The 56957-nt window shown below is 71.0% G+C and carries 49 protein-coding genes, 3 pseudogenes and 1 riboswitch; of the genes and pseudogenes, 29 read left to right on the top strand and 23 right to left on the bottom strand.

Translation table 11 applies throughout. From position 1 onward, the window contains the following. Positions 1-82: 82 nt before the first annotated feature. Both ACIA8D_RS35470 and ACIA8D_RS35465 read right to left on the bottom strand, forming a co-directional pair. The gene (locus tag ACIA8D_RS35470; RefSeq protein WP_399238405.1) at positions 83-1435 is read right to left on the bottom strand and encodes an NYN domain-containing protein; all 1353 of its coding nucleotides are present in this window, start codon (positions 1433-1435) and stop codon (positions 83-85) included. Between the two features lie 32 nt (positions 1436-1467). Then, entirely contained in the window at positions 1468-1707 is a 240-nt protein-coding gene (locus tag ACIA8D_RS35465; RefSeq protein ID WP_399238402.1) for a hypothetical protein, read from the bottom strand. A 113-nt stretch (positions 1708-1820) separates the two neighbouring features. Here ACIA8D_RS35465 and ACIA8D_RS35460 point away from each other — a divergent pair, with 113 nt between their 5' ends. The 7 genes and pseudogenes from ACIA8D_RS35460 to ACIA8D_RS35430 form a co-directional block, all read left to right on the top strand. Next, entirely contained in the window at positions 1821-2564 is a 744-nt protein-coding gene (locus ACIA8D_RS35460; RefSeq protein WP_399238399.1) for a rhomboid family intramembrane serine protease, read from the top strand. Continuing rightward, positions 2561-2842, top strand: coding sequence for an Lrp/AsnC family transcriptional regulator (locus ACIA8D_RS35455; RefSeq protein WP_266720470.1), 282 nt, complete (start codon positions 2561-2563; stop codon positions 2840-2842). The genes ACIA8D_RS35460 and ACIA8D_RS35455 overlap by 4 nt, the downstream gene beginning before the upstream one ends. A gap of 81 nt (positions 2843-2923) precedes the next feature. After that, the gene (locus tag ACIA8D_RS35450; RefSeq protein ID WP_399238397.1) at positions 2924-3226 is read left to right on the top strand and encodes a small secreted hydrophilic protein; all 303 of its coding nucleotides are present in this window, start codon (positions 2924-2926) and stop codon (positions 3224-3226) included. Between the two features lie 57 nt (positions 3227-3283). Continuing rightward, a pseudogene (locus ACIA8D_RS35445) lies at positions 3284-4668 on the top strand (ATP-binding protein). Continuing rightward, positions 4665-5327 carry a response regulator transcription factor gene (locus ACIA8D_RS35440; RefSeq protein ID WP_399238395.1) on the top strand — a complete coding sequence of 221 codons (663 nt, stop codon included), beginning with the start codon at positions 4665-4667 and terminating at the stop codon, positions 5325-5327. The pseudogene ACIA8D_RS35445 and the gene ACIA8D_RS35440 overlap by 4 nt, the downstream one beginning before the upstream one ends. A 128-nt stretch (positions 5328-5455) precedes the next feature. Then, positions 5456-6649, top strand: a pseudogene (locus tag ACIA8D_RS35435) (SLC13 family permease); the annotation flags it as partial. Beyond that, a pseudogene (locus ACIA8D_RS35430) lies at positions 6633-6812 on the top strand (glycerate kinase); the annotation flags it as partial. The pseudogenes ACIA8D_RS35435 and ACIA8D_RS35430, both read left to right, overlap by 17 nt. Here ACIA8D_RS35430 and ACIA8D_RS35425 read toward each other — a convergent pair. The 6 genes from ACIA8D_RS35425 to ACIA8D_RS35400 all read right to left on the bottom strand — a co-directional run bounded on the left by ACIA8D_RS35425 (position 6764) and on the right by ACIA8D_RS35400 (position 13929). After that, positions 6764-8149: an aminotransferase class V-fold PLP-dependent enzyme gene (locus ACIA8D_RS35425; protein ID WP_399238393.1), complete on the bottom strand. Its 1386-nt coding sequence runs from the start codon at positions 8147-8149 to the stop codon at positions 6764-6766. The pseudogene ACIA8D_RS35430 and the gene ACIA8D_RS35425 overlap by 49 nt on opposite strands. A gap of 176 nt (positions 8150-8325) precedes the next feature. Next, a riboswitch (SAM riboswitch) is annotated at positions 8326-8443 on the bottom strand. An 87-nt stretch (positions 8444-8530) separates the two neighbouring features. Next, on the bottom strand, positions 8531-9595 hold the full coding sequence (trpD, locus tag ACIA8D_RS35420) for an anthranilate phosphoribosyltransferase (RefSeq protein WP_399238391.1): 1065 nt from the start codon (positions 9593-9595) through the stop codon (positions 8531-8533). 133 nt (positions 9596-9728) lie between these two features. Beyond that, positions 9729-11369, bottom strand: coding sequence for a cytochrome bc complex cytochrome b subunit (locus ACIA8D_RS35415; protein ID WP_399238389.1), 1641 nt, complete (start codon positions 11367-11369; stop codon positions 9729-9731). After that, entirely contained in the window at positions 11366-12421 is a 1056-nt protein-coding gene (locus ACIA8D_RS35410; protein WP_399238386.1) for a Rieske 2Fe-2S domain-containing protein, read from the bottom strand. Before ACIA8D_RS35410 ends, ACIA8D_RS35415 begins: the two co-directional genes overlap by 4 nt. After that, entirely contained in the window at positions 12418-13227 is an 810-nt protein-coding gene (locus tag ACIA8D_RS35405; RefSeq protein WP_399238384.1) for a c-type cytochrome, read from the bottom strand. Before ACIA8D_RS35405 ends, ACIA8D_RS35410 begins: the two co-directional genes overlap by 4 nt. Before the next feature lie 81 nt (positions 13228-13308). Beyond that, positions 13309-13929: a heme-copper oxidase subunit III gene (locus ACIA8D_RS35400; protein ID WP_326014682.1), complete on the bottom strand. Its 621-nt coding sequence runs from the start codon at positions 13927-13929 to the stop codon at positions 13309-13311. A gap of 187 nt (positions 13930-14116) precedes the next feature. Between ACIA8D_RS35400 and ACIA8D_RS35395 the strand changes: the two genes are divergently transcribed. Beyond that, the gene (locus ACIA8D_RS35395; protein WP_399238382.1) at positions 14117-14518 is read left to right on the top strand and encodes a hypothetical protein; all 402 of its coding nucleotides are present in this window, start codon (positions 14117-14119) and stop codon (positions 14516-14518) included. 80 nt (positions 14519-14598) lie between these two features. Here the strand turns inward: ACIA8D_RS35395 and ACIA8D_RS35390 are convergent, their stop codons facing one another. The 4 genes from ACIA8D_RS35390 to coxB form a co-directional block, all read right to left on the bottom strand. Further along, positions 14599-15855: an Ig-like domain-containing protein gene (locus tag ACIA8D_RS35390; RefSeq protein ID WP_399238380.1), complete on the bottom strand. Its 1257-nt coding sequence runs from the start codon at positions 15853-15855 to the stop codon at positions 14599-14601. A gap of 134 nt (positions 15856-15989) precedes the next feature. Then, positions 15990-16388 carry a cytochrome c oxidase subunit 4 gene (locus ACIA8D_RS35385; RefSeq protein ID WP_266720452.1) on the bottom strand — a complete coding sequence of 133 codons (399 nt, stop codon included), beginning with the start codon at positions 16386-16388 and terminating at the stop codon, positions 15990-15992. After that, entirely contained in the window at positions 16385-18115 is a 1731-nt protein-coding gene (gene ctaD / locus ACIA8D_RS35380; protein ID WP_399238378.1) for a cytochrome c oxidase subunit I, read from the bottom strand. Before ctaD ends, ACIA8D_RS35385 begins: the two co-directional genes overlap by 4 nt. Further along, on the bottom strand, positions 18112-19071 hold the full coding sequence (gene coxB, locus ACIA8D_RS35375; RefSeq protein WP_399238376.1) for a cytochrome c oxidase subunit II: 960 nt from the start codon (positions 19069-19071) through the stop codon (positions 18112-18114). The genes ctaD and coxB overlap by 4 nt, the downstream gene beginning before the upstream one ends. Positions 19072-19636: 565 nt before the next feature. On the opposite strand from coxB, the gene ACIA8D_RS35370 reads away from it, so the two are divergent. Next, positions 19637-21016, top strand: a complete 1380-nt coding sequence (locus ACIA8D_RS35370; protein WP_399238374.1) for a cysteine desulfurase/sulfurtransferase TusA family protein — start codon at positions 19637-19639, stop codon at positions 21014-21016. Between the two features lie 119 nt (positions 21017-21135). Here the strand turns inward: ACIA8D_RS35370 and ACIA8D_RS35365 are convergent, their stop codons facing one another. Beyond that, on the bottom strand, positions 21136-22110 hold the full coding sequence (locus tag ACIA8D_RS35365) for a carbohydrate kinase family protein (RefSeq protein ID WP_399238372.1): 975 nt from the start codon (positions 22108-22110) through the stop codon (positions 21136-21138). A gap of 133 nt (positions 22111-22243) precedes the next feature. Between ACIA8D_RS35365 and ACIA8D_RS35360 the strand changes: the two genes are divergently transcribed. Beyond that, entirely contained in the window at positions 22244-22453 is a 210-nt protein-coding gene (locus ACIA8D_RS35360; RefSeq protein ID WP_399238370.1) for a hypothetical protein, read from the top strand. A 72-nt stretch (positions 22454-22525) separates the two neighbouring features. After that, entirely contained in the window at positions 22526-23995 is a 1470-nt protein-coding gene (locus ACIA8D_RS35355) for a hypothetical protein (RefSeq protein WP_399238368.1), read from the top strand. A gap of 68 nt (positions 23996-24063) precedes the next feature. Here the strand turns inward: ACIA8D_RS35355 and ACIA8D_RS35350 are convergent, their stop codons facing one another. Beyond that, positions 24064-24420 (bottom strand): iron-sulfur cluster assembly accessory protein, encoded by a 357-nt coding sequence (locus tag ACIA8D_RS35350; protein ID WP_111661853.1) that lies wholly within the window; start codon positions 24418-24420, stop codon positions 24064-24066. Positions 24421-24658: 238 nt separating this feature from the next. On the opposite strand from ACIA8D_RS35350, the gene nadA reads away from it, so the two are divergent. Then, positions 24659-25864, top strand: coding sequence for a quinolinate synthase NadA (gene nadA / locus ACIA8D_RS35345; protein ID WP_399238366.1), 1206 nt, complete (start codon positions 24659-24661; stop codon positions 25862-25864). A gap of 124 nt (positions 25865-25988) precedes the next feature. On the opposite strand, the gene ACIA8D_RS35340 is transcribed toward nadA, so the two are convergent. The 5 genes from ACIA8D_RS35340 to ACIA8D_RS35320 form a co-directional block, all read right to left on the bottom strand. Next, positions 25989-29129 (bottom strand): efflux RND transporter permease subunit, encoded by a 3141-nt coding sequence (locus ACIA8D_RS35340; protein ID WP_399238364.1) that lies wholly within the window; start codon positions 29127-29129, stop codon positions 25989-25991. Between the two features lie 176 nt (positions 29130-29305). Next, entirely contained in the window at positions 29306-30004 is a 699-nt protein-coding gene (locus tag ACIA8D_RS35335) for a response regulator (RefSeq protein ID WP_399238362.1), read from the bottom strand. Beyond that, positions 30001-31275 carry a sensor histidine kinase gene (locus ACIA8D_RS35330; protein WP_399238360.1) on the bottom strand — a complete coding sequence of 425 codons (1275 nt, stop codon included), beginning with the start codon at positions 31273-31275 and terminating at the stop codon, positions 30001-30003. The genes ACIA8D_RS35335 and ACIA8D_RS35330 overlap by 4 nt, the downstream gene beginning before the upstream one ends. A gap of 45 nt (positions 31276-31320) precedes the next feature. After that, positions 31321-31599, bottom strand: a complete 279-nt coding sequence (locus ACIA8D_RS35325; RefSeq protein WP_399238358.1) for a hypothetical protein — start codon at positions 31597-31599, stop codon at positions 31321-31323. Positions 31600-31632: 33 nt separating this feature from the next. Continuing rightward, positions 31633-32436 carry a PspA/IM30 family protein gene (locus ACIA8D_RS35320; RefSeq protein ID WP_399238357.1) on the bottom strand — a complete coding sequence of 268 codons (804 nt, stop codon included), beginning with the start codon at positions 32434-32436 and terminating at the stop codon, positions 31633-31635. A gap of 252 nt (positions 32437-32688) precedes the next feature. On the opposite strand from ACIA8D_RS35320, the gene ACIA8D_RS35315 reads away from it, so the two are divergent. Together ACIA8D_RS35315 and ACIA8D_RS35310 are read left to right on the top strand one after the other, a co-directional pair. Continuing rightward, positions 32689-33285, top strand: a complete 597-nt coding sequence (locus ACIA8D_RS35315; protein ID WP_399238355.1) for a DUF3043 domain-containing protein — start codon at positions 32689-32691, stop codon at positions 33283-33285. A 128-nt stretch (positions 33286-33413) separates the two neighbouring features. Next, complete coding sequence (locus ACIA8D_RS35310; RefSeq protein WP_399238421.1) at positions 33414-34121, top strand: class I SAM-dependent methyltransferase; 708 nt, start codon at positions 33414-33416, stop codon at positions 34119-34121. Between the two features lie 139 nt (positions 34122-34260). On the opposite strand, the gene ACIA8D_RS35305 is transcribed toward ACIA8D_RS35310, so the two are convergent. Next, positions 34261-34491, bottom strand: coding sequence for a hypothetical protein (locus ACIA8D_RS35305; protein WP_399238354.1), 231 nt, complete (start codon positions 34489-34491; stop codon positions 34261-34263). A gap of 93 nt (positions 34492-34584) precedes the next feature. Here ACIA8D_RS35305 and ACIA8D_RS35300 point away from each other — a divergent pair, with 93 nt between their 5' ends. Then, a complete protein-coding gene (locus ACIA8D_RS35300) occupies positions 34585-35790 on the top strand; it encodes a bifunctional adenosylcobinamide kinase/adenosylcobinamide-phosphate guanylyltransferase (protein WP_399238353.1) in 1206 nt (401 codons plus the stop codon). A 9-nt stretch (positions 35791-35799) separates the two neighbouring features. On the opposite strand, the gene ACIA8D_RS35295 is transcribed toward ACIA8D_RS35300, so the two are convergent. Next, positions 35800-36873 (bottom strand): class I SAM-dependent methyltransferase, encoded by a 1074-nt coding sequence (locus ACIA8D_RS35295; protein ID WP_399238352.1) that lies wholly within the window; start codon positions 36871-36873, stop codon positions 35800-35802. 236 nt (positions 36874-37109) lie between these two features. Between ACIA8D_RS35295 and ACIA8D_RS35290 the strand changes: the two genes are divergently transcribed. From ACIA8D_RS35290 to ACIA8D_RS35245, 10 genes are all read left to right on the top strand, one after another. Continuing rightward, the gene (locus tag ACIA8D_RS35290) at positions 37110-38168 is read left to right on the top strand and encodes a nicotinate-nucleotide--dimethylbenzimidazole phosphoribosyltransferase (protein WP_399238351.1); all 1059 of its coding nucleotides are present in this window, start codon (positions 37110-37112) and stop codon (positions 38166-38168) included. 94 nt (positions 38169-38262) lie between these two features. Further along, on the top strand, positions 38263-39033 hold the full coding sequence (locus tag ACIA8D_RS35285; protein ID WP_399238350.1) for an adenosylcobinamide-GDP ribazoletransferase: 771 nt from the start codon (positions 38263-38265) through the stop codon (positions 39031-39033). Positions 39034-39210: 177 nt separating this feature from the next. Continuing rightward, entirely contained in the window at positions 39211-40743 is a 1533-nt protein-coding gene (locus ACIA8D_RS35280) for a leucyl aminopeptidase (RefSeq protein WP_399238349.1), read from the top strand. Between the two features lie 282 nt (positions 40744-41025). Continuing rightward, complete coding sequence (gene lpdA / locus ACIA8D_RS35275; protein ID WP_399238348.1) at positions 41026-42414, top strand: dihydrolipoyl dehydrogenase; 1389 nt, start codon at positions 41026-41028, stop codon at positions 42412-42414. Positions 42415-42515: 101 nt separating this feature from the next. Then, the gene (gene sucB, locus ACIA8D_RS35270; RefSeq protein ID WP_399238347.1) at positions 42516-44240 is read left to right on the top strand and encodes a 2-oxoglutarate dehydrogenase, E2 component, dihydrolipoamide succinyltransferase; all 1725 of its coding nucleotides are present in this window, start codon (positions 42516-42518) and stop codon (positions 44238-44240) included. Between the two features lie 244 nt (positions 44241-44484). Next, entirely contained in the window at positions 44485-45108 is a 624-nt protein-coding gene (locus ACIA8D_RS35265; RefSeq protein ID WP_399238346.1) for a GntR family transcriptional regulator, read from the top strand. 236 nt (positions 45109-45344) lie between these two features. Then, the gene (gene aceE, locus ACIA8D_RS35260; RefSeq protein WP_399238345.1) at positions 45345-48050 is read left to right on the top strand and encodes a pyruvate dehydrogenase (acetyl-transferring), homodimeric type; all 2706 of its coding nucleotides are present in this window, start codon (positions 45345-45347) and stop codon (positions 48048-48050) included. Positions 48051-48187: 137 nt separating this feature from the next. Then, a complete protein-coding gene (locus ACIA8D_RS35255) occupies positions 48188-48952 on the top strand; it encodes a VOC family protein (RefSeq protein ID WP_399238344.1) in 765 nt (254 codons plus the stop codon). A gap of 75 nt (positions 48953-49027) precedes the next feature. Next, positions 49028-50008, top strand: coding sequence for a helix-turn-helix transcriptional regulator (locus ACIA8D_RS35250; protein ID WP_399238343.1), 981 nt, complete (start codon positions 49028-49030; stop codon positions 50006-50008). A 96-nt stretch (positions 50009-50104) separates the two neighbouring features. Further along, positions 50105-50620 carry a DUF4240 domain-containing protein gene (locus ACIA8D_RS35245; RefSeq protein ID WP_399238418.1) on the top strand — a complete coding sequence of 172 codons (516 nt, stop codon included), beginning with the start codon at positions 50105-50107 and terminating at the stop codon, positions 50618-50620. A 56-nt stretch (positions 50621-50676) separates the two neighbouring features. Here ACIA8D_RS35245 and ACIA8D_RS35240 read toward each other — a convergent pair whose 3' ends face one another. Then, the gene (locus ACIA8D_RS35240; protein ID WP_399238342.1) at positions 50677-51585 is read right to left on the bottom strand and encodes a TIGR01777 family oxidoreductase; all 909 of its coding nucleotides are present in this window, start codon (positions 51583-51585) and stop codon (positions 50677-50679) included. Positions 51586-51617: 32 nt separating this feature from the next. Here ACIA8D_RS35240 and ACIA8D_RS35235 point away from each other — a divergent pair, with 32 nt between their 5' ends. Genes ACIA8D_RS35235 through ACIA8D_RS35225 form a run of 3 tightly spaced genes read left to right on the top strand, consistent with a single transcriptional unit; the run spans position 51618 to position 54721 of the window. Continuing rightward, on the top strand, positions 51618-52172 hold the full coding sequence (locus ACIA8D_RS35235) for a GNAT family N-acetyltransferase (RefSeq protein WP_399238341.1): 555 nt from the start codon (positions 51618-51620) through the stop codon (positions 52170-52172). Positions 52173-52208: 36 nt separating this feature from the next. Beyond that, entirely contained in the window at positions 52209-53357 is a 1149-nt protein-coding gene (locus ACIA8D_RS35230; RefSeq protein ID WP_399238340.1) for a PP2C family protein-serine/threonine phosphatase, read from the top strand. 17 nt (positions 53358-53374) lie between these two features. Next, a complete protein-coding gene (locus tag ACIA8D_RS35225) occupies positions 53375-54721 on the top strand; it encodes a hypothetical protein (protein WP_399238339.1) in 1347 nt (448 codons plus the stop codon). A gap of 9 nt (positions 54722-54730) precedes the next feature. Here the strand turns inward: ACIA8D_RS35225 and ACIA8D_RS35220 are convergent, their stop codons facing one another. Continuing rightward, positions 54731-55540 carry a peptidoglycan recognition protein gene (locus ACIA8D_RS35220; protein WP_399238338.1) on the bottom strand — a complete coding sequence of 270 codons (810 nt, stop codon included), beginning with the start codon at positions 55538-55540 and terminating at the stop codon, positions 54731-54733. Positions 55541-55633: 93 nt separating this feature from the next. Here ACIA8D_RS35220 and ACIA8D_RS35215 point away from each other — a divergent pair, with 93 nt between their 5' ends. Beyond that, complete coding sequence (locus ACIA8D_RS35215; protein WP_399238337.1) at positions 55634-56830, top strand: MarP family serine protease; 1197 nt, start codon at positions 55634-55636, stop codon at positions 56828-56830. Positions 56831-56957: the final 127 nt, after the last annotated feature.

Raw genomic sequence — 56957 nt, 5'->3', positions numbered from 1 at the left:
GTGAAGGTTTCGCCAATTCGGGCATACGACACGGATGTTGCGCGTGTGACATAGGTAACTCGGTGCCCCTTTTGGGGGAAGCTCAGCCGTGCGAGAGCCGTTTGAGGAGCACCACGGAGGCGACCGGCCGCGCGCCCGCCTTCGCGACGCCGTCCGCGACCTCCCGGTCGGTCGACACGACGATGACGGGGCGCCCCGACGGCTCGGCGCGCACGAGCTGACGGATCAGCTCGTCCGCCGTGACCCCCGGCTTCGAGAACAGCACCCGCACCCCGCGCGGCGGCGCGAGCAGCACCGGCGCCGCCAGCTCGGCCCCGTCGAAGACGCAGGTCACCTCGGCCCCGGTCTGCGCCGCGAGCTGCGAGAGCGAGCCGAGCAGCCGCAGCCGCTGCTTCTCCAGCGGCATCGTCGGATACCCGGTCTTCGTGACGTTGTAGCCGTCCACCACGAGGTGGGCCTGCGGCAGCGCCAGCAACTGGTCGAGGATCGCCGGGTCGTGCTCGTGCAGGGCGCGCGCCGCGATGTCCTTGGGCGTCATCCGGCCCGGTTCGACGGCGTCCACGGAGTCGGCGGGCCGCGCGGACACCGGCGGCAGCGCGAGCTCCCTGCGCAGCCCCTGGGCCGCGTCGAGGACCGTGTCGAGCAGCAGCCTCACCCGCATGTCCTCGATGCTGCGCCCCTCGCGGGCCGCCCGGCGGGAGGACTCCAGGGCCGACTCCGCCTCACCGAGCCGGGACTTGAGCCGCCGCGTCTCGCGCTCCGCGGCGGACACCTGGGCCTGCCCCTCGGCGCGCACCGCGTCGGTCTCGGCCCGCGCCTTGCGGGCGGCGGCCTCGCCGCGCTTCACGTCGCTGAGCGCGGCCCGCAGCTTGCGCTCCACGGAGCCGGCCTCGCGCTTGGCGGCGTCGAGCTCGGCGCGCAGCCGCTCCGTCTCGGCCTTGGTCTGGGACCTGGCCTCGGCCAGTTCGGCACGCAGCCGCTCCACTTCGGCCCGGGTCTCGTCGTCGGCCCGCTCGGCGTCGGCCCGCTCGGCGTCCTCGCCCGCGGCGGCGACGAGCTTCACCCAGCCGACGGGCCGCAGCACATAGGCGGCCGCCGCCACGTCGAGCGGATCGGCCGCGGGCGGCGGGGAGCCCGACTCCAGGGCGGTCGCCAGCTCGGGCTGCGCGTCCCGGAGGCGCTCGCCGATCCGCTGCCGGAACAGCGCGTCGCTCTCCAGGGCCGCGGCCATGGCGTTGCCGGCGAACTTCATCCGACGGGTCGGGGTGAAGCGGGCATACTGCCGCAATTGCGGCGGCAGTTCACCGACCGTCAGTCCGCCGAAGCCGTCCGACGCGATCTGCACGACGCGCCGCCGTACCCCCTCGGGCAGCGGACGGTCGAGCACCTCGGCGGCGCCGCCCTCCCCGGCCTCCCCGCCTGTGCTCTCCACCATCCGTCACCCCAATGTCGCTGTGGAGCCGCTCCTCAGGAGTCGGCGCCCGGCCTGTCCACCAGTTCCACCTGATCCACCGCGTTGCACCAGCGGCAGCGAACCGACTCGATGGTCTCACTGACCACGTCGCGCTCCTCCACCTTCGGCTCACCGGCCAGGTCCAGGTGCATGTACTCGACGACCTTCGAGGACCGCGTGACGTCGAAACGCGTCAGGTTGCCGCACAGCGTGCAGCGCCAGCGGGTGGTGGCGGTCGGCAGGGGAACCGTCATCGGGTGGTGCCTTCTTCCGGATGCATGCGGGTTGCGTGGTGCTTGCTTTATTGCCCGTAACCCTACGGCCTGCCGCACGCCGCCCGCTCCCCGCCGTGCGTCATGCTCTGTCCATGATCGGCAATGGGCGCTCCGCGATCGACAGGCTGACCGCATTCCTCAGAGGTCACCCGGCTCCGGTCACGTACGGCATCATCGCGGTCTGCTGTGTGGTCTTCGTGCTGTCCCCCGCCTCGGGCCTGAACCCCGGCTACGGCACCGGGGACCGGCTGCTCGCCGCGCAGAGCGCCTACTTCGAGCGCTGGGGCGTGGTCCCCGACGAGCTGTTCGGCGGATCGGGGCGGGCCCTGCTCACCCCGCTCACGGCCCTGTTCGTGCACGGCAGCTGGCTGCATCTGCTGGGCAACATGCTCTTCCTCTATGTGTTCGGGGCCATGGTCGAGGAACACATGGGCCGCCTCTCGTACGCCTTGTTCTATGGGGTCAGCGGCTATCTGGCGCTGCTCGGGTACGCGCTCGCGCACACCGATTCCGACCAGAGCCTGGTGGGCGCGTCGGGGGCGATCTCGGCGGTCCTCGGCGCGTTCCTCTTCTTGTTCCCCGAAGCCCGCGTGACGAGCCTGTTCCCCTTCCTGTTCTTTCTGCCGCTGCGCTTCCCCGCATGGGTGGTGCTGCCGTTCTGGGTGGCGCTGCAGTGGGCGGCGGCGGGACAGGAGACCCAGGGGCCCGGGGTGGCGTATCTGGCGCACCTGGTGGGGTTCTCGGTCGGGTTCCTGTGGGCGTGGGGCAGATATCGGGGCCGGGCTAGAGTTGAGGCGACCCATGCCACGGCCACCGAGGGAGACAGCCAGCCGTGATCACCGCGATCGTGCTCATCAAGACCAGCGTGGACCGGATCCCCGAGATCGCCGAGTCGATCGCGGCCCTGGACAACGTGAGCGAGGTCTTCTCCGTCACCGGTACCTACGACCTGATCGCCATGGTCCGGGTCGCCCGCCACGACGACCTGGCGGACGTCATCCCCGGGAAGATCAGCAAGATCCAGGGCGTCGAGGGCACGGACACGCACGTCGCGTTCCGTACGTACTCGCAGCACGACCTGGAGGCGGCGTTCGCGATCGGCCTGGACGCGTAACGCCCACCGCGGCGGCTCCATGAAGGTTTCTTCACCCGCGGCTCATCATGCCGACCGGGTACGCCGCCGAACGTGGCTGCCATGGCCTTCTCCCACCGCATGGCGGCCCTCGCCGCGGTCGTCGCGATCCCGCTCGGCATCGCGGCGACCAGCTCCGCCCTGACCGACAGCCCGGACCCACCGAAGTCGCCGCCGAAGGTGGAGCTGGAGAGCGGCTCCCCGGCGCCGCGCCCGACGCCCAGTGACGAGACGGTGTCCCCGTCACCGGTGAGCGAGAAGCCCTCAGCCGGTGACAGCACAGCCGGCACGGACGACGACGCCGACGACGGGAACGACGACCGCGGCGGCGCCTCCGACGACGACGGGCCCGGCGACGACGGCTGAGCCCGCGCACCGCTGGGTTCCGCCCGCGTCCGCATCCTGCTGTGGCTGCTCGTCGTGATGACGGCGGCGCTGACCGCGGTCGCCGCCACCACCCGCTCGGTGCTGCTGCGCGATGTGGACCACCGCGTCGACCGGCTGCTCGCCCAGGAGACCGGGGAGTTCGCCAACTTCGTGCGCAAGGGCGTCGACCCGCGCAGCGGCGAACGGTTCACCGACCCGGACCCGCTGCTCAAGCTGCACCTGGAGCGGCAGTACGCCGACCCGGACGAGGAGCTGCTCGGCCTGATCGACCGCGGGGCGAACCGCACGCCCGCCAAGAAGGAGCAGTCGCGGTCCCCCGACGTCGACCACGCGCTCGCCCGCGACCCGGCGGGCCTGCGCGCCGTCTTCGGCTCCCCCGGGGCCAGCGGCGCCCTGCACCGGACCGACGGCGTCGTCCGCTGGTCGAAGGTGGAGATCGGCGCGGGCGAGGGGCGGCCGGCGGCGGCCTTCGTCGTCGCGTTCCACCCGGAGCGCGAGCAGGCCAAGGCGGAGAGCGTCTTCCACATGCTGCTCGCGATCTCCGGGGTCGCGCTGCTGATGACCACGGGTATCGGCTGGGCGGTCGCGGGCCGCATCCTGCGTCCCGTACGCCTGGTGCGCACCACCGCCGCGCAACTCACCGAGCAGGACCTCACCCGGCGCATCCCCGTGCAGGGCCGCGACGACATCGCGGCGCTCGCCGAGACGTTCAACGGAATGCTCGACCGACTGGAGCGGGCGTTCGCCGCGCAGCGCGAGCCGTCGACGACGCCGGGCACGAGCTGCGGACGCCCATCACCATCGTCAGCGGCCATCTGGAGCTGATGGGCGACGATCCGCACGAGCGCGAGGAGACGGTGCGGATCGTGATGGAGGAGCTGGACCGGATGAGCCGCATCGTCGAGGACCTGCTGCTCCTCGCGAAGGCGGAACGCCCGGACTTCGTGACGCCTGAGCCGGTGCAGCTCGCCGAGCTGACCGCCGACGTCTTCGTCAAGGCCAGGGCGCTCGGCGAGCGGGACTGGCAGCTGGCCGAGGTCGCCGACACCGAGGCCGAGTTGGACCCGCAGCGGATCACACAGGCGATGGTCCAGCTCGCCCAGAACGCGGTGCAGCACACCGTCCCCGGGCAGCGCATAGGGATCGGCTCGCGGGTCGTGCGCGACCGGGCGGAGCGCGAGCGCGTCGAGCTGTACGTCGCCGATGCCGGGCCCGGCGTCACCGAGCAGGACGCCGCGGTGATCTTCGAGCGGTTCCGGCGGGGCACCGCGCGACGCGGCTCGCGGAGCACGGGCGCCGGGCTCGGCCTCGCGATCGTCCAGGCCATCGCCCAAAGCCACGGCGGCCGCGCCGAACTGAGCCGCACCGACGGCGGTGGGGCCACCTTCACCCTCGTACTCGACCGGACGGAGCCGAGATGAACCGCATCCTGATCGTGGAGGACGAGGAGCGCATCGCCTCGTTCGTGGAGAAGGGGCTGCGCGCGGGCGGCTTCACGACGACGGTCGTCGGGGACGGCGACAGCGCCCACGACTACGCCCTGACCGGCGGCTTCGACCTGATCGTCCTGGACATCGGGCTGCCGGGCCTGGACGGTTTCACGGTCCTGCGGCAGCTGCGCGAGGCCCGGGTGACGACGCCCGTGATCGTGCTGACCGCGCGCGACTCGGTACGGGACACGGTGGCGGGCCTGGAGGGTGGCGCCGACGACTGGATGACCAAGCCGTTCCGCTTCGAGGAGCTCCTCGCGCGGGTCCGGCTGCGACTGCGGACTGCCTCCGGCACGCCCGAGGTGACGATGCTCGGCGGCGGCGACCTCACGCTTGACCTGCGGACGCGGCGGGCGCGTGCGGAGGGGCGGACGGTTTACCTGACGGCCCGTGAGTTCGTGCTCCTTGAACTGTTTCTGCGTCATCCCGGCCAGGTGCTGTCCCGTGAGCAGATCCTGTCCCATGTGTGGGGGTACGACTTCGATCCCGGGTCGAACATCGTGGATGTGTACGTGCGGGCGCTGCGGAAGAAGCTTGGCGCTCGGCATGTGGAGACGGTGCGGGGGATGGGGTACCGGTTGCGGGAGTGAGGGTTGCGGTCGCGGGGCTCTGCCCCGGACCCCGCGGGCTCTCGTCCAAAGGCGGGGCTTGATGTGGGTGAACTTCCCTTCATGTGTCGCTCATTGGAGGCTCACCGCGCCGCACCACGCTGAACCGCGTGACCCTGAATCTCCGTACCGCCGCGCCCCTGTGCGTCGCCCTCAGCATCTGCGCGCTGCTCGTGGTTCCCGGCAACTTCCCCGGGCTGAACGGCGACGCCCGGATCACGCTCGCCGTGTTCGCACTCGCGACCTGTGCGTGGATCGGGACGTCGATCGACGACACGTACATCGCGCTCGGCGCGGGCCTCGCGCTCACCGCGACGGGCGTGATCAGCAGCGAGACGCTGTTCAGCACGCTGGGCGACGAGACGGTGTGGCTGCTGATCTGCGCGTTCGTGCTCGCCGCCGCCGTGGCCCGCAGCGGGCTCGCGGGGCGGGCGGCGGCGTTCCTGGTCAGCGGGGCGCGCGGCGTACGGCAGTTGACGCATCTGACGACCGCGGCGCTCGTCGTCACCGCCTTCGCGGTCCCGGCCACCTCGGGCCGCGCGGCGCTCGCGCTGCCCGCCTTCCTGGCCCTCGCGAAGGTGCTGGCCGACCGGCGCCGGCTGGTCGTGATGCTGGCGCTGCTCTTCCCGACGGTCATCCTGCTCTCCGCCGTCGCGACGCTGATCGGCGCGGGCGCGCACCTCATCACCGTGTCCGTGTTGTGGGAGGCGACGGGCGAACGGATCGGCTTCACGGAGTGGCTGCTGCTCGGCCTGCCGCTCGCCATCGCCTCCTCCCACCTGGCGGCGGAGGCCGTGCTGTTGACGACGACGCGGCGCGCGGACCGCGAGGGCCCGGTGCGGATCACGCTCGACGAGCTCCAGGAGCACAGCGAGCAGCCGGTCACCGGCCCCTGGGGGCCGGCCGAGACCCGCTGCGCCCTGCTCCTCGCCACGGTCGTCGCCCTGTGGTGCAGTGAACCGCTGCACCAAGTGCCGCCCGCCGTCGTCGCACTGATCGGCGCGGTGGTCGCGGCCTCCCCCGCGCTCGGCACCGTACGGCTGAAGGACGCGCTCGGTACGGTCCCGTGGTCGCTGCTCCTGTTCATGGCGGCGACGATGGCGATGGGCGTCGCGCTCGCCGAGTCCGGCGCCGCGAAGTGGCTGGTGGGCGGGGTCCCCCTGGACGTACTGCCCTGGCTGTTCCTCGCCGTGGTGATCGCGGTGAGCACGGCCGCCCACCTGATCCTCCAGTCCCGCCCGGCCCGCTCCTCCGTGCTCGTGCCACTGGTCATGGCGGCGGCGGTCGGCCTACAGCTCGATCCTGCCCGCCCCGGTGACGCTCGCGGAGGCGCTGGGCCGGGGCGGCGAGTTCCTCACCGACGCCACCGAACGGGCCCTGCGCATGATCCTGCTGGGCAGCCGGCTCGCCCCGCGCGATCAGGCGTTGGTGGTGTCCGGCACGCAGCGACCGTCCTCGGTGCGGTAGCTCCAGCGGGCACCGTCGCGCACGAGCTCCTTCACGGCGGACACGAAGCGCTCCACGTGCTCGTCGGGCGTCCCGGCGCCGAAGCTGACGCGGATGGCGTTGAGCGACTTCTCGCCCGGCGCGGCCTCCGGGGCGCCGCACTCGCCCTGCTGCTGCGGGTCGGAGCCGAGCAGCGTGCGCACCAGCGGGTGGGCGCAGAACAGGCCGTCGCGGACCCCGATCCCGTACTCGGCGGAGAGCGCGGCGGCGAAGTGCGAGGAGTTCCAGCCCTCGACGACGAACGAGAGCACGCCCACACGCGGCGCCTCGTCGCCGAACAGGGAGAGCACCTGCACCTCGGGCACCTCCGCGAGCCCGTCCTGGACCTTGCGGATCAGGTACTGCTCGCGGGCGACGAGGTTGTCGAACCCGGCCTCGGTGAGCGCCTTGCAGGCGGAGGCGATGGAGTACACACCGATGACGTTCGGGGAACCGGCCTCGTGGCGGGCCGCGGTGGTCTGCCACTCGACGTCGACGCCGCCGTCGACGCGCCGCGCCACCTTCTTGGAGGCGCCGCCACCGGCGAGGTACGGCTCGGCGGCCGTCAGCCAGTCGGAGCGGCCCGCGAGCACGCCCGAGCCGAACGGGGCGTACAGCTTGTGCCCGGAGAAGGCGACCCAGTCGACGTCCAGGTCCTGCACGGAGACGGGGTGATGGGGCGCGAGCTGCGCGGCGTCGAGCACGATGCGGGCACCGTGCGCGTGAGCGGCCGCCGCGAGCTCGCGCACCGGCCAGAGCTCACCGGTGACGTTGGAGGCACCGGTGACACAGACGAGGGCGGGGCCGTACGGGTCGCGCTCGGCGAGGGCGCGCTCCAGGGTGTCGACGGCCTCGCCGGGCGTGCGGGGCGCGTTGAGGTACGTGACCCGCGCGTCGCGCCACGGCAGCAGCGAGGCGTGGTGCTCGGTCTCGTAGACGAACACCTGGCAGTCGGCGGGCAGCGCGGCGGCGAGCAGGTTGAGCGAGTCGGTGGTCGAGCGGGTGAAGACGACCTGGTCGTCCTCGCGACAGCCGAGGAACTCGGCGACGGCGACCCGGGAGTTCTCGAACAGGTCGGTGGACAACTGCGAGAGGTACCCGGCGCCGCGGTGCACGCTGCCGTAGTACGGCGCGTAGGCGGCGACGTCGTCCCACACCCGCTGGAGGGCCGGCGCGCTGGCGGCGTAGTCGAGAGCGGCGTACGTGACCTCGCCACCGGTGACGAGCGGCACGGTGACGTCCCGGCCGAGGACGGCGAGCGGGGCCGCGGTCTCAGCGGGGGCCGAGGTACAGGCGGCGGCGTCGACGGAAACAGACATGGGTGAACTCCCTGGCGCGGTAAGCGAATTGACCATGCCGGAGCGCTGAGCGACAGGGCTCGACAGCACGGAAAGAAAGATGGAACGGGTACGCGGAGGCGGGGCCGAAACGCCCTACCGCATTCGCTTGCTCACGAGACTGCTCCCTTGAGGACCAGGACCCCAGGGTTGCGAGGGGTCCGCGCTTGCCACGCGCCTTGCTGCGCACGGCCTGGTCTTCACCCAGGGCACCCCGCCACGGACGGAGGGTTGCCGGACAGCGGGCTGGGGCCTCGATCGCTGTCACTCATGACCTTGGAAAGCATCCTGCCACAGGTCTCACCAACAGCAAGGGCGCAGTCCAAAATCTGGACTGCGCCCTGCGTCACACCATGAACGCGCCTACCGGTTGCTGGCCGCCACCCACCGCTCCAGCGCGGTCTTCGCCGCCCCGGAGTCGATCGACTCGGCGGCCCGGTCCATGCCGGCCCTGATCTGCTCGACGAGCGTGCCCTCGCCGGGCCGCACGGCCACCAGCGCCGCCGCCGAGTTCAGCAGCACCGCGTCGCGCACGGGCCCCCGCTCGCCGTCGAGCAGGCGCCGGGCCACCTCCGCGTTGTACGAGGGGTCGCCGCCGCGCAGCGCCTCGATGGGCACCACGTTGATGCCGACGTCGCGCGGGTCGAAGGACTCCTCGCGCACGGCGCCGTCGCGCACCACCCACACGCGCGAGGTCCCGGTGGTGGTCAGCTCGTCGAGACCGTCGTCGCCGCGGAACACCAGGGAGGAGTTGCCGCGCTCGGCGAAGACCCCGGCCACGATCGGCGCCATCCGGGCATCGGCGACGCCGACGGCCTGCGCCTTCACCTTGGCCGGATTGGTGAGCGGACCAAGCAGGTTGAAGACGGTGCGGATGCCGAGCTGGCCGCGGGCGGCGCCCGCGTAGCGCAGGGCGGGGTGGAACTTGATGGCGAAGCAGAACGTGATGCCCGCTTCCTCGGCGACCTCGGGCACCCGCTTCGGCGACAGGTCGAGATTGACGCCCAGCTTCTCCAGGACGTCGGAGGATCCGGAGGCGGAGGACGCGGCGCGGTTGCCGTGCTTGACGACCTTGGCGCCGGTGCCCGCGACGACGATCGCGGACATCGTGGAGATGTTGACCGTCTTGGCGCCGTCGCCGCCGGTACCGACGATGTCGACGGTCTCGCCGGGCACATCGATCACATTGGCGTGCTCGTACATGCCGCGTACGAGGCCGGAGATCTCCTGCACGGTCTCGCCCTTGGCGCGCAGCGCCACCGCGAACCCGGCGATCTGCGCGTCGGTCGCCTCGCCACGCATGATCCGGTCCATCGCCCACGCGGTGTCGTCTGCGCTCTGGTCGCGGCCTTCCAGCAGGCCGTTCAGGACGGCGGGCCAGGAACGGCCCGCCGCGGTGTCGCCTCCAGCGGGGTTCAAAGCGCTCATGGCCGCTCCTGTGTGCATCTGTGGGTCGAAAGGTGCTGCGGTCCCACCCTATCCAGGTCCAGGGACCGCAAAGAGCCCCCGTCCAGGCAATGGACGAGGGCTCCCGCTGTGGCTTACAGCGACGGATCAGAGATCAGTGGTGGCCGTGGCCGCTGGTGATCTCCTTGTACTCCTCGGCGGTCGGCTTCGGGATCTGGTTGTTCTCCCCGTAGTAACCGCGCGAGAGCTTGCCGCGCAGCTTCTGCAGCCGCGTGACCTTGCGCTCGACACCGTTCTCGTCGACCGTCGGGCCGATCTCGACCGGCGCGTACTGCTCGTGCGCCGTGAGCGTGTGCAGGGCCTCCTGGTCGAGCGGCTCGTGCACCTCGATGAACTCACCGTGCGGCAGGCGCTTGATGATGCCGGACTCGCGTCCGTGCAGCACCTTGTCCTTGTCGCGGCGCTGGAGGCCGAGGCAGATCCGCTTGGTGACGATGAAGGCGATGACCGGTCCGACGAAGAACGCGATCCGGACGAACCAGGTGATCGCATTGATCGACAGGTGGAAGTGCGTGGCCCAGAGGTCGTTTCCACCACCGATGAGCAGCACCAAGTACCAGGTGATCCACGCGACACCGAACGCCGTACGCGTCGGAGCGTTGCGCGGGCGGTCCAGGATGTGGTGCTCGCGCTTGTCGCCGGTGACCCAGGCCTCGATGAACGGGTAGACCGCGATCGCGACCAGGACCAGCGGGAAGATCACGACCAGCGGGATGGCCACGCCCAGGACGAGCGTGTGACCCCAGAAGTCGATCTCCCAGCCCGGCATCACACGGATCAGGCCCTCGGAGAAGCCCATGTACCAGTCCGGCTGGGCGCCCGTGGACACCTGGTCGGGTCGGTACGGACCGATGGCCCAGATCGGGTTGATCGTGGCGATCGCGGCGACCACCGCGATGACACCGAAGACCAGGAAGAAGAAGCCGCCCGCCTTGGCCATGTAGACCGGGAGCAGCGGCATGCCCACGACGTTCTTGTTGGTCTTTCCGGCACCCGCGAACTGCGTGTGCTTGTGGTAGAAGACCAGGATCAGGTGCGCCGCCATCAGGCCGAGCATGATGCCCGGCAACAGCAGGATGTGGATCGAGTAGAACCGCGCGACGAAGTCGCCGCCCGGGAACTCTCCGCCGAACAGGAAGAACGACATGTACGTGCCGACGATCGGCACGGACAGGATCGCGCCCTCCATGAAGCGGACACCGGTACCGGAGAGCAGGTCGTCCGGGAGCGAGTAACCGGTGAAGCCGGTGAACATGCCCAGGACGAACAGCAGGAAGCCGAACAGCCAGTTGACCTCACGCGGCTTGCGGAACGCACCCGTGAAGAACACGCGCATCATGTGCACGAACATGCCCGCGAGGAAGATCAGCGCGGCCCAGTGGTGGATCTGACGGATCAGCAGGCCACCGCGCACATCGAAGGAGATGTGCATCGTCGAGTTGAAGGCCTCCGACATCAGCTGCCCCTGGAGCGGGACGTAGCTGCCGTCGTAGGTGACCTCGTTCATCGACGGGTGGAAGAACAGCGTCAGATACACACCCGTGAGGATGATGATGATGAAGCTGTACATGCAGATCTCGCCGAGCATGAAGGACCAGTGGTCCGGAAAGATCTTGCGCATGTTGGACTTGGCCAGGGAGTAGATCCCCAGACGTCCGTCGGCCCAGTCGGCTACACGCTCGCCGGCCGGTGCCTTCTCGCGCGCAGGCGCGTCGTTCGTCGTCGTAGTACTCATCCGCGCTCCCAGAAGGCAGGACCGACGGGCTCAGCGAATTCGCTCAGCGCCTCGAGGTGACCCTCTTCGTTGACGCCGATGCGCAGCTGCGGCAGCGCGTGACCGGCCGGACCGAAGATCACCCGGGCACCGTCGGAGAGGTCGAAGGTGGACTGGTGGCACGGGCACAGCGCGTGGTGCGTCTGCTGCTCGTACAGGGAGATCGGGCAACCCACGTGGGTGCAGATCTTCGAGTACGCCACGATGCCCTCGTGGGACCACTCGAGTTCCTGCTTGTCCTTGATGTTCTCCGGCTGAATCCGGACGAGCATCAGGGCGTCCTTGGCGATGTTCGTCTGGAAGTCCTCGTCGTGCTCCTCCAGGCCCTCGGGCTTGGCGAAGGTGAGCGAGCCGACCGCGATGTCCGAAGGCAGCAGCGGCTCGTTCGTGTTCATGTTGACGAGGGTCAGGCCCTTCTTCCACGACGTGGTGCGCAGCTTCTTCTCGGGCAGCGGCCCGAGGTCACGAAGCAGCACCACACCGGAGAGGGGCACCAGCGCGAGAGCGCCGAACAGGGTGTTGCGGATCAGCTTGCGCCGGCCGAACTGCGACTCACGGGCGCCGTCGGCGAAGTCCTGGAGGACCTTCGCCTTGACCTCGGGCTCCGCCTCGATCGGGTGCCGCTCCTGGATGACCTCTTCGTCGGACATCAGGGTGCGGGCCCAGTGGACCGCGCCCGCGCCGATGCAGAACAGCGCCACACCGAGGGTCGTACCCAGCGCGAAGTTCAGCGCGCTGATGTGACCCAGCGGGAAGATGTAGACGCTCGTATCGACGTCGATGGTGACGTACGAGGCGATGAACCCGACGGTCGCCAGCATGGACACCATGAACAGGAAGGCAACGACGCGCTCGGACCGCTTGGCGGCCCGCTCGTCGATGTCCTGGATCCGGTGCTCGTGGGGCGGCAGACCCGGGTCGGTGAAGGGCTCGTCCTTCACCGCGACCGAGCCGTGCTCCTCGGCTTCCTGCTCAGTGGGCAGGTTCTCTTCTGGAATGTCTTGGCTACTCATGACTTCTTGGCCTTTGCGGTCCGAGCGGCAACCCAGATGGCGACGGCGATCAGACCGCCAAGACCGAAGATCCAGGCGAACAGGCCCTCACTGACCGGGCCGAGCCCGCCCAGCTTGAGTCCACCGGGGCTCTCGGTCTTGTCACCATTGACCGCGTCGAGGTACGCGATGATGTCCTTCTTGTTCTGCTTGGTCATCGTCGTGTCCGGGAACGACGGCATGTTCTGCGGGCCGGTCTGCATGGCCTCGTAGATGTGCTTCGGGGCCACACCCTCAAGGCTCGGTGCGAACTTGCCGTGTGTCAGCGCGCCACCCTCACCGGTGAAGTTGTGGCACTGGGCGCAGTTGGTGCGGAACAGCTCGCCACCCTTGGCGATGTCCGCGCCGTTGGCGCTGTAGTCCTTGTCGGTCGGCGCGACCGGACCGGCACCGAGCGACGCGACGTACGCCGCGAGCTGGTCGATCTCGGCCTGCGAGTAGATGACCTTCTTCTTCGGGACCTGCGCGCCCGGCTGCTGGGCCGGCATACGGCCGGTGCCGACCTGGAAGTCGACGGCGGCGGAGCCGACGCCCACGAGGCTCGGCCCGTCGGAGGTGCCCTGACCGCCGGTTCCGTGGCAGCTGGCGCAGCCGACGGAATAGAGCTTCTTGCCCTCGTCGATGGCGAGGGACTGGGCGGTTTCATCGGCCTGCGCCTTGTCCGCGGGTGCGAACGCGGCGTACAGCCCCCCGGTGGCCGCCAGCGCGAGGAGTAGGACGACGACCGCCGCCAGCGGATGGCGTCGTCGTGCGGAGAGCTTTTTCACGGATTACCCCGGTGTCAGGATCTTCTGCGTCGGTGCTGCGGAAATGTGTCGGGTTCTTCGCCCGATGCTGTGATCGTCGAACTACTTGATCAGGTAGATCGTGGCGAAGAGGCCGATCCAGACGACGTCGACGAAGTGCCAGTAATAGGACACGACGATGGCGGCCGTCGCCTGATGGTGGGTGAACCTCCGGGCCGCGTACGTCCTGCCGAGGACGAACAGGAAGGCGATGAGGCCACCTGTCACGTGCATGCCGTGGAAGCCGGTGGTCAGGTAGAACACCGAGCCGTACGGGTCGGAGGAGAGCGAGAGCCCATCCTTCTTGACCAGCTCGGTGTACTCGTAGACCTGACCGCCGATGAAGATCGCACCCATGATGAAGGTGACGATGAACCACGACCGGAGCTTCTTCACGTCGCCGCGCTCAGCGGCGAACACGCCCATCTGGCACGTGAGTGAGGAGAGCACCAGGATCGTGGTGTTCGTCGCGGAGAACGGAAGGTTCAGCGCATGCGCCATTTCCTTCCAGTGATCCGGTCCGGTCACCGATCGCAGGGTGAAGTACATCGCGAAGAGGGCCGCGAAGAACATCAGCTCGGAACTCAGCCAGATGATGGTTCCGACGCTGGTGAGGTTCGGTCGATTGACCGACGGGTGCGCGTGCCCGGTTTCTACTGTCGTTGCTGTCGCCACGACCGACATTATGTCGGTCGCTTATCTCGCCCTCACTCCGGGGGGTGCCGTTCGGAGTGTCTGGGGGGTGTGTCCAGCCCATATGGCCCATCGGAGCCGTGTGCGAACCGGTGTTGACGGGGTGTCGGGAGGAGTAGGCTCCGCGGCACGGATCACCGTACAGACGCCCTTGGACGCCGAAGTCTTCGGAGGAACGATGCAGTCGACCGCGACGGTTCTGGTCTACAGCGACGACGCCAACACCCGAGAGCAGGTGCGCCTCGCGACCGGCCGACGGCCCGCGTCCGACGTCCCAGAGGTGCAGTTCATCGAATGCGCGACGCCTGCGGCCGTCCTGAAGGAGCTGGACCGGGGCGGGATCGACGTCTGCGTCCTGGACGGCGAGGCCGTTCCCGCGGGCGGCATGGGCGTGTGCCGGCAGATCAAGGACGAGATCTTCCACTGCCCGCCGGTGCTGCTCCTGATCGGCCGCCCGCAGGACGCGTGGCTGGCGACGTGGAGCCGCGCTGAGGCGGCTGTGACGCTCCCTGTGGAGCCCGTGGAGTTCGCCGAGGCCCTGGCCTCCCTGCTGCGCTCCCGGCTCGCCGTGGGCGCCTGACAGGCCCCGCACGCGCCGACTCCCGTACGCCGGCGGCGTACGGGAGTCGGAAGTCACACCGTTGATCCTGCCGGGCGGTCTCAGACCTCGGGGCTGAGCCGTGCCTGCTGGGCCGGGTCGGGCTTGTCGGCCTTCTTCGTCAAGGCGCTGCCCGCCTTCCACTTCTTCCAGCTGACGTTCCAGTCCCCGAACCCGTTTCCGAACGGGTCCATCTCCGCGCCGTAGCTGTTGACGACCTTCACGATGTCGCCCTGGCGCACGGTGTCGTAGAACCAGGCGGCGTTGTTGGTGCTCATGCCCGTGCAGCCGTGGCTGACGTTCGCGGAGCCCTGCGAGCCGACGGACCAGGGCGCGGCGTGCACGTACTCGCCGCTCCAGGTGACGCGGGTCGCGTAGTACACCGGCAGGTCGTACGAGTCCGAGGAGCCCTCGGAGATGCCGATCGTCTCGCCGCGCATCCGTACGTAGTACTCCTTGCCGAGCACCACCTTGACGCCGTTGCGGGTCTCGAAGCCGGCCTTGCCGGTCGTGACCGGCATGGAGTTGATCTCCTTGCCGTTGCGGTAGACCGTCATGGAGTGCGCGGAGGCGTCCGTGACGGCCACGATGCGGTCACCCGTACTGATGGTCAGCGGCTTGGAGCTGCCGCCCCACAGCCCGTCCCGGATCTTCACCCCGTCCAGCCTGCTGGTGGCGGTGATCTTCGCCTGGGTGGGCCAGTACCCCTTCGGGCGGTAGTGCAGTTCGGTGCTGTCGACCCAGTACCAGGAGCCGTCCACGGCGGGCTTGGAGTCGACCTTCAGGGAACGCTCCACCAGCGCGCGGGACTTCTCGTCCCGGACGGGCTTGTTGAGTTCCGCTGTGATCGGCTGTCCGACGCCGTACGTGCCCTTCTGCGGGCCGAACGTGACCTTGAGGGCCTTCTCCTTGGTGGGGCGGCCCGTGTCGAAGTCGAGGACCTTGCGGCCGGGCCCGCCGTCCTCGTCCTCCGTGCTCACCCGCACCGTGTAGCGGGTGTTCGCCGTCAGCGGGGCGGTGGTGTGCCACCTCGTGCCGTCGGCGGAGAGTTCGCCCGCCACATAGCGGCCCAGGGCGTCCTGGGCGGTGACGTCGGTGATCCGGGACTCGTCGCCCTGGGCGGTGACCTCGAGCGGCTTGTCCGGGTCGGCCTTCTTGGTGCCGCCCGCGGGGCCGTTGAAGGAGATCTGGCTCGCCGCGTCGTACGGCTTGGCGGAGAGCGGATGGCTGGAGTTGCCGCATGCCGCTGTGCTCGCACCGAGTGCGGCCACCAGCACGGTGCAGCCCAGAACCGTACGGATACGCGGTGAGTGGTTCATGAACTCACCGTAAGAAGGAACGCCCGGTCCAGCGCGGCGAGTGAGCCGCACGGGGCATGCGAAGGGCCCGGACGCCCCGTCAGGAGTGTCCGGGCCCTTCGCGTTACGGAAGTTCCGTACCGGTCAGCCGGGGCTCACTGGTTCTGGTTCTCACCGCGGTAGTACTCGAAGACCCAGCCCCACAGGCCGAACATGATGATCGGGGCCGAGAAGTACAGCAGCCACCAGCCGATGGCCACGGCCAGGAAGGCGAGCGCGCCGCCGACACCCAGCGCGAGCGGCTGCCAGGAGTGCGGGCTGAAGAAGCCCACCTCGCCGGCGTCGTCCGCGACGTCGGCCTCCTTGTTGTCCTGGGCGCCGGTGTCGACACGCCGGGCCGTGAAGGCCAGGTAGTAGCCGACCATGATGCACAGGCCGAACGCCAGGAAGAGCGCCGTCGTACCGGCCGGCTCCTTCGACCACACGCCGTAGACACCGGCCATGATCAGGACGAAGAGGCTCAGCCAGATGAACATCTTGCCTTGGACCTTCACTTGCCGGCCTCCTTAGCAAGCGCCTTGTCGCCGTGCCCGGCGTTCTCCAGCTGGTCCAGCGCGGCGATCTCCGGGTGGTGGAGGTCGAACGCCGGGGATTCCGAACGGATGCGCGGCAGCGTGAGGAAGTTGTGCCGCGGGGGCGGGCACGAGGTGGCCCACTCCAGGGAGCGGCCGTAACCCCACGGGTCGTCGACCTCGACCTTCTTGCCGTACTTGGCGGTCTTCCAGACGTTGTAGAAGAACGGCAGGATCGACAGGCCGAGCAGGAACGAGGAGATCGTCGAGATCGTGTTCAGCGCGGTGAAGCCGTCGGCCGCGAGGTAGTCCGCGTAACGACGCGGCATGCCCTCGACGCCCAGCCAGTGCTGCACCAGGAACGTGCCGTGGAAGCCGATGAACAGCGTCCAGAAGGTGATCTTGCCAAGGCGCTCGTCGAGCATCTTGCCGGTCATCTTCGGCCACCAGAAGTGGAAGCCGGCGAACATCGCGAAGACCACGGTGCCGAACACCACGTAGTGGAAGTGCGCCACCACGAAGTACGAGTCCGAGACGTGGAAGTCGAGCGGCGGGGCCGCCAGGATGACGCCCGTCAGACCACCGAAGGTGAAGGTGATCAGGAAGCCGATCGTCCAGAGCATCGGTGTCTCGAAGGACAGCGAGCCCTTCCACATCGTTCCGATCCAGTTGAAGAACTTCACGCCCGTTGGCACGGCGATGAGGAACGTCATGAAGGAGAAGAACGGAAGCAGCACGCCACCGGTGACGTACATGTGGTGCGCCCACACCGTCACGGAGAGGCCGGCGATCGCGATCGTCGCGCCGATGAGGCCGGAGTAACCGAACATCGGCTTGCGCGAGAACACTGGGATGACTTCGGAAATGATTCCGAAGAATGGCAGGGCGATGATGTACACCTCTGGGTGTCCGAAGAACCAGAAGAGGTGTTGCCAGAGCAATGCTCCGCCATTACTGGCATTGAATACCTGGGCACCGAACTTGCGGTCCGCCTCCAGGGCGAACAGCGCGGCGGCGAGCACCGGGAAGGCCAGCAGGACCAGCACACCGGTCAGCAGCACGTTCCACACGAAGATCGGCATCCGGAACATCGTCATGCCGGGAGCGCGCATGCAGATGATCGTGGTGATGAAGTTGACCGAGCCGAGGATGGTGCCGAAGCCGGAGAAGGCCAGACCCATGATCCACATGTCGGCGCCGATGCCCGGCGAGCGGACCGCGTCCGACAGCGGGCTGTAGGCGAACCAGCCGAAGTCGGCGGCGCCCTGCGGCGTGAGGAAGCCACCCACCGCGATGAGCGAGCCGAACAGGTACAGCCAGTAGGCGAACATGTTCAGCCGCGGGAACGCGACGTCGGGGGCACCGATCTGGAGCGGCATGATCCAGTTCGCGAAGCCGGAGAACAGCGGCGTCGCGAACATCAGCAGCATGATCGTGCCGTGCATCGTGAACGCCTGGTTGAACTGCTCGTTCGACATGATCTGCGTGCCGGGACGGGCCAGTTCGGCGCGCATGAAGAGCGCCATGACTCCGCCGATGCAGAAGAACGCGAACGACGTGACCAGGTAAAGCGTGCCGATCGTCTTGTGGTCAGTGGTCGTCAGCCACTTGATCACCGTTGCGCCGGGGTGCTTGGGCCGGACCGGCAGCTCGTTCTCGTACGAGTCGCTTGCTGCCGCGGCACCCTGGGGTTCGTTGAGGATGCTCACAGGTTCTTCGTCTCCCGGTCCTTCTCGTGGTCCGTCTGGGCGATGCCAGCCGGGACGTAACCGGTCTGCCCCTTCTTCGCGAGGTCCTTCAGGTGCTGCTGGTAGCGCTCAGGAGAGACGACCTTCACGTTGAACAGCATCCGGGAGTGGTCGACGCCGCAGAGCTCGGCGCACTTGCCCAGGAAGGTCCCCTCCTTGTTGGGGGTCACCTCGAAGGAGTTGGTGTGGCCCGGAACGACGTCCTGCTTCATCAGGAACGGAACCACCCAGAAGGAGTGGATGACGTCGCGCGAAGTCAGAACGAAGCGGACCTTCTCGCCCTTGGGGAGCCAGAGGGTCGGACCGGGGTTGTTGGTCTGCGGGTTCCGCTCGCCAGGAGTACCGACCTCGTAGACACCACCGGCGTTCGCCGGGAAGTCCTCCTTGAAGCGCTTCGGAATCGCCGAGAGCTCCTTGGAGGTCTTGGCGTCACCGTCGACACCCGGCACGTTCTCGACGTAGTTGAAGCCCCAGCTCCACTGGTAGCCGACCACGTTGACGGTGTGCGCGGGCTTGTCTTCGAGCTTCAGAAGCTTCGACTCGTCGCGCGCGGTGAAGTAGAAGAGGACCGACACGATGATGAGCGGAACCACCGTGTAGAGGGCCTCGAGCGGCATGTTGTACCGCGTCTGCGTCGGAACCTCGATCTTGGTGCGGCTGCGCCGGTGGAAGATGACACTCCACAGGATCAGACCCCACACCAGCACGCCCGTGGCGAGCGCTGCCGCCCACGAGCCCTGCCAGAGGGAGAGGATCCTAGGGGCCTCTTCCGTAACCGGGGTGGGCATACCAAGACGAGGGAAGTCCTTGTATGTGCAACCTGTTGCGGTAACCAGGATCAGGCCCGCAGTCAGCACCTGCGGCAGCTTCCGCCGCATCGGGCGCCGCGACGAGCGGTCGGAGCCGTTGGGACTCACGTAGCGCCTTCCCGAGAGTCTCGCCCGCGCTCTTTGGTTGGCTACGGCCGCCATCTCGCTGGTCGCTCGCCGCCCTGGCACACGGGCAGGGGTTTGGATGTTTATGCGGACCAAACCCTACTGGACGCTATTTGGGGTTGCGCGGGGAGGGTGCCTAACGCGCCGCGGGTCACTCCGAAGGGTGGGATCGGGCCGTGTTTGGGGGTTTCTGACGGTGGGTCGGGGGGCGCCTTTTTTGGGGGGACGGGGGCTGGTTGGCGGCGGGGTGTGGTCGGGCGTGGTGGGCGTGCTCGGTTCCTCGCGCCCCTGGGGAGACGGGGGCCGCCACCCCGGAGGGCGCGGTCGGGCGTGGTTGGGCGCGCAGTTCCCCGCGCCCCTGGGGAGGCGGGGCCAGGCCGCCCCGGCAGGTAGTGGGTGGGCGTGGTTGGCGTGCGCGGTTTCCGCGCCCATAGGAAAGGGGGGTAAGCCACCCCGGAGGGTGGAGGCGTTTCGTGGCGGAGTCGCTGATGGTGTCGGGGTGCGCCCCTGGAGGTGTCGCTTCCCCGTCGAGCCGTAGCGTTGACGCGTGTCGTACTTCGATGTGGCCTCGGCCGCTCCTCTGCATTCCGTTGCCCGGCAGGCGTTGCAGGCCTCGCTCGACGAGGGGTGGGCCGATCCGTCGCGTTTGTACCGCGAGGGGCGGCGGGCGCGGTTGTTGCTCGATGCCGCGCGGGAGGCCGCCGCCGAGGCCGTGGGGTGCCGGCCCGACGAGCTGGTGTTCGCGTCGTCCGGGACCCGCGCGGTGCACGACGGCGTGGCGGGGGCGCTCGCGGGGCGACGGCGCGCCGGAAAGCACCTGGTCGTGTCAGCCGTCGAACACTCTTCCGTGCTCCATTCGGCCGCGGCGCACGAAGGTCTCGGCGGGTCGGTGACGCAGGTCGGCGTGGGGCGCGAAGGGCGCGTCGACGTCGAGGCGTTCCGGGACGCGCTGCGGGAGGGCACCGCGCTGGCCTGTCTGCAGTCCGCCAACCATGAGGTGGGGACGGAGCAGCCCGTCGCCGAGGTGGCCGAGGCGTGTCGGGCCGCCGGGGTGCCGTTGTTCGTGGATGCTGCGCAGTCGTTGGCGTGGGGGCCGGTGGCGGGCGAGTGGTCGTTGCTCGCCGGGAGTGCTCATAAATGGGGCGGGCCGGCGGGAGTCGGGCTGCTCGTCGTAAAGAAGGGGACCCGGTTCGCGCCCCAAGGGCCCGCCGACGAGCGGGAGTCGGGGCGGGCCTCCGGGTTCGAGAACATTCCGGGCATCGTGGCCGCGGCCGCCTCACTGCGGGCCGTACGGGCCGAGGCCGCCGGAGAGGCGGCGCGGCTGCGCGAGTTGACGGAGCGGATCAGGGCGCGGGTGCCGGAGCTGGTGCCGGAGGTGGAGGTCGTCGGGGATCCGGTGCGACGACTGCCGCACGTGGTGACGTTCTCCTGTCTGTACGTCGACGGGGAGAGCCTGCTGCACGGGCTCGACCGCGCCGGTTTCTCCGTTTCGTCCGGGTCGTCCTGTACCAGCAGCACGCTGACGCCCAGCCATGTGCTGCGCGCGATGGGCGTCGTGAGCGAGGGGAACGTACGGGTGTCGCTGCCGCTGGGCGCGGAGGCCACCGAGGTCGAGCGGTTCCTCGACGTGCTGCCGGGCGTGGTGGGCGAGGTGCGGGAGAAGCTGGGCGCACCGGTGGCCGGGGCGGAGGGCACGGCCGAGGCCGTGACGGTGGATGCGCTGGGCATGACCTGCCCGCAGCCGGTCATCGAACTGGGCCGCGCGATCGGCCGGGTACGGGTGGGCGGCACGGTGACCGTCCTCGCCGACGACGAGGTGGCAGCCGTCGACATCCCCGCATGGTGCTTCACCCAGGGCCACGAGTACGTGGGAGCGGAGCAGCGTGAATCGGGCGGCGCCCTTTATACGGTGCGGCGGGGCATTTAGGGGCGCGGGGCTGTATCGATGTGCGGCTCCGCCGCGTGGGCGCAAACGCGACCACAGAAGAAACCGCGGCCGCGCTGCTCGACGAAAGAACAGCAACGGCCGCGGCCCCGCCGAAGGCGTCAGCCCAGGTGCGCCTCGACCTCGACAGCGGCGGCGTCCCCGTAGGCCTTGCGGAACCGGTCCATGAACGGCGCGCGCCGCAGCTCGTACTCCTGCGTGCCGAGCGTCTCGATGACCAGCGTCGCGAGCATGCAGCCGACCTGCGCCGCCCGCTCGTGCCCGACGCCCCACGCCAGACCCGACAGGAAGCCCGCGCGGAACGCGTCGCCGACGCCCGTCGGGTCGACCTTGGCGTCCTCCTCCGGGACACCGACCTCGACCGGGTCCTCGCCGGCCTTCTCGATGCGCACACCGCGCGCGCCGAGCGTGGTGACGCGGTGGCCGACCTTGCCGAGGATCTCCTCGTCGGTCCAGCCGGTCTTGGACTCGATGAGGCCCTTCTCGTACTCGTTGGAGAAGAGGTACGTGGCGCCTTCGAGGAGCGTCCGGATCTCCTCGCCGTCCATGCGCGCGATCTGCTGCGAGAAGTCGGCGGCGAACGGGATGGAGCGCGAGCGGCACTCCTCGGTGTGCCGGAGCATCGCCTCCGGGTCGTCCGCGCCGATGAGGACCAGGTCGAGGCCGTCCACGCGGTCCGCGACGGTCTTCAGCTCGATGAGCCGGGCCTCGCTCATGGCACCCGTGTAGAAGGAGCCGATCTGGTTGTGGTCGGCGTCCGTGGTGCACACGAAGCGGGCCGTCTGCAGGGTCTCGGAGATCCGGACGGACTCCGTGTCCACGCCGTGGCGGTCGAGCCACGCGCGGTACTCGTCGAAGTCCGAACCGGCGGCGCCCACCAGGATCGGGCTCGTGCCGAGCTGCCCCATGCCGAAGGCGATGTTGGGGCCGACGCCGCCGCGTCGTACGTCGAGGGCGTCGACGAGGAAGGAGAGGGAGACCGTGTGCAGCTGGTCCGCGACCAGCTGGTCGGCGAAACGGCCGGGGAAGGTCATCAGGTGGTCGGTGGCGATGGAGCCGGTGACTGCGATTCGCACGGCGTGAGATCGCTTCCTGCGAGGGGAGGGATTGACGCTTCACGCTACCCGTTGGGAACGCGTGCGTTGAAGTAGGGGAAATGCCTGATAGCGGGTCTTTCTTCGGATGTCACCCCAGGGCTACCGTGCCGTCATGACCTACGACGTGTCAGGCATGGTCCAGGACGATCTCGCGGCGCTGCGCTGCGACTGTGTCCGGATGCTTCCGCACTGGGTGACACCGCCGGCGCCGTGGGAGGTCGAGCGGCCCGGCGCGGCGCACCGGCCCGCCGGGATTCACGGGGTCGTGGTGCCCGAGTCGTCGGCGCGACTGATCGACTCCATGGCCGGTTTCGGCGACTGACGGCTTCCGGAAGGGAACCGCCCGCACGCACGCCCCGTCCCATCGGTGTCCCCGGCGCGAAGGAGCGATGCGGTGAGCAGCGAAGAGCGGACGCGGGAGCGTCTCGGGCGACGGCGCACGGCGGCTGTCGTGTCGGTCGCGGCGGCCGTCCTGCTGGCCGGTGGCGGCGGCGCGTATCTGGCGACGAACGCGATGGGCGGCTCCGACGACGAGGGCCCGGCCCGGCCCGGCGGCACCGGCACTCCCCCGCCGCTCGCCCTGGACGGCTATTCCGGCGCCGCCCCCTCGTCCGGTACGGCGCCGCCGCCCGGCATCGCGCCCGGCGAACCCGACCCGAACGGCACCCGCTACCAGGCGACCGGCGATCTCCCGGCGGGCCCCGGGAAGGCGCCCGTCTACCGGGCGCACGGCGAGGTGACCGCCGCCGAGGCCACCGCACTCGCCGAGGCCCTCGACATCGAAGGGAAGCCCGAGCGGGCCGGTGACGCCTGGAAGGTGGGCCCCGCGAAGGACGGTTCGGGGCCCTCGTTGCAGGTGAGCCGGGAGGCGCCGGGGAGCTGGACGTACTCCCGGTACGCGCCGTCCGCCGACGGCAAGTGCGGGGGCGTGGCGAAGTGCGGCGATCCCGAGGGCGGGCGGGCGGTGAGCGAGGCCGCCGCGAAGCGGGCCGCCGCGCCGGTCCTGAAGGCCCTCGGGCAGGACGACGCGAAGCTGGACGCGAAGCAGCTCATGGGCGCCACCCGTGTGGTGAACGCCGACCCGACGGTCGGCGGGCTGCCGACGTACGGCTGGTCGACCGGCATCCAGGTCGGTTCGGACGGTCAAGTGGTGGGCGGCAGCGGCCGGTTGAAGGCGCCGGACAAGGGCGCCACGTATCCGACGGTGGGAGCGCGCCAGGCCCTTGAGCGGATGAACGGGGCGGCCGGCGGGGGCCGGGTGTCCATCGGCGGGTGCGCGAGTCCGGTGCCGCTGGACGGGGGCAAGGACGCGGACTGTGCCTCCGCGCCCCCGAAACCGTCGACGGTCGATGTCACCGGCGCGACGTTCGGGCTGGCCGCGCACACCGTCGGGGGCCGGCAGGCACTGGTGCCGGCGTGGCTGTTCGAGGTGCGGCCCGACGGGGCCGACACCGGCTTCACGGTGACGTATCCGGCGGTGGAGCCCCGGTACCTCGCGGCGCCGAAGAGTGCGCGGCCGTCCCCTTCGGAGCCCTCCGGCAAGGCGGGCGGCGGCGACGACACCCGCACCGTGCGCGTCCAGGGATACATCGCCAAGGGCAGGACCGTGACCCTGCACTTCACCGGCGGGGTGTGCTCGAAGTACGCGGCCTCGGCGGACGAGTCCGGGGGCCGGGTGAGCGTACAGGTCACCGAGACGCGGAAGAAGGGCACCGTCTGCGTACAGATGGCGAAGTTCTATACGTTGCCGGTGACACTGGACGCTCCGCTCGGCGAGCGCAAGGTGGTGACTGCCGACGGGTCGGCCGTGCCGAACGCGCAGAAGAACGCGCCGGGCGGGGTCGAGCCGGCGCCGCGCGACTGAGCGCCCGCAGCAATGCCGAAGGGGCGGCCCCAGTGGGGCCGCCCCTTCGCGCCTTACCGCTGTACGGCTTAGCTGAACGAGTCGCCACAGGCGCAGGAGCCCGTCGCGTTCGGGTTGTCGATCGTGAAGCCCTGCTTCTCGATGGTGTCGACGAAGTCGATGGAGGCGCCGCCCAGGTACGGGGCGGACATGCGGTCGGTGACGACCTTCACGCCACCGAAGTCCTTGACGACGTCACCGTCGAGCGAGCGCTCGTCGAAGAAGAGCTGGTAGCGCAGGCCGGAGCAGCCACCGGGCTGAACAGCCACACGCAGGGCCAGGTCGTCACGGCCTTCCTGGTCGAGCAGAGCCTTGACCTTGGCGGCGGCTTCGTCGCTGAGGATGATGCCGTCGCTGACGGTGGTGGTCTCGTCCGATACGGACATCTACATCTCTCCCGGGTTGTTCGGAGACTGCTTGCCGACCATTGCAACCGGCAAAGGCCCGGATCCATTCCGGGTTACGCACTTCTTCTCTTCATGCTCGCACACCGGGTGCGCGCGGGGCACGGGGCGGCGGCGGCCGGATGCGTCACATCGACGACATTGCCATCGTCAAACTGACGTGAAGCACGTATGATAGATAGCGTCATTTCGACGAAAAGTCGAGCAGAGCGAAGAAAGGGTGCGTGACGTGACCACGGCCCAGTCCCCCCAGGCCCCCGTTGACCTGGATGTTTCCCCCACGCCTCTGGCGCTCCTGCTGCTCGGCCGCGAGGCCGACCCCAAGAGCGAGCGCGGTGTGGAGTGCCCCGGCGACCTGCCCTCGCCGTCCGACCCGGATCTGGTGGAGCGGGCGCGCGCGGCCAAGGAAAGGCTCGGAGACAAGGTGTTCGTGCTCGGACACCACTACCAGCGCGACGAGGTCATCCAGTTCGCCGACGTCACCGGGGACTCCTTCAAGCTGGCGCGGGACGCGGCGGCCCGGCCCGAGGCCGAGTACATCGTGTTCTGCGGTGTGCACTTCATGGCCGAGTCGGCCGACATCCTCACCGGGGACGACCAGAAGGTCGTGCTCCCGGACCTCGCCGCCGGCTGCTCCATGGCGGACATGGCGACGGCCGAGCAGGTCGCCGAGTGCTGGGACGCGCTGACCGGGGCCGGCATCGCCGAGTCCGTGGTCCCCGTCTCGTACATGAACTCCTCCGCGGACATCAAGGCGTTCACGGGCAGGCACGGCGGCACGATCTGTACGTCCAGCAACGCCGAGCGGGCGTTGAACTGGGCGTTCGAGCAGGGCGAGAAGGTGCTCTTCCTGCCGGACCAGCACCTGGGGCGCAACACCGCGGTGCGCGACCTCGGCATGTCGCTCGACGACTGCGTCGTCTACAACCCGCACAAGCCGAACGGCGGGCTGAGCGTCGAGGAGCTGCGGGCCGCGAAGATGATCCTGTGGCGCGGGCACTGCTCCGTGCACGGGCGGTTCTCGCTGGACTCGGTGAACGACGTGCGGGAGCGGATACCGGGCGTGAACGTGCTGGTCCACCCCGAGTGCAAGAACGAGGTCGTCGCCGCGGCGGACTACGTCGGGTCGACGGAGTACATCATCAAGGCGCTGGAGGCCGCGCCGGCCGGGTCGAAGTGGGCCATCGGCACGGAGCTGAACCTCGTGCGGCGGCTCGCGAACCGGTTCGCCTCCGAGGACAAGGAGATCGTCTTCCTCGACAAGACGGTCTGCTTCTGCTCGACCATGAACCGGATCGATCTGCCGCACCTGGTATGGACCCTGGAGTCCCTGGCGGACGGCCAGTTGGTCAACCGGATCGAGGTCGACCGCGAGACCGAGCAGTTCGCGAAGCTGGCTCTTGAGCGCATGCTGGCGCTGCCCTGATCAAGCCCCTGCGGCGATTGAGCAGCGGGGTCCGGGGCAGAGCCCCGAAACCGGAGGCGGGGCGAGCGCCACATGTACGCTCGCCCCGCCTCCGGGGTGCCGCCCAAGGCGGCGGGGATCGTGATTACACGTTCGCCGGCTCCGGGTCGGTGGCCGGGGACTGGGGTGGGACCCCGGAGCCGCCACCGTCACCCCGCTTCGCGGCCCGCTTCGCCGCCCGCCGCTCCTTGCGAAGCTCCAGCATCGCGTAGAGCGTCGGCACGAGAAGCAGCGTCAGCAGGGTCGACGAGATCAGACCACCGATCACGACCACGGCCAGCGGCTGCGCGATGAAGCCGCCCTCGCCGGTGACGCCGAGCGCCATCGGGAGCAGGGCGAAGATCGTCGCCAGGGCCGTCATCAGGATCGGACGGAGACGGTGCCGCCCGCCCTCGACCACGGCCTCCACCACACCCAGGCCCTGGGCCCGGTACTGATTGATCAGGTCGATCAGGACGATCGCGTTCGTCACCACGATGCCGATGAGCATCAGCATGCCGATCATCGCGGGCACGCCCATCGCCGTACCGGTGGCGACCAGCAGGCCGATCGCGCCCGTGGCCGCGAACGGGATCGAGACCAGCAGGATCAGCGGCTGGGCCAGCGAACGGAACGTCGCCACAAGGAGCATGAAGACGATCGCGATCGCCGCGAGCATCGCCAGGCCCAGGTTCTTGAACGCGTCGTCCTGGTCCTCGCTGACGCCGCCGATGGTCGCCGTGGCGCCCTTCGGCAGGTCCAGCTTGGCGAGCTTCGACTGGAGGTCTGCGCTGACCGCGCCCGTGTTGTCGCCGTCCGGCTTCGCCGTGACCGTCGCCGCGCGGGCGCCGTCGATCCGGGTCATCGAGACCGGTCCGTCGACCGTCTTCACGGTCGCGATGTCTCCGAGCGTGACGCCGCCCGGCCCCATCGGCAGCTTCTTCAGCTCGGCCATCGTGGTGGCCGGCTTCGCCGACTTCACGACGATGTCTCGCTCGGTGTCGTCGATCGTCGCCTTGCCGCTGGTGGTGCCGCGCACCGCCTGGGTGACGGCGGCGCCGAGCGTCGTGTCGTTGAACCCGGCGGCGGCCGCCTTGGAGTTGGCCTTCACCGAGATCCGCGGGACGGACTGCGACAGGTCGCTCGTCACGTCGGTGACGTCGTCGAGATCGGCGACCGCGTCGCGGACCTGCTCGGACGCCTTCTCCAGCACGTCGCCGTCGGCGGCCTTCACGACCACGGACAGGTCCTGGCTGCCGAAGCCGTCACCGGCCGCGATCGTCGTCGTACCGACGCCGGAGAGCTGGCCGAGCTCGCGCTCGATCCGCTTCTGCGTGGCCTCGTACGTCGAGCTGTCCTTCAACTTCACCTGGTACGACGCCTGGTTGGTGTCGGTGCCGCCGCCGAAGGCGGCCATGAAGCCGGAGGAGCCGATGGTGACCTGGTAGTCCTCGATCTCGTCGATGCCCGAGAGCATCTTCTCGATCTTCTTCGCGGAGGCGTCGGTCGCCGACAGGCTGGTACCGGGGGCCAACTCCTGCTTGATGGAGAGGACTTCCTGGTCACCCTGGTCGAAGAAGTTCGTCTTGAGCAGCGGCGCCATGCCGAACGTGCCGACGAGCACGACCACCGCGATCAGCAGGCTGGTGAAGCGGCGACGCGTCGCGAAGCGCAGCACGGGAACGTAGATCCGCTGCAGCCAGGAGCGCGCCTCCTTCTCCTCGGCCTTGCGCCGGGCCTCCTCCGGGTCGACGCCGCGGGCCGCCTTGGGCGGGCGCAGGAACCAGTAGGACAGGACGGGCACGACCGTCAGCGAGACGAGCAGGGACGCGAGGAGCGCCGCCGTCACCGTGATGGAGAACGAGCCGAACAGCTCGCCCACCATGCCGCCGACCAGGCCGATCGGAAGGAAGACCGCGACGGTCGTGAGGGTCGAGGACGTGACGGCCCCGGCCACCTCGCGCACGGCCTTGAGGATCGCTTCCCTGCGTTCCTCGCCGTAGCCGAGATGGCGCTTGATGTTCTCCAGGACGACGATCGAGTCGTCGACGACACGGCCGATCGCGATGGTCAGCGCGCCGAGCGTGAGCATGTTGAGCGACAGGTCGCCGGTCCACAGCACGATCAGCGCGAGGACCACGGACAGCGGAATGGAGACCGCCGTCACGAGGGTCGAGCGCAGCGACGCCAGGAAGATCAGGATGATGACGACGGCGAAGAGCAGGCCGAGCGCGCCCTCCGTGGTCAGGCCCGAGATGGACTTCGAGACGGCCGGGCCCTGGTCGCTGACGACCGTGACCTCGGCGCCGGAACCGAGGTCGTCCTTCAGCTGCGGCAGCTTGTCCTTGACGGCCTTGGAGATGGAGACGGCCGAGCCGTCCTTGTCCATGGTGACCGCGAGCGACAGGCTGGGCTCGCCGTCGGTGCGGGTGATCGAGTCGGCCGTGGAGGGCTGCTGCTTCACCGTGGCGATGTCACCGAGGCGTACGGGCTTCTTGACGCCCTCACCCGTGATCATCAGGTCCTGGATCTGCTTCAGTGACGTGAAGCCGCCGCCGACCTGGACCGTGCGGTTCCTGCCCGCCTCGTCGAGCGAGCCCGCGGGCAGGGTGGCGCCGCCGGCCTTCAGGGACTCGGCGAGGGCCCCCGGGTTGATCCCGGCCGCGGCCATCTTCCGGTCGCTGGGCGTGATGTCGACCTGAAGGTCGCGGACGCCGTCGACCGTCACCTGCGAGACGCCGTCGATGTCCTTCAGCGTCGGCACGACGGCCTTGTCGAGCTGGTCGGCGAGCGCCTGCTGGTCCTTGTCGGAGGTGACGGCGAGGACGACGGTCGGGATGTCGTCGGTCGAACCGGCGACGACCTGCGGGTCGACGTCCTCGGGCAGCTGGGCGCGGGCCCGGTTGACGGCCTGCTGGACATCGGCGACGAGCTGCTTGGTGCCCTCCGTGCCGTAGTCGAACTGGGCCATCACCAGGGCGTTGCCCTCGCTGGCCGTGGAGGTGACGCCGGTGATTCCGTCGACCGCGTCGATGGAATTCTCGAGAGGCTCGACGACCTGCTTCTCCACCACGTCCGGGGACGCGCCCTGGTAGGGGGCGATGACGGAGACCATGGGCAGTTCGATCGAGGGCAGCAGCTGCTGCTTGAGCTGAGGGATCGCGATCGCGCCGAAGACGATCGCGATGATCGAAATCAGTCCGATGAGGGCGCGTTGGGCGAGGCTGAATCTCGACAGCCAGGACATGGATCGAGTCTCCGTGGGACGTGAGCGGAAGATGAAGGCCCGTGGCATGACAAGTCGTGCGGTGTGAGGCTCGGGCCCACGGTCCACCCTCGGTCATGCGTGCGACCCGATTCGTCGCTCCCAGGTCCCGTTCTTGTCCGCCGCCTACTGCGCCCGGAGTACACGTCCCGTAAGGGTCACTCCACCCTTGGGCGTACCAGGCCCGATTCGTACGCGATGACGACGAGTTGGGCGCGGTCCCGGGCGCCCAGTTTGGCCATGGCGCGGTTGACGTGGGTCTTCACGGTGAGCGGGCTGACCGCCAGGCGCTCGGCGATCTCGTCGTTGGAGTGGCCGCCCGCGACCTGGACGAGGACCTCGCGCTCGCGTCCGGTGAGCGCGGCGAGCCGCTCGGCGCGGCCGTCCGTGAGGCGCTCCCCCTCCTCGTAACCGTCCCCCTGCGCGAGGAACTTGGCGATCAGCCCTTTGGTCGCGACGGGCGAGAGCAGGGCGTCGCCCGCGGCCGCGATCCGCACGGCGCCGAGCAGTTCCTCGGGCTCGGCGCCCTTGCCGAGGAAGCCGGAGGCGCCGGCCCGCAGGGACTGCACCACGTACTCGTCGACCTCGAAGGTCGTCAGCATCACGACGTGCACGTGGCACAGGTCCGGGTCCGCGCTGATCTCACGGGTGGCGGCGAGGCCGTCGGTGCCGGGCATCCGGATGTCCATGAGCACGACGTCGGGGCGCTCGGAGCGGGCGAGGCGGACGGCCTCGGCGCCGTCGGAGGCCTCCCCCACCACCTCCATGTCGGGTTCGGAGTCGACGAGCACCCGGAAGGCGCTGCGCAGCAGGGCCTGGTCGTCGGCGAGGAGGACCCTGATCGTCGCGCTGGTCATGTGGTGGCGTCCTCGGGGGTGTCGGTGCCTTCGACGGGGGCGGCGCCGCCGGTGCGGGCCTTGGTCGGAAGGATCGCATGGACGCGGAAACCGCCGCCGTAGCGCGGTCCCGCGGTGAGGGCGCCGCCGAGCGCGGTGACGCGTTCGCGCATGCCGAGGAGGCCGTGGCCGCCGTTCGCGTCGGGTTCGTCGGGGTCGTGGGGGTAGTCGCCGTGCGCGGCGGCGGCGCCGGGGCCGTTGTCGAGAATGGTGATCTCCACGTTGGGTCCCACGCGTACGACGCTGACCTCGGCCCTGGCGTCGGAGCCCGCGTGCTTCTGCACGTTCGTCAGCGCTTCCTGTACGACGCGGAAGGCGGCGAGGTCGACGGCGGCGGGCAGGGCGGGGGCGTCCTTCGCGCGGGCCACCTCGACGGGCAGGCCCGCGTGCCGGAAGGTGTCGACGAGGTCGTCGAGCCGGTCGAGTCCCGGGGCGGGCTCGGTGGGGGCCTCCGGGTCGCCGGTCTGCCGCAACAGGCCGACCGTGGCGCGGAGTTCGTTGAGCGCGGAGCGGCTGGCCTCCCGGACGTGACCGAGGGCCTCCTTCGCCTGGTCGGGCCGCCGGTCCATGACGTGTGCCGCGACGCCGGCCTGCACGTTGACCAGCGCGATGTGGTGGGCGACGACGTCGTGCAGATCGCGGGCGATTCGCAGCCGCTCCTCGGCGACGCGGCGCCGGGCCTCCTCCTCGCGGGTGCGTTCGGCGCGTTCGGCGCGCTCCCGGATCGCGGTGACGAAGGCGCGGCGGGAGCGGACCGCGTCGCCCGCGGCGGCGGCCATCCCGGTCCACGCGAAGATCCCCAGGTTCTCCTGGGAGTACCAGGGCAGCGGTCCCGCGAACATGGCCACGCAGGTCAGCACCGCCATCGTCGCCAGGCCCACGCGCCAGGTCGTCGGGCGGTCCGTGGTGGCGGCGACCGTGAAGAGGGCGACGACCGCGGACATCACGACGGGGGCGCGGGGGTCGCCGGTGACCAGTTCGACGACGGAGACGATGGCGGTCGCCGCGAGTACGCACAGGGGGGCGCGGCGGCGGAACACGAGGGCGACGGCGCCGAGCAGCATCAGGACGAGGCTGGGCACGTTCGGGGTTCTGGCACCCCAGGCGTACGTTCCCTCCGGGCCGTGCGGGTCGACGAAGGAGCCGGCGACCATGCACAGGAGGACGCCGAGGGCGAGGGTGGCGTCCAGGGCCAGCGGATGCGTCCTGGCCCATCGTACGAAGGGGTTCACCGGGTTCACGGTAGCGCCCCGCAGCCCCCCGTCCGCCGGGAGCCGCTACCCGGGGATCAGGCCGTCGTCGCTGAGCATGTCGCGGACCTCCGCCAACGTCGCGTCCGCCGCGGGCAGGATCAGCTCGGACGGTTCGAGCGCATCGTCCGGCAGCGGAGCGCCCAGCCGCCGGACCGCGTCCAGCAGCGCCGTGAGCGTACGCCGGAAGCCGACCTCGTCACCGCTCTCCATCTCGGCGAGCAGCTCGTCGTCGAGCTTGTTGAGTTCGGTGAAGTGGTCGTCCGCCAACTCCACCTGGCCCTCCCCCATGATGCGGACGATCATGTCGGCCTCCAGCCTGCGGCGTACGCGCCGCTGCTACTGCTTGTCGAAGCGCGGGGTGTCCTGGGGCTGCTGCGACGACGGGGCCTGTCCCTGCTCCTGGCCACCCTCGAGCGCCTGCTGCGACGAGGACGAGCCACCGGACAGCTCCGCCTTCATGCGCTGCAGCTCCAGCTCTACATCCGTACCACCGGAGAGCCGGTCCAGCTCGCTCTGGATGTCGTCCTTGGCGAGCCCGGACGAGTCGTCGAGCGCGCCCGAGGCGAGCAGTTCGTCGATCGCGCCGGCTCGCGCCTGCAACTGCGCCGTCTTGTCCTCGGCGCGCTGGATCGCCATGCCGACGTCGCCCATCTCCTCGGAGATGCCGGAGAACGCCTCGCCGATCCGGGTCTGCGCCTGCGCCGCCGTGTACGTCGCCTTGATCGTTTCCTTCTTGGTGCGGAAGGCGTCGACCTTCGCCTGCAGCCGCTGGGCCGCGAGGGTGAGCTTCTCCTCCTCGCCCTGCAACGTCTGGTGCTGCGTCTCCAGGTCCGTGACCTGCTGCTGGAGTGCGGCACGGCGGGACAGCGCCTCGCGGGCGAGGTCCTCCCGGCCGAGCGCGAGCGCCTTGCGTCCCTGGTCCTCGAGCTTGGACGACTGGGACTGGAGCTGTCCGAGCTGCAGCTCCAGGCGCTTGCGGGACGTCGCGACGTCCGCGACCCCCCTGCGTACCTTCTGGAGCAGCTCCAGCTGCTTCTGGTACGAGTAATCGAGGGTCTCGCGCGGGTCCTCGGCCCGGTCAAGGGCCTTGTTCGCCTTCGCGCGGAAGATCATCCCCATACGCTTCATGACACCGCTCATGGGCTTCGCGCGCCCCCTTCTGACAGATCCAGCCTTGGTCCAGCTCCAGCACTGCGACAGAAACCACAGTACGGGTCCTGCCTCCATTACCGCACTGTTCAGGTACGGATGCGCTCATCCCCGAGGACGACTGCTCGTCGCCCCGATCCGGCGCAAGGAGTAGATGACCCCTGACGGAGGGACGCAGGGTGTTGCCGGATCGTTCCCCATGGCCCTGTGGTCGATGCATGACCACCACGTACCCTGGCGATTGTGTTCCGTAGCCGATCCAAGGACGACAAGGCCCAGGCCGCGCAGGCCAAGGTGACCATGTCCAAAGAGCCCCGAGACCCCCAGGCGCCCAAGGGCCGCCCCACGCCGAAGCGCAGCGAGGCCCAGACGCAGCGCCGCAGCGTGGCCAACACCAAGATGTCACCGAAGGAGGCCCGCACCCGCTCGCGCGACGAGCGCCGCACCGCGATGCAGCGCCAGCGCGAGGCGCTGGCCAACGGCGACGAGCGTTACCTGCCGGCCCGTGACAAGGGTCCGGTGCGCAAGTACGCGCGCGACTTCGTCGACTCGCGCTTCGCGATCGCCGAATACTTCCTGCCGATGGCGGTGGTCATCCTCGTCCTGAGCATGATCCGTGTCGGTTCGCTGCAGAACATCGCGCTGCTGCTGTGGCTGTTCGTGATCGTCGCGATCGTGGTCGACTCGGCCGTCACCGGCTTCCGCCTGAAGAAGATCCTCGCGGAGAAGTTCCCGAACGAGCGCCGCAAGGGCGCCGTCGCGTACGCGCTCATGCGCACGCTCCAGATGAAGCGACTGCGCCTGCCGAAGCCGCAGGTCAAGCGCGGAGAGCGGCCCTGAGCACGGACAGCACACTCAGCCCTGGCGACGTGGGCGGCACGGGTGGCACGGACGCTTTCGCCGGCGACGCCGTGCACTCCTGGCTGGACAAGCTCGGGGGGCTGCGCAACATCGTGCGCCAGGAGCTCGTGGCCAGGCAGCTCGACGAGCAGCTGGCCGCGCGGTTCCCCGTCGGCCAGCGGCTGCGGGTGCTCGACGTGGGGATGGGCCAGGGCACGCAGGCGCTGCGCCTCGCCCGCGCCGGGCACAAGGTGACCGGCGTGGAGCAGGACCCGGAGATGGTCGCCGTGGCGGGCCGGACGCTCGCCGCGGAGCCCGCGGGGGTGCGCGACCGGGTCCGGCTCGTGCAGGGCAACGGCATGGACACCGGTGTCCACTTCCTGCCGGGCAGCTTCGACGTCGTGCTCTGTCACGGCGTGCTGATGTACGTCGAGGATCCCGACGCGCTGCTCGCGGGCCTGGCCCGGATGCTGGCGCCCGGCGGGCTGCTCTCCCTCGTCGTGCGCAACGGGGACGCGCTCGCGATGCGGCCGGGGCTCGCCGGGGACTGGATCGGCGCGCTCGGCGCCTTCGAGACGACGAAGTACACGAACCGGCTCGGGCTCGACGTCAGGGCCGACCGGCTCGACCCGCTGACGGAGACCCTCGCGGGGATCGGTGCGCCGCTGCACTCCTGGTACGGGGTGCGGGTCTTCACCGATCAGGCCGCGGACGACGTGGTGGCGCCGGAGCACGGGGAGCTTCAGACGCTGCTCGCCGCGGAGGAGAAGGCGGGCCGCTCGGACCCGTACCGCCGGGTGGCGGCGCTCCTCCATTTGTGCGGAGTCCGCGGGTAACCGTTCACTCCGCCGCGGCGCCGGTGTGGTTGTTTCAAGCCCCTGCGGCGATTGAGCAGCGAGGTCCGGGGCAGAGCCCCGGGACCTCAGCAACGGCGCCGGTGTTGCGGTCCCGGGGCTCTGCCCCGGGCCCCGCGCCTCAATCGCCGGCGGGGCTTGATGAGTCCTCCGCGTGGAGGCTCATCGGCCCGTAGATGACCTTGTCGTCCTCGCGGAGCGTGACCTGGTCCGCTCCCCCGTCCGCGAGCTGCTTCCAGTACTCGCCGACCCAGGACTCGGCGTCCCCCTGCGTGGTGAACTCCTCGGGCTGTACCGCGGGAGCCACCTCCGTCCCGTCGGACTTCTCGAACCGCCACGTCCACGCCGCCATGTCAGCCTCCCGGTCTCGGACGTCCGCTGTACCGCTGTCCCCGGAAGCCTATCCGGGCGCGCGTCGATCAAGGAGGCGCGGGAGGATCTTCCTGTGGAACTGACACTGCTCGGCACCGGCGGCCCCGACGGGCTGCCCCGCCCCGACTGCCCTTGCGCCGCCTGCGCGACCGCGCTCAGCCGCGACGCCCGTGCCGCGACGGCGGTCCTGATCGACGGAACGCTGCTGCTCGACCTGACGCCGGGGGCCGCGTTCGCGGCGGCCCGTTCGGGGCACAGCCTCGGCGGCGTACGACAGGTGCTGCTCTCGCATCCGCACGACGGGCCCCCGGTCGAGGTGCCCGCGGGGCTTCCGCAGCCCGGCCGGGTGCCGGACGGCCGGGAGCTGGCGCTCATGAGCGGGCACCGGGTGCGGGCCCTCGCCCTGGACGCGCCGGGCACCGGCTACGAGGTGACAGGGCCCGAGGGCGAGCGGCTGCTGTACCTTCCGCCGGGCACCGCGCCCGCGGGCTTCGACGAGCCACGGGCGCCGTACGAGATGGTCCTCACGGATGTCGTCGGCCGCCCCGACGCGCTCGCGCGGCTGCGCTCCGTGGGCGCGATCGGACCGACCACCGATGTCCTCGCCGTCCATCTGGACCATGACGTGCCGCCCGGTCCCGAGCTGGTGCGACGGCTCGCGGCCGCGGGCGCGCGGGCCGTGCCCGACGGCACGACCCTGGACGTCGGTGTGTACGAGGACGTGCCCGACGTACCGCGCAGGACGCTGGTGCTCGGCGGGGCGCGGTCCGGGAAGTCGGTGGAGGCGGAGCGGCGCCTGGAGGCGTTCCCGGACGTGCTGTACGTGGCGACCGGCGGGACGCGCGGCGGGGACACGGAGTGGGCGCAGCGGGTGGCCGCGCACCGGGAGCGACGGCCCGGCTCGTGGCGGACGGCGGAGACCTGCGATCTCGTACCGCTCCTGACCGACACCGAGGACACCGCTCCGCTGCTGGTCGACTGTCTGTCGCTGTGGCTGACGTACGCGATGGACGAGGTGGGGGCCTGGGACGACGCCGAGTGGGCGGGCGGCGGCGAGAAGGCGCTGCGGGAGCGGGTGGCCGAGCTCGTCGACGCCGTCCGGCGCACGCGGCGCACCGTCGTCGCCGTCTCGAACGAGGTGGGTTCGGGGATCGTGCCCGCGACCGCGTCGGGGCGCCGCTACCGGGACGAACTGGGGCGGCTGAACGCGGCGTTCGCGGCCGAGTGCGAGCACGTGCTGCTCGTCGTCGCGGGTCAGCCGCTCGCGCTGCGCGGCTGACCCGAGGGCTCACGCGTCCGGGTCGCGGCGCGCGATCACCCGGTACGCGTTGGAGAAGCGGCTGCGGCGGGCCAGCGGGGCGACGAGCCGGTCGGCCGCGCAGGCGGCGAGGAACGCGGGCGCGACGGCGTACACGAGGACCTTGCGCAGGATGCGCTGGGCCTCGCCGGGGGCCTTGGTGCGCCACGGGTCGTCGGCGTCGGGCAGGTGCCGGCCCGCGAACAGGGCGAGTCCTGCCGCGAGATCCAGTGGGACGTGGGCCTCGCGGCGGTCGACGGCGACGACCGTGTAGCCGAGGGCGCGCAGTTCGGCGCGGAGGTTGGCGAGCGGGATCAGGTGCAGGTGCTGCGGCTGGAAGTACGAGATCCACCATTTGCCGAGGAGCTTCGCGAAGCGGCTCTCGGGGTCGGGCAGCTCGATCATCAGATGCCCGCCGGGGCGCAGCACGCGGCGGGCGGCCTTCAGTTCCTCGCGCGGGTCACGGGAGCGGTCCAGGTGGTGGAACATGCTCAGCGCGTCGTAGCCGCCCTCCAGTTCGGGGGCGAGGTCGGTGAGCAGGCCCCGGTGGGCCCGCTCGACGCGGCCCGCCCTGCGGGCCTCCTCGACGCCGTCGGCGCTGTCGAGGCCGTCGAAGGCGGTGTACGGCAGGACCTCGTGAGCGGCCGCGGGGAAGTGGCCCTGGCCCGTGCCGACGTCGAGCCAGCTCTCGGGTTCGAGGAACGCGGCGAGGGCGCGGGTGCGGGACCGGTCCCGGTGGGCGGAGGTGCGTGCGCGGAGGATCCACTCGGCCTGGTCGGCGTAGCGGCCCTCGCAGAAGTCCCGGTAGTAGAAGTCCAGGCCCTCTGGGGTGAGGCGGGGGTTCTGGAAGGAGTGGGCGCAGGAACCGCACTGGACGAGGGTGAAGCTGCCGGGCTTGTGCTGGAGGAGGTCGGTGGTGCGCAGGCGGGTGCGCAGCCGGGTGCTGCCGCACCAGGGGCAGTCGGGGCGGCGCGGCTCGTGGAAGCGTTCGGTGCCCTGGGCGAGTTCGGTGAGATACGCGGGGCGGCGCTCGGCGACGGCCTGAGGGGTGGCGGGGGCGGTCAAGGGTGCGGCCTCCAGTCATGGTCAGCTCATGGTCTGCGTTGTCGCAACAAGCGCGCGAGGCAGGACAATTCGACGCAAACATGAACGCAACCGATCATCTACGAGCAGTTCATGACACCCCGTGGGCGACTCACCGCCCGCCGCCAGGGTCCGCCGGAAGGACGCACCCATCGGGGTCCCGTGACGGACGGTGCAACTGAGGCCAGACCCGTGCGGCGGCCGGTACTGTTCGGCGAATGAGCTCGCTGAACCTCGACGACTTCTCCGATCTGATCGAGCGCCCCGACGGCGGCACCCGCCGCGACGCCGAGGAGCGCAGGGCCCGCTTCGCCGTGCCGCCGGGCGCCCTCGGCCGCCTCGACGAACTGGGCGAGTGGCTGAGCGCCGCCCAGGGCGCGGTGCCGGTGCGGCCCGTCGCGCGGCCGCGCGTGGTCCTCTTCGCGGGCGACCACGGCGTGGCCGGACTCGATGTGTCGAAGCGGGCCGCCGGCAGCGCGGCCGGACTCGTGCGGGAGGTCGTCGAGGGCGCCTCCACGGGCGCGGTGCTCGCGCGCCGGCTCGGCATCGGCGTACGCGTCGTCGACCTCTCCCTGGACTGCGAGCCCGACGAGCTGCCGGGGTCCGTCGACGACCGGCGCGTGCGGCGCGGCTCGGGGCGCATCGACACCGAGGACGCGCTCACCCTCGAAGAGGCGGAGGCCGCGTTCCGCGCGGGCATGGCGGTCGCCGACGAGGAGGCCGACTCCGGTACGGATCTCGTCGTCCTCGGAGACATCAGCGTCGGCGGCACGACGGCCGCGGCGACGCTCATCGCGGCGCTGTGCGGCACGGACGCGTCCGTCGTCACCGGGCGCGGCGGCGACCCCATCGACGACCTCGCATGGATGCGCAAGTGCGCGGCGATCCGCGACGCGCTGCGCCGGGCCCGGCCCGTCCTCGGCGACCAGCTCCAGCTCCTCGCCACGGTGGGCGGCGCCGACCTCGCGGCGGCGACCGGCTTCCTGCTCCAGTGCGCGGTGCGGCGCACGCCCGTGCTGCTCGACGGCGTGGTCTCCGCGGCCTGCGCGCTCGTCGGCCAGCGGGTCGCGTTCCGCGCCCCCGACTGGTGGCTGGCCGCGCATGCCTCCGGCGAACCGGCCCAGGCGAAGGCGCTCGACCGGATGGCCATGGACGTGCTCCTCGACCAGGACGTCCGGGTGGGCGGCGGTACGGGGGGCCTCCTGGCGCTTCCCCTGGTGCAGGCGGCGGCCGCGTTGGCGGCGGAGCTGCCGGAGGCGAAGCCGGCCGACCAGTAGGTGTGCGGCGGGGCCGCCCCCACGCCACGGGGCTCCGCCCCGGACCCCGCGCCGCAATCGCCGGCGGGGCTTGATGGGCAGGTAGCCTCCCCCGGTGTCCGAAACCACCTCCCCCGCCTCCCTGCCGGACGGCATACGTTTCGCCTTTGGGACGCTCACCGTTCTGCGCGTGAAGATCACCCGCTGGGACCGTGCGGCCGCCCGGGTCGGGATGCTGTGCGCGCCGCTCGCCGGGCTGGTCGTCGGGCTCGCGGCGGCCGCGGTCGGTGTGGCCCTGACGTTCCTCGGGGCGAACGCGCTGCTCGCCGCCGTCGCCGCCGTCGCGGTGCCGGCGGCACTGACCCGCGGACTGCACCTCGACGGGCTCGCGGACGTCGCGGACGGCCTGGGCAGCGGGAAGCCCGCCGACGACGCGCTGCGGATCATGAAGCAGTCGGACATCGGCCCCTTCGGCGTCGTCACGCTCGTCCTGGCCCTGTTCGCCCAAGTCGCGGTCCTGGCCGACCAGTTCGGGCAGTCCTGGTGGCGCGGCGCCCTCGCCGCGACCGTCTCCGCGGTGACCGCGCGACTGGCCCTGACCTTCGCCTCCCGCACCGGCGTCCCGGCCGCCCGCCCGGAGGGCCTGGGCGCGGCGGTCGCGGAGACGGTGTCGCGGCGTGCGGCGCTGATCGTGGGGGCGGTGGTGGTCGCGGCGACCGCGGCACTCTCGGTCCAGGCCGCCCTGGCCGTCGTCCTGGGCTGCGCGGCGGCCGAGCTCCTGTCCCGCCGCTGTGTCTCCCGCTTCGGCGGCGTCACCGGCGACGTCTTCGGCGCCCTCGCCGAGACAGCGGCCACGACGTCCCTGGTGATCCTCACGCTCGGGTGAACCCTTCAAGCCCTGCGGCGATTGAGCAGCGGGGTCTGGGGCAGCGCCCCAGCGGTGGGCCGCACCTGGACGAAGCACCCCAAGAACGACGGGCGTAGGCTCAGCCCCGGGCGGGCCAACTACCCCCGGCCCCGGCAAAGAAGCCGATCCACCCGATGAAAGAGGGACCTCACCACCGTGACTGCTCTGACTCTCAGCACCGCCGCGGCGACCGGCCTCCGCGCCGACGCGATCGTCGTCGGCGTCGTCAAGGGCGACAAGGGCCCGGTCGTCGCCCACGGCGCGGAAGCCGTGGACGAGGCGTACGACGGAAAGCTCGGTTCCGTCCTGGAGACCCTCGGCGCCAGTGGCGGCGAGGGCGAGGTGACCAAGCTCCCCGCCCCCTCCGGCCTCAAGGCGCCGATCGTGCTGGCGGTCGGTCTCGGCGGCGAGCCCGAGAAGTCCGCAACCGGCACAGCGTACGACGGCGAGGCGCTGCGCCGCGCCGCCGGTGTCGCGGCCCGCGCCCTGGCCGGTTCGAAGAAGGCCGCGTTCGCGCTGCCGGTCGACGACGCCGAGGACGCCGGCGCGATCGCGGAGGGCGCCCTGCTCGGCGCCTACGCGTTCGACGCCTACAAGGAGTCCCCCAAGGACCCGAAGAAGAACGGCAGGGCGCCGCTCGCCGAGGTCGCGATCCTCGGCGGCAAGCCCCGTGACAAGGCGTACAAGGCGGCCGTCGAGCGCGCCCTCGCCCTCACGGAGGAGCTCAACCGCGCCCGCGACCTGATCAACACCCCGCCGAACGACCTGAACCCGGAGTCCTTCGCCGCCGTCGCCCAGGCCGCGGCCAAGGAGCACGGCATCAAGGTGCAGGTGCTCGACGACAAGGCGCTCGTCAAGGGCGGCTTCGGCGGCATCCTCGGCGTCGGCGCCGGTTCCGCCTCGACGCCGCGCCTGGTGAAGCTCTCGTACAAGAGCACGAAGGCGAAGAAGCACCTCGCGTTCGTCGGCAAGGGCATCACCTACGACTCGGGCGGCATCTCGCTGAAGCCGGCCGGGCACAACGAGACGATGAAGTGCGACATGGCCGGCGCCGCCGCCGTGTTCGCCGCCGTCGTCACCGCGGCCCGCCTCGGCCTCGAGGTCAACGTCACCGGCTGGCTGGCGCTCGCCGAGAACATGCCCTCGGGCTCGGCCACCCGCCCCGGCGACGTGCTGCGCATGTACTCGGGCAAGACGGTGGAGGTGCTCAACACCGACGCCGAAGGCCGTCTCGTACTCGCCGACGCCATCGCCAAGGCCTCCGAGGAGACCCCGGACGCGATCGTCGACGTCGCGACGCTGACCGGCGCGATGATGCTGGCGCTCGGCTCCCGCACCTTCGGCATCATGGCCAACGACGACGCCTTCCGCGGCTCGATCCACGAGGCCGCCGAGGAGTCCGGCGAGCCGGCCTGGCCGATGCCGCTGCCGACGCACCTGCGCAAGGGCATGGACTCGTCGACCGCCGACATCGCCAACATGGGCGAGCGGATGGGCGGCGGCCTGGTCGCCGGTCTGTTCCTCCAGGAGTTCGTCGGCGAGGGCATCACGTGGGCCCACCTCGACATCGCGGGCCCGGCCTTCAACGAGTCGGCCCCGTTCGGTTACACGCCCAAGGGCGGCACGGGTTCCGCGGTCCGGACGCTGGTCCGCCTCGCGGAGCGGACGGCGGCGGGCGACCTCGGCTGACCCTCGCCCCTCCGGCAAAGCCACTGTTCAGCCCCCGGTGCCCGGCACCGGGGGCTGTTCGCTTTCGACGAAATCCGCATGTTTGTCCCCGCCCGTCACAGCTGTTTCCGGTGTAACAGCCGTCTCACCCCGGAGCCCGACGTCCCGACTCCCGCCGACAAGTGCGAGGATGGGGTACGGCAGGACAGGGCCCTCACCCAGGGCCGAAGAACGAGCGGCCGAACACCCCGCCGCCCGGTCGTCGGAGACCGGCGTACGGCGCACATGCATGGAGGACGTGACGTGGCGAACGACGCCAGCACCGTTTTCGACCTAGTGATCCTCGGCGGTGGCAGTGGCGGTTACGCCGCGGCCCTGCGCGGAGCGCAGCTGGGCCTGGACGTCGCCCTGATCGAGAAGAACAAGGTCGGCGGCACCTGCCTGCACGTTGGTTGCATCCCCACCAAGGCGTTGCTGCACGCCGGTGAGATCGCCGACCAGGCTCGCGAGTCCGAGCAGTTCGGCGTGAAGGCCACCTTCGAGGGCATCGACATGCCCGCCGTCCAGAAGTACAAGGACGAGGTCGTCACCGGTCTGTACAAGGGCCTGCAGGGGCTGATCGCCTCCCGCAAGGTGACGTACATCGAGGGTGAGGGCAAGCTCTCCTCCCCGACGTCCGTGGACGTCAACGGCCAGCGTGTCCAGGGCCGCCACGTCCTCCTCGCGACCGGCTCCGTGCCGAAGTCGCTGCCGGGCCTGGAGATCGACGGCAACCGGATCATCTCCTCGGACCACGCGCTGAAGATGGACCGCGTCCCGAAGTCCGCGATCGTCCTGGGCGGCGGCGTCATCGGCGTCGAGTTCGCCTCGGCGTGGAAGTCCTTCGGCACCGACGTCACGATCGTCGAGGGCCTCAAGCACCTCGTCCCGGTCGAGGACGAGAACAGCTCCAAGCTCCTGGAGCGCGCGTTCCGCAAGCGCGGCATCAAGTTCAACCTCGGCACCTTCTTCGAGAAGGCCGAGTACACGCAGGACGGCGTCCGCGTGACCCTCGCCGACGGCAAGACCTTCGAGGCCGAGGTCCTCCTGGTCGCCATCGGCCGCGGCCCGGTCTCCCAGGGCCTCGGCTACGAGGAGCAGGGCGTGGCCATGGACCGTGGCTTCGTCCTCGCCGACGAGTACATGCAGACCAACGTGCCGACCATCTCGGCCGTCGGTGACCTGGTCCCGACCCTCCAGCTCGCGCACGTCGGCTTCGCCGAGGGCATCCTGGTGGCGGAGCGCCTGGCCGGCCTGAACCCGGTTCCGGTCGACTACGACGGCGTGCCGCGCGTGACCTACTGCCACCCGGAGGTCGCCTCCGTCGGTATCACCGAGGCCAAGGCCAAGGAGATCTACGGTGCGGACAAGGTCGTCGCTCTGAAGTACAACCTTGCGGGCAACGGCAAGTCCAAGATCCTGAAGACCACGGGCGAGATCAAGCTCGTGCAGGTCAAGGACGGTGCCGTGGTCGGCGTCCACATGGTCGGCGACCGCATGGGCGAGCAGGTCGGCGAGGCCCAGCTGATCTACAACTGGGAAGCGCTGCCCGCCGAGGTCGCCCAGCTCGTGCACGCCCACCCGACGCAGAACGAGGCGCTCGGCGAGGCCCACCTGGCCCTCGCGGGCAAGCCGCTGCACGCGCACGACTAGCAGCCACGCCCCGTCCGTCGCAGTTGGGCGCGACGACCCACACCACAGACTTCCGCACTGCGTTGCCGCGCATTGCACATCGTTAAGGAGCAACAGAAACCATGGCGGTTTCCGTATCCCTTCCGGCGCTCGGTGAGAGCGTCACCGAAGGCACTGTCACCCGCTGGCTGAAGGCCGAGGGCGAGCGCGTCGAGGTCGACGAGCCGCTGCTCGAGGTCTCCACCGACAAGGTCGACACCGAGATCCCCTCCCCCGCCGCCGGCGTGCTGGCCTCCATCAAGGTCGCCGAGGACGAGACGGTCGAGGTCGGCGCCGAGCTGGCCGTCATCGACGACGGCTCCGGCGCCCCCGCGGCCGAGTCCGCCCCGGCCGCCGCCGAGGCCCCGGCCGCCGAGCCCGCCCCGGCCCAGGAGGCCCCGGCCCCCGCCGAGCCGGCCCCCGCCGCCGCCCCCGCCGCGCCTGCTTCTTCTGGTGGCAGCGCCTCCGGCACCGACGTCGTGCTGCCCGCACTGGGCGAGTCGGTCACCGAGGGCACCGTCACCCGCTGGCTCAAGGAGGTCGGTGAGGAGGTCGGCGAGGACGAGCCGCTGCTCGAGGTCTCCACCGACAAGGTCGACACCGAGATCCCGTCGCCGGTCGCCGGTGTTCTCCTCGAGATCACCGTGGGCGAGGACGAGACCGCCGAGGTCGGCGCCAAGCTCGCCGTCATCGGTGCCCCGGGTGCCGCCCCGGCCCCCGCCGAGGCCCCGGCTCCGGCCGCCCCGGCCGCCGAGCCCGCCCCGGCCCCGGCCGCCGCCCCCGCGGCTCCGGCTGCCCCGGCCGCGCCCGCCGCCCCGGCCCCCGCGCCGGCTCCGGTCGCCCCGGCCTCGCCGGCCACCCCCGCCGCGCCGGTCACCCCGGCCGACGAGGGCGCGTACGTGACCCCGCTGGTGCGCAAGCTCGCCTCCGAGCACGGCGTCGACCTGTCCACGGTCAAGGGCACCGGCGTCGGTGGCCGCATCCGCAAGCAGGACGTCACCGCCGCCGCCGAGGCCGCCAAGGCGCAGGCTCCGGCCGCCCCGGCCGCCGCCGCGCCGAAGGCCCCGACCCTGGAGGCCTCGCCGCTGCGTGGCCAGACGGTCAAGCTGCCGCGCATCCGCAAGGCCATCGCGGACAACATGCACAGGGCGCTGCAGGAGCAGGCTCAGCTGTCCTCGGTCATCGAGGTCGACATCACCAAGCTGATGAAGCTCCGCAACAAGGCCAAGAACGGCTTCGCCGCCCGCGAGGGCGTCAAGCTGTCCCCGATGCCGTTCTTCGTCAAGGCCGCCGTCCAGGCGCTGAAGGCCCACCCGGTCATCAACGCCCGCCTGAACTACGACGAGGGCACCATCACCTACTTCGACTCCGAGAACGTCGGCATCGCCGTCGACTCGGAGAAGGGTCTGATGACCCCGGTCATCAAGGGCGCGGGTGACCTCAACATCGCGGGCATCGCCAAGAAGACCGCCGAGCTGGCCGACAAGGTCCGCACGAACAAGATCGCCCCGGACGACCTGTCCGGCGCGACCTTCACGATCTCCAACACGGGATCGCGCGGCGCCCTCTTCGACACCGTCATCGTCCCGCCGAACCAGGTCGCCATCCTGGGCATCGGCGCCACGGTCAAGCGCCCGGTCGTCATCTCCGACCCGGAGCTCGGCGACACCATCGCCGTCCGTGACATGACGTACGTGACGCTCTCCTACGACCACCGTCTGGTGGACGGCGCGGACGCCGCCCGCTACCTGACGACGGTCAAGCAGATCCTCGAGGCCGGCGAGTTCACCGCCGAGCTCGGTCTGTAAAGACAGCAGGTGCGCGACGGCGCCCCCGACCGGAACCCTCCGGTCGGGGGCGCCGTCGTACGCGCGCGTGCGTAGCCGCACGCCCGGGTGGGCACCCCCTTGTGTAGCCCGCCCCCGACAAACGCTCTCTGTAACCGGCATCACCCGCCCCATGCGCGGCCGTACCCCGTCTGGCCAGGGCTGCGGCCGTATTGTCTAAGGGTCCCCGCCGACCCACCGGGTCCACCCTGCCAAGGAGCCCCCCATGACCGCGCCCGTCGTCCACTCGCTTCGCGATCAGATCCGCGAGCACATCGTCGAGGGGATCGTCAGCGGCCGCTGGAAGCCGGGCGAGCGCATCGTGGAGCGCCGGATCGCGACCGAGCTGGAGGTCTCGCAGACCCCGGTGCGGGAGGCGCTGCGGGAGCTGGAGTCGCTGCGGCTCATCGAGTCGGCGCCCAACAAGGGCGTGCGCGTGCGGAACCTGTCCGCGGCGGACCTGGAGGAGTCCTACCCCGTCAGGGCGGGCCTGGAGGCCATCGCGGCCGAGCTGGCGGCCGAGCACCTCGCCGAGGACTGCTCGGCCCTTGAGCCCCACGTGGAGGCCCTCTACAGGGCCGACCAGGAGGCGGACGGGACCGCGCAGGTGCGGCACACGGTCGCCTTCCACCGGGCGCTGGTGCGGGCGGCGGACAATTCGGTGCTGCTGCACACCTGGGAGGGGCTCGGCATCGAGGTCTTCACCGCGCTGTCCATCCGCTGGCTGGGCACGGTGCAGCAGTCGTACGCGGAGGAGCACGCCGACCTCGTCGCCGCGTTCCGGCGGCGTGACCCGGAGATCGCGGCCCTCGTGAAGGCCCACGTCCTGGGGTGTGCGCCGCGCGCATGAGGCGTCACGTTCCGCAGCTCTGACCAGGCACTGCGTGCCAAGTATGGGCCCCCAGCACAGACACCCTGTGCCGACTTTCTTGATCTGAAGAGGTTTTGGGGGTGAATCCTTTGATCGATCATCGATCAGGGAGTTACAGTCGCCGACGGGTCCCCACCGGGACCTCGCCCTGTCCTGCCAAAGACAACGGGCACCCCCACCCAACCCCTTTCGACTCAGGAAGGCGTGCGGCGACTATGACCGACCCCATGCGCATCCAGCCGAGCGAGCTCGACCAGCTCCCGGACCGCGACCCCGAGGAGACCGCCGAATGGCAGGCCTCCCTGGACGCCGTTACTCAGGCGGCCGGGCCGCACCGCGCCGCATACCTCATGCGGCGGACGCTGGAAGGCGCCGAAGCGGGCGGCCTGGCGCTGCCGAAGCTTCTTGAGACGGACTACCTGAACTCCATCCCCACCCCCGCCGAGCCGGAGTACCCGGGCGACGAGGAGATGGAAGCCAAGATCACCGCGTACAACCGCTGGAACGCGGCCGCGATGGTGACCCGCGGCTCGAAGCACGGCGTCGGCGGCCACATCGCCACCTTCGCCTCCGCCGCGTGGCTGTACGAGACGGGCTTCAACCACTTCTTCCGCGGCAAGGAGGGCGACGGCTCGGGCGACCAGCTCTACATCCAGGGCCACGCCTCGCCGGGCATCTACGCCCGCGCCTTCCTCGACGGCCGCCTCTCCGAGCAGCAGCTCGACAACTTCCGCCGCGAGGCGGGTGGCAACGGCCTGCCGTCGTACCCGCACCCGCGCCGGCTGCCCTGGCTGTGGGAGTTCCCGACCGTGTCCATGGGCCTCGGCCCGCTGTCCGCCGTCTACCAGGCGCGGTTCAACCGCTACCTGACCGCGCGGAACATCAAGGACACGTCGAACTCGCACGTCTGGGCGTTCCTCGGCGACGGCGAGATGGACGAGCCCGAGTCGACCTCGGCGCTCACGCTCGCCGCCCGCGAGGGTCTGGACAACCTGACCTTCGTCATCAACTGCAACCTGCAGCGCCTGGACGGCCCGGTCCGCCCGAACTTCCGCGTGGTGCAGGAGCTGGAGGCCCAGTTCCGCGGCTCCGGCTGGAACGTCATCAAGTCCATGTGGGGCAACGCCTGGGACGAGCTCTTCCAGCTCGACACCACCGGCGCCCTCCTGCGCCGCCTGCGCGAGGTCCCGGACGCCCAGTTCCAGACGTACCAGACCCGCGACGTGGCCTACATCCGCGAGAACTTCTTCGGCACCGACCCGGCGCTCATCGAGCTCGCCAAGGTCCTGTCCGACGACAAGATCTCCGAGTGCTTCCACACCTCGCGCGGTGGCCACGAGCCCCGCAAGGTGTACGCGGCGTACAAGGCGGCCGTCGAGCACAAGGGCAAGCCGACCGTCATCCTGACGCAGACGGTGAAGGGCTTCACGCTCGGCAAGGGCTTCGAGTCCAAGAACGCCAACCACCAGATGAAGAAGCTGACGATCGACGAGTTCAAGGGCATGCGTGACCTCCTTGACCTGCCGATCCCGGACAGCCGCTTCGAGGACGGCGTCGTCCCGTACGCCCGTCCCGCGGAGGACTCCCCCGAGCTGCGCTACCTCGCCGAGCGTCGCGCCGCCCTCGGTGGCCCGGCCCCGGCCCGTCGTACGCAGCCGCTGGCGCCGCTGCCCGCGCCCGCCGACAAGGCGTTCGCGTCCTTCGACAAGGGCTCCGGCTCCCAGTCCGTGGCCTCGACGATGGCGCTCGTACGCCTCCTGAAGGACCTCGTACGGGACAAGACGTCCGGCAAGCGCTGGGTGCCGATCATTCCCGACGAGGCGCGCACCTTCGGCATGGAGTCGCTGTTCCCGTCGCTCGGTCTGTACTCGCCCAAGGGCCAGACGTACGACCCGGTCGACCGCGACCAGCTCATGTACTACAAGGAGTCCGAGTCCGGCCAGATCCTCAACGAGGGGATCAACGAGGCCGGTTCGCTCGCCGACTTCATCGCCGCCGCCACGTCGTACTCGACGCACGGCGAGCAGATGATCCCGCTGTACATCTTCTACTCGATGTTCGGCTGGCAGCGCACGGGCGACCAGTTCTGGCAGCTCGCCGACCAGATGGGCCGCGGCTTCGTCGTCGGCGCCACCGCCGGTCGTACGACGCTGACCGGTGAGGGCCTCCAGCACGCGGACGGCCACTCGCCGATGATCGCGGCCACCAACCCGGCGGCCCTCTCCTACGACCCGGCCTTCGCCTACGAGATCGCGGTCATCATGAAGGAGGGCCTGCGCCGCATGTACGGTGAGGCCAAGCCGGGCGAGGACCAGGACGTCTTCTACTACCTGACGGTCTACAACGAGCCGATGCCGCAGCCGGCCAAGCCGGCCGTGGACGGTCTCGACGAGGCCATCGTCAAGGGCCTGTACCGCTTCAACACGGCGGAGACCGCCGGTGTGGACGTGGCGGCGGCGAACGCCCCGCGCACCAACCTCATCGGTTCCGGTACGGCGATCCACTGGGCGCTCAAGGCGCAGCAGCTGCTCGCCGAGGACTGGGGCGTGGCCGCCGACGTGTGGTCCGCGACGTCCTGGACCGAGCTGCGCCGCGACGCCCTGGAGGCCGACGAGGCGCTCCTGGAGGGCGAGGAGCGCGTGCCGTTCGTCCGCCAGGCGCTCGCCGGCGCCGAGGGCCCGGTCCTCGCCGTCTCCGACTACATGCGCCAGGTCCCCGACCAGATCGCGCAGTGGGTCGACCAGGACTACACCTCGCTCGGTGCCGACGGCTTCGGCCTCTCGGACACCCGTGAGGACGCCCGCCGCCACTTCGGCATCGACGCCGAGTCGATCGTCGTCGCGGCCCTCGCCCAGCTCGCCCGCCGCGGCGAGGTCAAGGCGACGGCCGTGAAGGAGGCGCGCGAGCGCTACGGCCTGTAAGGGCTGCTGAGCAGTAAACGAGGTACGTGTGCGTGCCCCGTCCCGATTGCCGGGGCGGGGCACGCGTGCGTGAATGGACGCGTCCGCTCCGGGGACCCGTTCGCGTCCGTTCGCTGTCTTGGGAGGCGTACCTCCAGATGAAGATCTCCAAGACCCCCTCCGCGCCCTGCTGGGCCGAGCTGTCGACCACCGAACCGGAGGCGGCCAGGTACTTCTACGAGGCCCTGTTCGGCTGGCGCACGCGGTCGAGCGACGACCCCACGGTGGGCGGGCACGGCAGGTTCTCGCTCGACAGCCCGGACGGGCCGAAGGTCGCCGGGGTCGGCCCGGTCATGCGCCCCGGGCAGCCCGCCGCCTGGCTGCCGTACTTCCAGTCCAGCGGCATCGACGCGGTCACCGCGCGCGTGCGCGGCAACGACGGCCGGGTGGTGTCGGGCCCGATCGGTGTGCTCGACGAGGGCAGGCTCGCGGTCTGCCAGGACCCGGCGGGCGCGGCGTTCGGCCTGTGGGAGCCGCAGGAACACGCCGGGTTCGAGGTGGTGAACGTGCCGAGCAGCTTCTGCTGGTTCGAGCTGCTGACGCGGGACGGGGCGGGCGCGGTGGACTTCTACCAGTCGGTGCTCGGCTGGGGCGCCCAGCGGCACGAGGGCTACACGGAGTGGAGCGTCGCCGACGAGCCCTTCGGCGGCATGGTCGACATGTCGACCGGCCAGTTCCCGCCCGAGGTGCCCTCGCACTGGAATCTGTACGTCGCGGTGGACGATCCGGACGCGGTGGCCGAGCGCTGCACGGAGCTGTCCGGGCAGGTCCTGGTGGCGCCCACGGACATCGAGCCCGGCCGGTTCGCGATGCTCGCGGATCCGCAGGGCGCGGCGTTCTCGGTGATGCGCTTCGCGGCCTGAGCCGCCGGCACCCTTCGTGCTGTTCGTGCTGTTCGAGCGGGTCCCGTTGTCAGTGGGGCGGTTCATGATGGCCGTATGCGTGCTGCCCGCCTGATCAAGATGGTGCTGTTGCTCCAGTCCCGGCCGTCCATGACCGCGGCCGAGCTGGCGCGCGAGCTCGAGGTCTCCGAGCGGACGGTGACGCGGGACGCGCAGGCGTTGTCGGAGGCCGGGGTTCCGGTGTACGCGGACCGGGGGCGGGCCGGCGGGTTCCGGCTGATCGGCGGATACCGCACGCGGCTCACGGGGCTCGCGCGCGGCGAGGCGGAGGCGCTGTTCCTCTCGGGGGTGCCGGGGGCGCTGCGCGAGATGGGCCTGGAGGACGCGGCGTCGGCGGCGCATCTGAAGGTGTCGGCGGCGCTGCTCCCCTCGTTGCGGGACGCGCCGCGGACGGCGGCGCAGCGCTTCCATCTGGACGCGCCGGGCTGGTTCAAGGAGCAGGAGACGCCCGCGCTGCTGCCCGCGATCGCGGAGGCGGTGTGGGAGGACCGGGTGGTCCGGGTGGCGTACCGCCGCCAGGACACCGATGTGGAGCGGGAGTTGGAGCCGTACGGGCTCGTGCTCAAGGCGGGTGTCTGGTATCTGGCGGCCGCGGTGCGCGGGGCGGACACGTTCCGGGTGTACCGGGTCGACCGGTTCACGGCAGTGACGCCGGCCGACGAGCGGTTCGAGCGGGCCGAGGGGGCGGACGCGTTCGACCTGCCGGCGTTCTGGGAGGAGCGGGCGGCGCAGTTCGCGCGGGCACTGCTGCGGTCGGAGGTCGTCGTGCGGCTCACGCCGTCGGGCGTCCGTCAACTGCCGTACGCGACGGATCAGGCGTCCGCGCGTGAGGCGCTGGAGTCGGCGGGGGAGGCGGACGCGGAGGGGCGGGTGACGGTGACGCTGCCGGTCGAGTCGGAGGACGTGGCGTACACGCAGCTCATGGCGCTCGGCCCGGAGGCGGAGGTGGTGGCTCCTGAGTCGCTGCGGGAGCGGTTCGCGCTGGCCGCGCGGCGGATGCGGAGGTGGTACGGCTGACGGGTCGTGCCCTCGGCATGTGCATGCATAACGAAGTGGAGCAGCTCCGGCGCTCGGCGTGCGCCCCATCGGTACAGGGCCGATGCTGGTCCCGTGATGGACGAGACCGAGTTCTGGGAGATCGTGGACAGTACGCGTGAGGCCGCGGGCGGCGACCCCGAGGATCATGCCGAGCTGCTCGTCGAGCGGCTGCTGCGGTCCGATCCGGACTTCGTGCTCGACTTCGCCCGGCACTTCGAGTCCCGGTACAACCGGGCGTACCGGTGGGACCTTTGGGGCGCGGCGTGGGTGCTGCTCGACGGAGCGAGCGACGACGCCTTCGACTACTTCCGGTGCTGGCTGATCGGCCAGGGCCGGGAGGTGTTCGAGGGGGCGCTGCACGACCCCGACTCGCTGGCCGAACTCCTCGACGACTTCGACGACGAGGCCGACGGGGACGGCGAGGAGATCGGGTATGCGGCGGACGAGGCGTACGAGCAGTTGACGGGTGTGGTCGCCCCGGACCTGGGCCTGGCCCCCGCGCCACCGGAGCCCGAGGGCACGCCTCTGGACTTCGAGGACGACGGGGTGATGGCCCGCACGTATCCCCGCCTGACGGCCCGGTTCGGCTAGGGCCTGATCCAAACGACAGGCCCTAGGCGCCGGGGCTCCGCCCCGGACCCCGCTCCTCAATCGCCGGAGGAGCTTGATCGTGCAGCCCGGATGGCCTGATCCACTCCCGGGTGGGCGAACTCGAACCCCGACTCCAGCAACCGCGTAGGCACCGCACGCGTCGACCCGAGAACGTCCCCCGCCATCTCACCGAGCACCGCCCGCAGGGCGAAGGACGGCACGGGCAGCACCGCAGGCCTCCGCAGGACCCGCCCCATCGCCTCCGTCACCTCCCGGTTCGTCGCGGGCTGCGGCGCCGTCAGGTTCACGGGGCCCGCCAGGTCCCCCGTGTCCAAGAGGTGCCGCAGCGCCGCCACATGATCGGCGAGCGCGATGTACGACCAGTACTGCCGGCCGTCCCCCAGCCGCCCGCCGAGCCCCGCCTTGAACAGCGGGAAGAGCTTGCCCCAGGCGCCGCCGCCGCGGGCCACGACGAGCCCCGTCCGCGCGAACACCGTGCGGATCCCCGCCTGGTGCGCGGGCGCCGCCGCGGCCTCCCACTCGACGCACACCGACGGCAGGAACCCGTCCCCGGCCGGCGCCGTCTCGTCGACGGTGCGGGCCCCCGTGTCGCCGTAGTAGCCGACCGCGCTGCCGTTGAGGAAGACGCGCGGCGGCGTGTCCAGGGAGGCCGCCGCCCGCGCGAGCGTCTGCGTGCCGAGGACCCGGCTGTCGCGGATCTCCCGCTTGTACGCGGCCGTCCACCGGTGGTCGCCGACCCCCGCCCCCGCGAGGTTGACGATCCCCGCGCAGCCGACGAGCCGCGACGTGTCGACGTACCCCTCCTTCGGGTCCCAACGGGCCTCGTCCGCCGCCCGTGGGGCGCGCCTCACCAGGCGCACCACGTCGTGCCCGTCGTCCGTCAGGGACCGGACCAGGGCCGAGCCGATGAGTCCTGAGGCGCCCGCCACCGCAAAACGTGTCATGGGCCCATCCTGCCCCTCGTACAGTCGGCCGCATGTCAGCCCCCGAAGGCTCCGAGGCCCACATACGTTTCGCCGTCCCCGAGGACGCGGCGGCGCTCGACCGTCTCGACCGCGAGACCTGGTCGTATCTCCACGCTGTGACGGCGCCCGCCCCGGGCCCTTCGCCGTTCTTCAACGAGCGTTTCGGTCCGCGCGACCACCTGGTCGCCGAGCTCGACGGCCGGGTCGTGGGGTACATCCGCCTCGGCCTCCCCACGCCCCTGGAGACGAACGCGCACGTGCGGCAGATCATGGGGCTCGCGGTCGACGACGCGGCCCGCGGGCGCGGCACGGGCCGGGCCCTGGTGCGGGGCGCGATCGAGCTGGCGCGGCGGCAGGGCGCACGCCGGATCACGCTGCGCGTCCTCGGCCACAACACTCCGGCCCGGAAGCTGTACGCGTCGGAGGGCTTCGTCGTCGAGGGCGTGCTGCCCGAGGAGTTCCTGCTCGACGGGGCGTACGTGGACGACGTGCTGATGGGACGGGCGCTCCCGGCCCGTCGCGCCCCGGTCACGGCGTGCGACGGGCCGCGAGTCGTTGCAGGGTGAGATGACACCTCCGGCGCGAAGGGAGCCGTAGCCCGCATGAGCTGGCCCGTGGCGCGCCGCAGGGACGAGTCCCAGCATGCCTGGCTGCGCGGGGCGCCGCCGCCGAGCTGGGTGCGCTGGCTCCCTTTCGTACTGCTCGTGGCCCTGTACGCGCTCCAGGCGATCACGCGCCACCGCTTCGAGCTGGCGTTCCTCCTCGGGGCCATCCCACCGCTCGCCGCCCTGACGTGGGGTCCCGCGGTCACGGCGCTGTTCGGCGGCTGTGTCGTCCTGCTCCTGAATCTGCCCCGCATCGGCTTCGGGCGCCCGGGCAACAGCGACGTGCTGACCGTGGCGTTCGTCGCCGTGCTCAGCGTGATCATCGCCTGGGTGCGCAGCCGCAGGGACGAGCAGCTGGTGACGGTGCGCACGGTCGCGGAGGCCGCCCAGTTCGCGGTGCTTCCGCCGCTGCCCGAACGGGTCGGCGCCGTGCGCTGCGCGGGCCTGTACCGGGCCGCGCACCGCGGCGCCCTGGTCGGCGGCGACCTCTTCGACGTGCGCAAGGGCCCGGCCGGTGTGCGGGCGGTCGTCGGCGACGTACAGGGACACGGTCTGTCGGCGGTGGGCACGGTCGCGGGGCTGCTCGGCGCGTTCCGGGAGGCGGTGCTCGACCAGCCGGACCTGGAGGGCGTGGCGGCGCGACTCGACCGGCGGCTCGTGGTGGACACGTCGGAGGACGAGCACGCGGAGCTGTTCGCGACGGCGGTGCTGCTCGAATTTCCCGACCCTGCCCCCGGTGAGGCCCCCGTCGTGCACCTCATCAGCTGCGGCCACCCGCACCCGCTGCTGCTGCGGGACGGGCGGGTGACCGAGCTGGACGTGCCCTCGGGCGCGCCGCTCGGCCTCGGGCTCGCGGAGCTCGCGCCGCCCAAGCGGCTCACGGTCGAACTGCGGCCCGACGACCGGCTGATCGCGCCGTCGGACGGGGTGACGGAGGCCCGGAACCGGGACGGCGAGTTCTATCCGCTCGCCGACCGGCTTCCGCAGTTCGCTGGCGAGGACCCGGCGGCCCTCACGGACGCGGTGTGGCGGGACGTCATCCGGTTCGCGGGGGCCGTCAGGGACGACCTGACGCTGCTCGTCTTCGCCCCTCTCGTGTCCGCCGCGGACGCCACGCGGACCCCGGACGTGCCTCACGAGGCGTGAGGTGTGAACGTAGGCGCATGAAGAACCCGGGACTCCCGCGCCGCCAGGGACACCGCCGAGCCGCGGCCACCGCCTCCGCACTGCTGCTGCCGCTCGCCCTCTCCTCGTTGTCCGCCTGTTCCGACGACGACGGCGCGACCAATCCGCCGCCCACGGCCTCGCCCGCCGCGACGGCGAGCGGTGCCCGCTGTGCGACGGACCGGTCCCCCGACGACCACGGCCCGGACGCGAAGCCCCGCGCGACGTCCGCGTACACGGTCGACGACAAGTCCGTGAAGTCGAAGGCCCAGAAGGAGTTCAAGACGACGAAGCCGGACGAGTCCGCGCTGCTCGTGTCCGGTTCCGGGAAGCTGACGACGCGCGACGGGAAGTTCATCAAGCACGGCGGCACGTCGTCCGTCACCGCGTCCGACGGGCACGGTCTCAACGCTGCCGCGCTCGCCCGCGACGGCGGCACACTCACGATGTCCGGCGGCCGAATGTCCACCCGGGACAAGGGCGCGATCGCCGTCTTCGCCTCGGGCGAGGGCTCGAAGGCCACGATCAGCTCGGCCGGCATCCGTACCCACGGCGCCTCCTCGCACGGCGTGGCGGCCGCGCACGGGGGCGAGCTCGACCTGACGTACGTGGAGATCGACACGGCGGCCGCGCAGGCGGCGCCGGTGGCCGTAGGGCCCGGCGGCGGGAAGGTCACGGTGTCCGGCGGCACCATGACCTCGGCGGGCTGCGGCTCGCCGGGCGTGCAGACGGCGGGCGACGTGTCCTTGGCGCAGACGCTGTTCGACCTGGCCAACTCGGAGGCGTTCACCGTGGAGGCCGGGGGTTCGCTGACCTTGAAGGACGTCCGGGCGTCCGCGGCGGCGGGCGGTGTCGTGCTGCGGGGCGACGGCAAGGCCGCGTACCGGATGTCCGGCGGGGCGGTCCAGGCATCCGACGGCGACATCTTCTCGGTCCAGCAGGCCGACGCCGACATCACGCTGGACGGCGACGCCGATGTGCAGACGAAGGACGGCAAGCTGCTGCGGATCACGGACAAGGGCACGGCGGCGTTCACGGCGAACGGCGAGAAGCTGAAGGGCAGCGTGGCCGTGGGCGAGGGCTCCTCCGCCACCCTCGACCTCAAGGGCTCCACCGACCTGGACGGAAAGATCGTGGGCGCGGCGTCGCTGACGCTCGGCCCGAAGACCCAGTGGTCCGTGTCCGGTGACTCGCGGCTGAAGGGCATCGAGCTGGCCGGCGGGGCGAAGGTCTCCGACGTGATCGTGGGCAACGGTCACACGGTGACGTACGACAGGGCGTCGAGCCCGGACCTGCACGGCAAGAAGTACCAGCTGGAGGGCGGCGGCACGCTCAAGCCCGCGTAGGGCGGGGCGCTACCGGCGGTGCTGAAGCGCCGCGGCCCGCTCCCTGATCTCGGGCAGCTTCCCCATCAGGGCGAGGCCGGGGCAGAACGTCTCGTAGCCGTCTCGGTGCCCGGAGACCGCGAAGAACTTGTGGGCCGTGCCCGTGCGGTAGCGGGCCAGGTCGTTGCTGGACACCAGGCGCACCCGGGAGCGCGGGTCGATCCCGGACAGGCCCAGCTTCCAGGCGGAGACGGCGGCGATCGCGTCGGTCATCGCCTTCGGCACCGGGGTGCCCTCGGTGAACGTGCCGAGCGCGGCGATCCCCGCGGTGTTCCGGTTGAAGCCCTGGGTGTGGGCGCCGACCACAGGCTTGGCGGCGCCGCCCGCGCGCCCCTCGTAGACCGTTCCGCAGCGGTCGACCAGGAAGTTGTAGCCGATGTCGTCCCACTCCTTGCCGCCCGAGGCGCCGCCGCCCGCCTGCCCCGCGTACAGGTAGCGGATGATGCGCGGCGCGTCCGCGCAGTCGTAGTCGTTCGGCGAGTCGGTGTGATGCAGGAAGACGGCCTGGACGCGGTCGCCGTAGCGGACCGGGTCGCGGTGGTACGTCTTCGCGCCCGCGAGCCACCGTGAGCGCGGCACGATCCGGGGGCGCGCCGCCGGTACCCGGCCGCCCACGGTCGCGACCCGCTGCGCCGGCACCGCGGAGGCCGGCAGCTCGCCGCGGGCCGTGGCCGCGAAGCGCTCGGGTCCCGGCCGGTCGACCGTCGCGGCACACAGCACAAGGAGCCCGACGGCCAGGGCTCCGGGCAGCCAGCGCAACTTTCTCCGTACGACACGCACGCCTCCCACCCTGGGCCCGACACACCCTGTGCGGTCAGCCACAGTGGGCCAGGTGGCGGAACCATCGGGGGCAGTTGGGCGTTTCTTACCGGTATGGACCTCCACATACTCGACGTGCTGCTGCTCGTGGTGGCCCTCGCCTACGCCGTGTCCGGCTACCGGCGCGGACTGCTCGCGGGCTGCGTCTCGCTGGCCGGGTTCGTGGGCGGTGCGGCCGTCGGCGTCTGGCTGCTGCCGTACCTGATGGAGACGGTGACGCCGGGCACCACATCGGCCACGGTCGTCGCCGTGCTCACGGTGCTCGTGCCGGCGGTCGCGGGGCACGGGCTCGCCGGGCTGCTCGCGGCGCGGGTGCGCGGCGGCATGTCGCACGCGCCGGGGCCGCTGCGCGTGGCCGACGGGGTGGGCGGCGGCGCGGCGAGCGCGGTGGCCGTCCTGGTGGTGGCGTGGGTGGCGGGCAGCGTCCTGGTCGCCTCCTCCTCCACGGTCCTCAACCAGGCGATCCGCAATTCGACCGTGCTCGGGACCGTGCAGGACACCATGCCGTCGACGACCCCGTCCTGGTTCTCGCAGGCCACGGGCGCGCTCACGTCGGCGGGCTTCCCGCAGGTCTTCGACCCGTTCGCGAGTGAGCCGCCCGCCAAGGTGGCCAAGCCCTCCGGGGACAACGTGACGGCGAAGGCGACCGCCGCGGCGCAGCGCAGCAGCGTCAAGGTCCAGGGCGCGTCCGGCACCCAGGGCCGCGAGGGCAGCGGTTTCGTCTACAGCCCCGAGCACGTCATGACCAACGCGCACGTGGTGGCGGGCATCGACGACCCGACGGTACGGGTGGGCGGCACGGGCGAGGCGTACGAGGCGAAGACCGTCCTCTTCGACCCCGACAAGGACGTGGCGGTGCTGTACGTGCCCGGGCTCGACGCCCCGTCGCTGCGCTTCGACGACTCGGCCGGGCGCGGCGACGCCGCCGTGGTCGCGGGCTATCCGCAGAACGGCGGCCTCGACCTCCAGGCCGCCACCGTCGACGACACGATCAAGGCGGCGGGCCAGGACATCTACGGCTCCGGGAACGTCACGCGCGACATCTACTCGATCCGCTCCACGGTCCTGCCCGGCAACTCCGGCGGCCCGCTCCTCGACACGGACGGCGAGGTGTACGGCGTGGTGTTCGCCCGCTCCACGACGGACGACGGGACGGGCTACGTCCTGACGACGGACGAGGTGTCCCCCGACGCGCAGCGGGCTGCTTCGGCCACGACGCCGGTGGACACGGGACGGCTCGTGCAGTCGTAGGACCTAGGGCTTGTGGGGGGGGGGGGGGGGGGCCCGGGCGCAGCCCAAAAACCACCCCCACCCCGCGGGGCGGGCCGCGGCCCCCCCCCCCCCCCCCCCCCCCCCCGGGGGGGCCCCGCCCCCCCCC

This window comes from Streptomyces sp. NPDC051684 (assembly GCF_044453445.1).
Lineage (GTDB): Bacteria > Actinomycetota > Actinomycetes > Streptomycetales > Streptomycetaceae > Streptomyces.
The sequence above is the reverse complement of the archived record's forward strand: the minus strand, read 5'-3'. Positions and strand labels throughout refer to the sequence as shown.

What these genes read in the sequence shown, in the direction of transcription:
- ACIA8D_RS35470 (WP_399238405.1), bottom strand. Translation starts at nt 1,435, where the DNA reads ATGGTGGAGAGCACAGGCGGGGAGGCCGGGGAGGGCGGCGCCGCCGAG.
- ACIA8D_RS35465 (WP_399238402.1), bottom strand. Translation starts at nt 1,707, where the DNA reads ATGACGGTTCCCCTGCCGACCGCCACCACCCGCTGGCGCTGCACGCTG.
- ACIA8D_RS35460 (WP_399238399.1), top strand. Translation starts at nt 1,821, where the DNA reads ATGATCGGCAATGGGCGCTCCGCGATCGACAGGCTGACCGCATTCCTC.
- ACIA8D_RS35450 (WP_399238397.1), top strand. Translation starts at nt 2,924, where the DNA reads ATGGCCTTCTCCCACCGCATGGCGGCCCTCGCCGCGGTCGTCGCGATC.
- ACIA8D_RS35440 (WP_399238395.1), top strand. Translation starts at nt 4,665, where the DNA reads ATGAACCGCATCCTGATCGTGGAGGACGAGGAGCGCATCGCCTCGTTC.
- ACIA8D_RS35425 (WP_399238393.1), bottom strand. Translation starts at nt 8,149, where the DNA reads ATGTCTGTTTCCGTCGACGCCGCCGCCTGTACCTCGGCCCCCGCTGAG.
- trpD (WP_399238391.1), bottom strand. Translation starts at nt 9,595, where the DNA reads ATGAGCGCTTTGAACCCCGCTGGAGGCGACACCGCGGCGGGCCGTTCC.
- ACIA8D_RS35415 (WP_399238389.1), bottom strand. Translation starts at nt 11,369, where the DNA reads ATGAGTACTACGACGACGAACGACGCGCCTGCGCGCGAGAAGGCACCG.
- ACIA8D_RS35410 (WP_399238386.1), bottom strand. Translation starts at nt 12,421, where the DNA reads ATGAGTAGCCAAGACATTCCAGAAGAGAACCTGCCCACTGAGCAGGAA.
- ACIA8D_RS35400 (WP_326014682.1), bottom strand. Translation starts at nt 13,929, where the DNA reads ATGTCGGTCGTGGCGACAGCAACGACAGTAGAAACCGGGCACGCGCAC.
- ACIA8D_RS35395 (WP_399238382.1), top strand. Translation starts at nt 14,117, where the DNA reads ATGCAGTCGACCGCGACGGTTCTGGTCTACAGCGACGACGCCAACACC.
- ACIA8D_RS35390 (WP_399238380.1), bottom strand. Translation starts at nt 15,855, where the DNA reads ATGAACCACTCACCGCGTATCCGTACGGTTCTGGGCTGCACCGTGCTG.
- ACIA8D_RS35360 (WP_399238370.1), top strand. Translation starts at nt 22,244, where the DNA reads ATGACCTACGACGTGTCAGGCATGGTCCAGGACGATCTCGCGGCGCTG.
- ACIA8D_RS35350 (WP_111661853.1), bottom strand. Translation starts at nt 24,420, where the DNA reads ATGTCCGTATCGGACGAGACCACCACCGTCAGCGACGGCATCATCCTC.
- ACIA8D_RS35340 (WP_399238364.1), bottom strand. Translation starts at nt 29,129, where the DNA reads ATGTCCTGGCTGTCGAGATTCAGCCTCGCCCAACGCGCCCTCATCGGA.
- ACIA8D_RS35335 (WP_399238362.1), bottom strand. Translation starts at nt 30,004, where the DNA reads ATGACCAGCGCGACGATCAGGGTCCTCCTCGCCGACGACCAGGCCCTG.
- ACIA8D_RS35325 (WP_399238358.1), bottom strand. Translation starts at nt 31,599, where the DNA reads ATGATCGTCCGCATCATGGGGGAGGGCCAGGTGGAGTTGGCGGACGAC.
- ACIA8D_RS35320 (WP_399238357.1), bottom strand. Translation starts at nt 32,436, where the DNA reads ATGAGCGGTGTCATGAAGCGTATGGGGATGATCTTCCGCGCGAAGGCG.
- ACIA8D_RS35305 (WP_399238354.1), bottom strand. Translation starts at nt 34,491, where the DNA reads ATGGCGGCGTGGACGTGGCGGTTCGAGAAGTCCGACGGGACGGAGGTG.
- ACIA8D_RS35290 (WP_399238351.1), top strand. Translation starts at nt 37,110, where the DNA reads ATGAGCTCGCTGAACCTCGACGACTTCTCCGATCTGATCGAGCGCCCC.
- sucB (WP_399238347.1), top strand. Translation starts at nt 42,516, where the DNA reads ATGGCGGTTTCCGTATCCCTTCCGGCGCTCGGTGAGAGCGTCACCGAA.
- ACIA8D_RS35265 (WP_399238346.1), top strand. Translation starts at nt 44,485, where the DNA reads ATGACCGCGCCCGTCGTCCACTCGCTTCGCGATCAGATCCGCGAGCAC.
- aceE (WP_399238345.1), top strand. Translation starts at nt 45,345, where the DNA reads ATGACCGACCCCATGCGCATCCAGCCGAGCGAGCTCGACCAGCTCCCG.
- ACIA8D_RS35255 (WP_399238344.1), top strand. Translation starts at nt 48,188, where the DNA reads ATGAAGATCTCCAAGACCCCCTCCGCGCCCTGCTGGGCCGAGCTGTCG.
- ACIA8D_RS35250 (WP_399238343.1), top strand. Translation starts at nt 49,028, where the DNA reads ATGCGTGCTGCCCGCCTGATCAAGATGGTGCTGTTGCTCCAGTCCCGG.
- ACIA8D_RS35245 (WP_399238418.1), top strand. Translation starts at nt 50,105, where the DNA reads ATGGACGAGACCGAGTTCTGGGAGATCGTGGACAGTACGCGTGAGGCC.
- ACIA8D_RS35240 (WP_399238342.1), bottom strand. Translation starts at nt 51,585, where the DNA reads ATGACACGTTTTGCGGTGGCGGGCGCCTCAGGACTCATCGGCTCGGCC.
- ACIA8D_RS35235 (WP_399238341.1), top strand. Translation starts at nt 51,618, where the DNA reads ATGTCAGCCCCCGAAGGCTCCGAGGCCCACATACGTTTCGCCGTCCCC.
- ACIA8D_RS35230 (WP_399238340.1), top strand. Translation starts at nt 52,209, where the DNA reads ATGAGCTGGCCCGTGGCGCGCCGCAGGGACGAGTCCCAGCATGCCTGG.
- ACIA8D_RS35225 (WP_399238339.1), top strand. Translation starts at nt 53,375, where the DNA reads ATGAAGAACCCGGGACTCCCGCGCCGCCAGGGACACCGCCGAGCCGCG.
- ACIA8D_RS35215 (WP_399238337.1), top strand. Translation starts at nt 55,634, where the DNA reads ATGGACCTCCACATACTCGACGTGCTGCTGCTCGTGGTGGCCCTCGCC.